Source organism: Paracoccus salipaludis (assembly GCF_002287065.1).
GTDB classification, from domain to species: Bacteria; Pseudomonadota; Alphaproteobacteria; order Rhodobacterales; family Rhodobacteraceae; genus Paracoccus; species Paracoccus salipaludis.
Genome location: NZ_NSJZ01000007.1, coordinates 54590 through 110805 on the forward strand (window position 1 = coordinate 54590; position 56216 = coordinate 110805).

The window sequence follows — 56216 nt, forward strand, 5'->3', positions numbered from 1 at the left end:
CCAGCGCGCCGCCGATGGCGATGGCGGCCATGCGGACGCCGCGCACCTTGTAGCCAAGCGCATGGGCGGCCTCGTGGTTCTCGCCCACGCCGCGCAGGATCAGGCCGGGGCGGGTGCGGTTCAGCACAAGCCAGATGACGGGAACGAGGATCAGCCCGAGCCAGATCACCCAGTTGATCCCCAGGGGCCCGCCCGGCATCGAGGGCGCCTTGACCCCCTCATAGGGCTTGCCGAACATCGCCGTCAGGCCCAGCCCGAACATGGTCAGCGCAAGACCCGTGGCGACCTGGTTGGTCAGCAGGTATTGCGTCAGGACCGCGAAGATCAGCGACAGCGCCGCGCCGGCCAGCGCCCCCGCGACAAAGCCCACCATGGGCGACCCGGTCGCGTGCGCGGCGGCAAAGCCCGCCAGCGCGCCGGTGATCATCATCCCCTCGACGCCCAGGTTCAGCACGCCCGAGCGTTCGGCGACAGCCTCGCCCAGGGCCGCGAACAGGATCGGGGTCGCCGCCGAGAGAAGCAGCAGCAAGGTCGTCCATTCCATCATCGCGCGGTCCCCCAGCGCAGGCGGTATCGGGTCAGCGTGTCGAAGGCCAACAGGAAGAACAGCAGCATCCCCTGGAAGACCTGCACGGTCGCGGCGGGCAGGGACAGCATCAGCTGCGCCAGTTCCCCGCCGATGTAGGTCAGCGCCATCAGCAGCCCGGCAAGCAGGATGCCCACGGGATGCAGGCGGCCGAGAAAGGCCACGATGATCGCCGTGAAGCCGTAGCCCGAGCCGAAGCTGTCGGTGATCTGCCCGCCGGGACCCGCCACCTCGAACAGCCCGGCCATGCCCGCCAGCGCGCCCGACAGGCCGAGGCAGAAGGCCACCAGCGTTTCGGGACGCACCCCGGCGAAGCGCGCGGCACGGGGCGCAAGGCCGGCGACGCGGATGCGGAAGCCGCGGATGTGGCGGCTCATCAGGAACCAGGTCGCGAAGACCGCCACGACCGCCGCGACCACGCCCCAGTGGATGCCGGTCCCGGCGATCAGTTCCGGGTTCGAGGCCGCCGGATATTGCTGAAGGTTGCGCGAGCCCGGCATCCCGAAGCCCTCGGGGTTCCGCATGGGCCCGAAGGCCATCCATGCGGCGACCCGCTGGGCCACATAGACCAGCATCAGCGAAACGAGGATTTCGGACGCGCCCGTCCGGTTGCGCAGGATCGCGGGGATCATCCCCCAGGCCCAGCCCCCGGCCGCGCCGGCCAGCACCATCGCCGGGAAGATCCAGAAGCCCTCGGACGGATAGGCGGCCAGCGCCACCGCCGCGCCGCAGATGCCGCCGATGATGTATTGCCCCTCGGCCCCGATGTTCCAGATGCCCGCCCGGAAGCCGATGGCCAGCCCGGAGGCGATCAGGATCAGCGGCCCCGCCTTGACCAGCAGTTGCGGGCGCGAATAGCCCGCCGCGGGGCCGAACAGCGGGTCCCAGAAGATCGTGCGGATCGAGGCGACGGGATCAAAGCCCATCAGCGCGAAAAGCAGCCCGCCCGCGAGCATCGTGGCGACAACCGCCATGACCGGAGAAACGACGCCCAGCCACCAGGGCGCGCGGGTCCGGGGTTCAAGCCGCAACATGGGCGACCTCCATCCCGTGCGCGCCGCCCAGCATCAGCCCGACCTGTTCCAGCGTCAGCCCCTCGGTCGGGACGGGCGCCGACAGCACGCCGTTGTTCAGCGCGGCGAAGCGGTCGGAAAGTTCGAGAAGCTCGTCGAGGTCCTGGCTGATGACGACCACGGCCGCCCCCCGGCCCGCGAGGTCCAAGAGCGCCTGCCGGATCGCGGCGGCCGCGCCCGCATCGACGCCCCAGGTCGGCTGGTTCACGACAAGCGCGCGGGGTTCCTGCAGGATTTCCCGGCCGATCACGTATTTCTGCAGGTTGCCGCCCGACAGCGCCCCCGCCGCCGTTCCGGGGCCGGGGGTGCGGACGTCGAAGGCGGCGATGATCTTCTCGGCAAAGCTGCGGGCGGCGCGGTGGTCGATGACCCCGTGCTTCTGCAGGCCCTGCCGGGTCGCGCCGGTCAGGATGGCGTTCTCGGTCAGGCTCATGTCGGGGACGGCGGCATGGCCCAGCCGGTCCTCGGGTGCCGCCAGCAGGCCGGCGCGGCGCCGTGCCTCGGGACCTTCCGCCGACAGGTCGCGCCCGTCCAGCGCCACGGTGCCGGGCCTGCCGGTCGTTTCGCCCGAAAGCGCGGCGATCAGCTCCTCCTGCCCGTTGCCGGCGACGCCGCCGATGCCCAGGATCTCGCCCGCGCGGACCTGGAAGCCCACGTCCTTGAGCGCCGTGCCCTCAAGCCCCGCGGCCGAGGTCAGCCCGGCGGCGGTCAGCACGACCTCGCCCGCCTGGCGGCCGGAACGGTCCACCAGCCGCATCTCGGCCCCGACCATCATGGCGGCGAGTTCGCGGGCGGAATGCTGGGCCGGGTTCACGGTGCCCACGACGCGGCCCTGCCGCAGGATCGTGGCGCAATCGCAATGGCTGCGGATCTCGTCCAGCTTGTGGCTGATGTACAGGATCGCGGTGCCCTGCGCGGCCAGCTGGCGCAGGGTCGCAAACAGGATCTCGGCCTCCTGCGGGGTCAGGACGCTGGTGGGCTCGTCCATGATCAGCAGGCGCGGATTGCCCAGAAGGCAGCGGACGATCTCGACCCGCTGGCGCTCGCCCGCCGAAAGGCTGGCGACCCGGCGGGCGGGGTTCAGCGGCAGGCCATAGGCCGCGCTGACCTCGGTGATCCGGCGCGACAGGTCCGCGCGCGGGGGCGGCGCGTCCATCCCCAGCGCGATGTTCTCGGCCACCGTCAGCGCGTCGAACAGGCTGAAATGCTGGAACACCATGCCGACGCCCGAGGCGCGCGCGGCCCGCGGGTCCGCCGGCGCATGGGGCTGGCCGCCCAGGCTCATCCGCCCTTGATCCGGGCGCACGAGGCCATAGATCATCTTGACCAGGGTGGACTTGCCGGCGCCGTTCTCGCCCAGCAGCGCATGGATCTCACCCGGCGCGACGGAAAAGGACACATTGTCGTTGGCGCGCACGCCCGGATAGGATTTCGCCAGGCCTTCGGCCCGGAACAATTCGCTGGTCGTCACGCCATCCCCGTTGTCTTTTTCGTACGTTAGCCGGTTTCGGCGTTCACACAATCATGCTTCCGGCGGCTGATTATAGCGGCCCCGGTTGAGACTGTCTTCGCGAACCCGACGGCAATCCTGCCGCCCATATGCCGCGCGGGAAGCTGCGGCGCCACCTTCTGCACGGCCCGTTCCGGTGCTAGCAAAGGCCCATGACCGATCTGCCCAAGTTCATCCACCTGCGCTGTCATTCCGAGCATTCGCTGCTTGAGGGCGCGATCCCCGTCAAGAAGCTGCCGGGCCTTGCCGCCAGGCACGGGATGCCTGCCGTCGCGCTGACCGACACCAACGCGCTGTTCGCCGCGCTGGAGTTCTCGGTGAAGGCCATGGACGAGGGCGTCCAGCCCATCGTCGGCTGCCAGATGACGCTGGACGCGGGCCCGATGTGCGGGCCGGTCGTGCTGCTGGCGCAGAGCCAGCAGGGGTGGATGAACCTGATGGCGCTGTCCACCTGCCTGTATGTGACGCCCCCGCGCGAGTTTCCTCATGTGACCATGGCCGAGCTTGGCAAGCACGCCGAGGGGCTGATCTGCCTGACCGGTGGCGCCTGCGGGCCGCTGGGGCTGATGGTGGCGGCGGGCAAGATGGCGGATGCCGAATCGCACCTGCGCGATCTGACCGCCATGTTCGGCGACCGGCTGTATGTGGAACTGCAGCGCCACATGCAGGACAACGGCCAGCTGATGCAGGCGGAACTGGCCAGCGAGGGCGGGATGATCGACCTCGCCTATGCGCTGAACCTGCCGCTGGTGGCGACGAACGACGTGTATTTCCCGAAACCCGAGATGTTCGGCGCCCATGACGCGCTGATCTGCATCCGGGAACGCGCGATGGTGGACCAGTCCGCGCCCCGCCGCCGCCTGACCGCGAACCACGACTTCAAGTCGGAAAAGGACATGCTGGTCCTGTTCGCCGACCTGCCCGAGGCGACCGCCAACACGGTGGAGATCGCGCAGCGCTGCGCCTTTGCCGTTTCCAAGCACAAGCCGATCCTGCCGCGCTTTGCCGATGACGAGGTCGAGGAACTGCGCCGGCAGGCGCGCGAGGGGCTTGCCGCCCGCCTTTCCGTGATCCCCCATGCCGTCAGCGTCGAGGACTACAACGCCCGGCTCGACTTCGAGTTGGGGATCATCGAGCAGATGGGCTTCCCCGGCTACTTCCTGATCGTGGCCGACTTCATCAAGTGGGCCAAGGGGCAGGGCATCCCGGTCGGGCCGGGCCGGGGCTCGGGCGCGGGCAGCCTCGTGGCCTATGCGCTGACGATCACCGACCTCGACCCCCTGCGCTATTCGCTGCTGTTCGAGCGCTTCCTGAACCCCGAGCGCGTCTCGATGCCGGACTTCGACATCGACTTCTGCATGGACCGGCGCGAGGAGGTCATCGACTACGTCTGCGGGAAATACGGGCGCGAGAAGGTGGGCCAGATCATCACCTTCGGCGCGCTTCTGTCCAAGGCCGCCGTGCATGACGTGGGCCGCGTGCTGGGCATGGGCTTCACCCAGCGCGACAAGCTGTCGAAGATGATCCCGGTGGAAGGCGTGAAGCCCGTCTCGATCACCAAGGCGCTGGCGGACGAGCCGCGCCTGCGCGAAGCGGCAGCGGCCGAGGAAAACGTCAAGCGGATGCTCGACTATGCCGCGCAGGTCGAGGGGCTTTACCGCAACGCCTCGACCCACGCGGCGGGCGTGGTGATCGGGGACCGGCCGCTGGACCAGCTGGTGCCGCTGTACCGCGATCCGGCCTCCGACATGCCGGCCACGCAATACAACATGAAGTGGGTGGAACAGGCCGGGCTGGTGAAGTTCGACTTTCTCGGCCTGAAGACGCTGACGGTGATCCAGAACGCCGTGGACCTGATCCGCGCGGGCGGGCGGCACCTGCATATCGCCGCCGACGGACGCCAGCTCTACGACCCGCCCGCGGGCGCGGTGGACGAGATCAACCTGATCCCGCTGGACGACCCCGCCACCTACCAGCTTTTCGCCAGCGCGCGCACCGTCGCGGTGTTCCAGGTCGAAAGCTCGGGCATGATGGATGCGCTGCGGCGGATGCGGCCGACCTGCATCGAGGACATCGTGGCCCTTGTGGCGCTTTACCGTCCGGGGCCGATGGAGAACATCCCGGTCTATTGCGACGTCAAGAACGGCGTCCGTCCGCTGGAGTCGATCCACCCGACCATCGACCACATCCTGGCCGAGACGCAGGGCATCATCGTCTACCAGGAACAGGTGATGCAGATTGCGCAGGTCATGGCGGGCTACAGCCTTGGCGGCGCCGACCTTCTGCGCCGCGCCATGGGCAAGAAGATCGCCGAGGAGATGGCGAAGGAACGCCCCAAGTTCGTCGAGGGCTGCAAGGCCCAAGGCGTGGACGAGAAGAAGGCCGGCGAGGTCTTCGACCTGCTGGAAAAGTTCGCCAACTACGGCTTCAACAAGTCCCACGCGGCCGCCTATGCGGTGGTTAGCTACCAGACCGCCTGGCTGAAGGCGAACCACCCGGTCGAGTTCATGGCCGCCGTCATGAACTGCGACATCCACCTGACCGACAAGCTGGCGATCTACCGGCGCGAGGTGGACCGCATGGGAATCGAGGTCATCCCGCCCTCGGTCAACCGCAGCCAGCCGCGCTTCAGCGTGGACAATGGCCGCATCGTCTATGCGCTGGGCGCGCTGAAGAACGTGGGCGTCGAGGCGATGAGAACGCTTGTGACCGCCCGTGGCGACAGGCCCTTCCGCGACCTGACCGACTTCGCCCGCCGCGTCCCCATGCGCCAGATCGGCAAGCGCGCGCTGGAAATGCTGGCCCGGGCCGGGGCCTTCGACGAGCTGGACAACAACCGCGCGAGGGTGCTGAAATCGCTCGACGCGCTTGTGGCATGGTCCACCGCCGTGCAGGAGGCCGCGCAGTCCAGCCAGTCCTCGCTGTTCGGGGCGGGCGAGGACCTGCCGCCGCCGCGTCCCGCCTTGGCGTCCGTCTGGATGCCCGCCGAGAAGCTGGCCGAGGAACGCACGGCCATCGGCTTCTACCTGTCGGGCCATCCGCTGGACGATTATGTCCCCGCGCTGAAGCGCAAGGGCGCGATGACGCTGGACCAGGTGCAGGCCGCCTGCGCCGACGGACCGATGGTCGCGCAGATCGCGGGCACCGTGGCCGCCCGGGCCGAGAAGAAATCCGCCAAGGGCACGCGCTATGCCTTTGTGACGCTGTCCGACCCGACCGGGCTTTACGAGGCCACGGTCTTTTCCGATGTGCTGGACGCCCATCGTGCGCTGCTGGAACCCGGCATGAACGTCCTGCTGACCGTCAACGCCGAGCCGTCCGGCGACCAGGTCAAGATGCTCGCCCGGTCCGCCCAGTCGCTTGAGGACGCGGTGGCGGACGCGGGCTCGGGCCTGCTGGCGGTCGAGGTGGCCGACCCCCGGACGGCCGTCGCGGTGCTGGACCGCCTGCGCGAGACCAGTGCCGAGATGTCCGTGTCGGCCAAGGGCCGCGGCCCCCTGCTGATGCGGGTGCGCGAGGGCAACACCGTTTACGACGTCGAGGTCGCGCCGGACGTGCCCGTCACTCCGCGGATGCGGCAGGCCCTGCGCGCGGTCGAGGGCGTGATCGACGTGACCGAGGAATAGGGCCGGTTGCCCCTTGGGGGCAGCCTGGGGCAGGGTGGGCGGCAGACGCCCGGCCTGCGGGCCCGCGAGCCGTGAAAGGACCGACGCCATGATCCGACGCCTGATCCCCGCACCCCTTGCCGGTGCCGCGGCCCTGCTGGCCGCCGCCTGCGGCGGCCCTGCGCCCGGCACGACGACAACCGCCGCCGCGCCCGCCGCGCTGGTCGATCCGGCGGCGCTCTACTGCCAGGGAACGGGCGGGACGGTGATCCCCCGCATCTCGCAGGGGCGGCGCGCCGACCTGTGCCGGATGCGCGACGGCCGGACCGTCAGCGCCGCCGCCCTGCTGAACAGCCACAACGACCTGTAGGACGCGCCCCCTCACTTGGGGCGCGTGGCCTCGGTCAGCCCTTCCATGTCGGTGCGGTCCGACAGCAGCAGCGCCCAGGGGCGCAGGATCGGCACATGCGCGCCCAGCACGACAAGCGCCACCGTGACGGGGGCCGCCAGCAGTGCGCCGGGAATGCCCCAGATCCAGGACCAGAACAGCAGCCCCACCAGCACCACAAGCGGCGAGACCGAGATCCGGTTGCCCGACACCTTGGGATCGATGAAGTTGCCCATGACCTGCTCGATCACCAGCAGGCCCGCCCCCACCGCCACCGCCGTGCCCAGATCCTGCGTGGCAACGATATAGATGACCGGCAGCAGCCCCGCGATGATGGACCCGACGGTGGGGATGAAGTTCAGAAGAAAGGTCAGCAGCGCCCAGACGAAGATCAGCCCCGCACCGAAGAACCACAGCCACAGTCCGTAAAGAGCGGCGGTGGCGAGTCCGAGGACTCCGCGGATCAGCAGGTAGGCGCGCACCTTCTGGGCGATCACCTCGGCGGATTCGGTCAGCCGCCATTCCGTGCGCCAGTGGGTGATCGTGGAAATCTTCCGGCCCCAGTCCCGGCTTTCGATCAGGATCAGCAGCGTCAGGAAGAAGATCACCACCAGCGCCGACACGATCCCCACGGCAGACCCAAGCAGAGTCTTGGCCACCCGTGTCAGGACGCTGACCAGGGTGTCGCCAAAGCGCGAGGCAAGGCCGCCGGCGGATTCGCCACCCGACTCTTGCCCGGCCTGCGGCACCTGGCCCAAGGCGCTCGGCTCTGCCACGCCCGAGGGCAGGCCTAACGGCAGGCTGGACCCGGCGTCACCTTGGGGTGGCTGCGCCTCGGTCCCGCCCTGCGCCTCGGCCCCTTCCTGCGGCATGGCCTGCTCGATGACCTGCGTGATCTGCCCGGTGCCGCCGGGGACCTGGGCGATCATCTGCTGGGCGGCCAGCCAGAGCGCGCCGAAGAACAGCCCGACCACCAGCAACAGCAACGTCATGGCCGCCACCACGCCCAGCCAGCCGAACTTCCGGGACACCCTGCGCTGCACCCAGTCCCGCACCGGCATGACGGCCAGCGCGATCATGACCGAGGCGACCAGCGGCACGAAGACGCTGGACATCGCGTGCAGGGCCCAGCCGGACAGCACCAGCGCGATGATGACCAGAAGGATCGTGCGGATGGCCGGCCGCTCTCCCGATCCCTCCGAGGGCACGCCCTGCTCCTCGTTCCGTCGGGTGAGGCTGCTTCCATCGACCATGATCCGTCCCTCGGCTTGTGCTGGGGGTCAAACCGCCGCTTTCCGGGAAGGTTCCCGTGACGGGGCGGCGCCGGGCAGGAAAGGAAAGAATTAACAACAATTTGGAAGAAGCCCGCAGGCGGCGGCAAAAAAAGAAGGGCGCCGCAGCGGGCGCCCTTCTTCCTTGCTGGAACATCCCGGGATCGTCGCATCCGACGATAGGGCAGGGCCCCGGTCCGGCGATGCCGCGGTCGCGTTCAGTTCCGGGCGCGGTCCACCATCTTGCCCTTGGAGATCCAGGGCATCATCTCGCGCAGCTTGGCGCCGACCTGCTCGATCTGGTGCTCGTCGTTGATGCGGCGGGTCGCCTTGAACATCGGCTGGCCGACGGCGTTCTCCAGCATGAAGTCGCGGACGAACTTGCCGGTCTGGATGTCGCTCAGGACTTCCTTCATCCGCTTCTTCGTCTCGTCATAGGGCAGGATGCGCGGGCCCGAGACATATTCGCCGTATTCGGCGGTGTTCGAGATCGAGTAGTTCATGTTCGCGATGCCGCCTTCGTAGATCAGGTCCACGATCAGCTTCACCTCGTGCAGGCACTCGAAATAGGCCATCTCGGGCTCGTAGCCCGCTTCGACCAGCGTTTCGAAGCCCATACGGATCAGCTCGACGAGGCCGCCGCACAGGACCGCCTGCTCGCCGAACAGGTCGGTTTCGCATTCCTCGCGGAAGTCGGTCTCGATGATGCCGGAACGGCCGCCGCCGATGGCCGAGCAGTAGGACAGCGCGACGTCCAATGCCTTGCCCGAGGCGTCGTTGTGGACCGCCACCAGGCAGGGCACGCCGCCGCCCTTGACGTATTCGCCGCGCACGGTGTGGCCGGGGCCCTTGGGCGCCATCATGATGACGTCCACGCCCTTCTTCGGCTCGATCAGGCCGAAATGCACGTTCAGGCCGTGGGCGAAGGCGATCGCCGCGCCTTCGCGCAGGTTGTCATGGACGTATTTCCTGTAGGTCTCGGCCTGCAGTTCGTCGGGCATGGTGAACATGATCAGGTCGGCCCAGGCGGCGGCCTCGGCGATGCCCATGACCTTCAGGCCCTCGCCCTCGGCCTTGGCCGCCGACGGCGAGCCCTCGCGCAGTGCCACGACCAGGTTCTTCGCGCCCGAGTCGCGCAGGTTCAGCGCATGTGCATGGCCCTGGCTGCCATAGCCCAGGATCGCGATCTTCTTGTCCTTGATCAGATTGACGTCGCAATCGCGATCATAATACACGCGCATCTTTTTCTGCCCTCGTGGTTCCCGATGTTTCGCGCAAGGGCCTACACCGCGCATCTTTGGGTGTCCAGAACGCGGGCGCGCGCAATCTCAGGAAAGGCGCAGGCTTTCCGCTGGGCGGGACCGGGGGGTCAGCGCATCCCCAGCCCGGCGCGCATCATCGTCCGCCGCACGGGGGCCAGCGCGTAAAGTCCCCCCAGCGCCGCCGCGCGCAGGTCGCGCAGGGGGCGGGGCGTCAGCATGCTGGCGCGGTTCAGCGCGTCGATGCCCATCAGGCGGACCATCGCTTCGGGGCGGCGGGCGCGGGCGTAACGCTCCAGCGCCGCCTGGTTGTCGGGATCGGGCGCCATCAGGTCCAGAAGGGACGACAGGTCCGCAAGGCTCATGTTCAGCCCCTGCGCGCCGATGGGCGGGACGACATGGGCGGCCTCGGCGATGAGCGCCGTGCGGGGGCCGGTGTAGCGGTCGGCGATCTGGCTGATGATCGGCCATTCGGTCAGGCCCGTGGCCTGCGTCAGGTGGCCGAGGATGCCGGCGGAACGGGCGTTCAGCTCGACTTCGAAAGCCGCGCGCGACAGGGCGCGCAGGCGCGCGATCTCGGCCCCGCGTTCCATCCAGACGACGGCCGAGGACGGCTTGCCGCCGCGGTCGGGCAGGGGAACCAGCGTGAAGGGGCCGCCCCAGCGGTGGATCTCGGTCGAGACGTTCTCGTGCGGGATCTCGTGCGTCACGGCAAAGGCCAGCGCCTTCTGGCCATAGCGGAAGGTGCGGACGCCGATCCCCAGCGCCTCGCGCACGGGCGAGTTGCGTCCGTCCGCCGCCACGACCAGCCGCGCGCGGACCCGGCTTTTGTCCGACAGGTCCACCAGCGCCGCGTCGTCGCGCACTGTCAGCCCGGCGGTGCCGGTGCCGGGGCGGAACTCGACCCTTGGCAATTCGGCCAAGCGGGCCGAGATCTCGCGCCGCAGCAGCCAGTTGGGCAGGTTCCAGCCGAAGGGCCTGTCCGAGATTTCCGAGGCGTCGAAGGCGCGCGTCAGCCGCGCGACCGGCTCGACCCCGCCCGCGTCCACGATGCGCATGACCTGCAGGGGGGCGGCATGCGGCGCCAGCCGGTCCCACAAGCCGATGCGGGCCAGCAGATCGACCGAAGGCTGCAGAAAGGCCGTGGTCCGCAGGTCGGCGCCCGGTCCGGCTTCCTCCGTCACCGGCGGGGCCGGGTCCACGCAAAGGACGCTCAGGCCCGCGGCGCCGAAGGCGGCGGCGGCGGTCAGCCCGGCGACACCGCCGCCGGAAACCAGGACATCCACGCGCGGGTCCGGCATCAGGGGCCTAGAACCCGGCCGCGTAGGCGATCAGCAGGCCCATGACGACGACCGTCGCCAGCAGCGCGATCATGGTCAGCGCGGGCAGGCCGAACAGCGCCACCACGACGATCACCAGCACCACCACCATCGCGAGGATCAGCAGGATGCGGGCGGCGAGGACGCGTTCCTTCCGGGTCTGCAGTTCGGCGTCGCCGCTGAGTGCAGAGACGAGGTGGTCGGCAGAGGTTTCAGTGCGGCTCATGATCGGCCTCGGCTGTTGACAGGGTTGCCTGCGAACTTCGCACGTCCGCAACTGCGCCGGCAAGCGCCGTGACAAAGGTCAAGATGTCGCGGGTATGCCACAGCACATGGCCTGCGTGGCTGTGGTCCTCGGGCAGCTCGTCGGGTCCATGGCGGCCCGCACCCACCAGAATCGTGCGCATTCCCAAGGAAAACGGCACTTCCAGGTTGCGCGGGTCGTCCTCGAACATGGCGCAGCGGGCGGGGTTCAGGCCATGCGCCCCAAGAACTGCGGCAAAGGAGCGCGGGTCCGGCTTGGGGTGGTATCCGACCTCTCCGATGCCGTGGACGGCGTCGAAGACGTCCAGTTCCCGCCGCGCCAGCACCCGGCCCGCATAGGCCGCGTCGGCGTTGGTGTGGATGATCTTCAGCCCCGGCAGCGCCCGGATCGCCTGCGCCAGCGCGGGTTCCGGCGTCAGCGCGGCGAAGTCGATGTCGTGGACCTCGGCCAGATAGCTTTCGGGGTCGATCCCGTGGTGGGCCATCAGCCCGGCCAGCGTGGTGCCATGCTCGCGCCAGTAATGGGCCCGCAGGCGGTCGGCCTCGGCCGCGTCCACGCCCAGCAGGCGCTGGACATAGGCCGTCATCCGCGCCTCGATCTGCGAGAACAGCCGCACTTCGGGGGAATAAAGCGTGTTGTCCAGATCGAAGATCCAGGCGTCCACGCCCGCGAAGTCCTGACGGAAGGCGGCGGCGTCGATGTCGCGCATGGGGCGGGGGAAGGAAGCGGGCTTGTCCATGAGGGGTTCGCTAGCCTGCCCCGCCCGGCCTTGCAATCGGAACGCGGTCCCGCCAACTGTGCCCCGATGAAGGATGCATACAGCCTGATCCTGTCGGCGATCGACGACGGCACCTACCGCCCCGGCGACCGGCTGGTCGAGTCGGAACTGGCCGAGCGTTTCGGCGTCAGCCGCACGCCCGTGCGTGAGGCGCTGCAGCGGCTGGAAACCCAGTCCATGCTGACCCGCGACGGGCGCAGCCTGATCGTGGCCACCCTGGACCACAACCAGCTGGCCGAGCTTTATACCGTCCGCACCGAGCTCGAGGCGCTGGCCGCCCGCCTTGCCGCCCGTCATGCCACGCGCGAGGAGGTGCGGGTCCTGGGCCAGATGGTCGAGGACGACCTGCGCGTCGTGGACGACCCGCAGGCGCTGAGCCGGGCGAACCGGCGCTTTCACCACCAGATCCACCTTGCCTCGCACAACCGTTACCTGGTCCAGCAGCTCGACATCGTGCACCGGACCATGGCGCTGATGGCGCGGACCTCCCTCGCGGCCGAGGGCCGCGGCCTGCGCTCGCTGTCCGAGCACCGCGAGATCGTGGAAGCCATCGCCTCGGGCGACGCGGACGCGGCGGAAAAGGCGCTGCGACACCATATCTCGACCGCCTTCGAGACGCGGCTGATGGAATCCGCCCGCGCCTGGGCCAGCACCATCGAGCAGGGCCGCAAGTGAGCCTGCGCGTGATCGCGACCGACGCCGACCTGGCCGAAGGCGCGGCGTATCTCGCCTCGGTCTGTCCCGTTTGGGCGCAGGTGCTGCCGCAGCTTGGCCCCCTGCCGCTGCGCCGCCGCGCCGACGGCTTCGGCGCGCTGATGTCGGCCATCGTCTCGCAGCAGATCTCCACCGCGGCGGCGGCCTCCATCTCGGCGCGGCTTGCGGCGGCGGGGCTGGACCGGCCCGAGGCGATCATGGCGGCGGATGACGCGGCGCTCAGGGCCTGCGGGCTGTCGGGGCAGAAGGTGCGCTACCTGCGGGCGCTGGCCGGGGCAGGGATCGACTTCGACGCCCTGCGCGGGATGGCCGACGAGGAGGTCAGCGCCACCCTGACGGCGCTGCCCGGCATCGGGCGCTGGACGGCCGAGATGTACCTGATCTTCGCGCTGGGCCGGGCGGATACCTTCGCCCCCGACGACCTTGCCCTGCAGGAATCCGCGCGGCTGATGTATAGGCTGCCCGAGCGGCCCAAGGCCCGGGCGCTGGCCGAGCTTGCAAGGCCCTGGGCGCCCTGGCGCTCGGTTGCGGCCCGGGGGCTCTGGGCCTATTACCACGTTGCCAAGGGACGCGAGGGGGTGACATGACGCGCGAGTTGCAATCGGGCCGCCGGGGCCCGGACAAGGCCGGCTCGGTCATCGTCTTCCTGCACGGCTACGGCGCGGATGGCGCGGACCTGCTGGGGCTGGCCGAGCCGCTGGGGCACTATCTGCCCGACACCGCCTTCTACGCCCCCAACGCGCCCGAGCCCTGCCGCAACAATCCCTTCGGCTTCCAGTGGTTTCCGATCCCGTGGCTTGACGGCTCGACCGAGGCGCAGGCCCGCGCCTCGATGGAAAAGTCGGTCGAGGACGTGAACGCCTTTCTCGACGGCGTGCTGGCGCGCGAGGGCCTGGACGCCGACCGCATGGTGGTCGTGGGCTTTTCCCAGGGCACCATGATGGCGCTGCACATCCTGCCGCGGCGGGACCGGGCGGTCGCGGGGATCGTCGGCTTCTCGGGCCGGCTGCTCGCGCCCGAACTGCTGGCCGAGGTCAAGGTGCGCCCGCCGGTGCTGCTGGTCCACGGCGACCAGGACCAGATGGTGCCCTTTGCCGACATGGGACTGGCGGAACGGGCGCTGTCCGGCGCGGGCTTCACTGTCGGCACGCACGCCATGCGCGGCACCGGCCACGGCATCTCGCCCGACGGTCTGGGCGCGGCCCTGGCCTTCGTGCGCGACGTGCTGGGCTGAGGTCCCCGTCATCCGGCTGCCGCGTCACCGTCACGCAACGGTTACGCCCCGCCCTGATACCCGCCCATATCCAGAGCCTTGTCAGGACGCCGCCACTCAATATAGTCGGCCCCAAGTCCTGAGGCGTCATGGCGGGGGACAGACCGGATGCTCGACGACCCGAATGTCGATGGCGATTTCCGCAACCAGTTCGTGCGCGACCCTGCCGCGTTGCGCCGGAACCCCGCATTGGTGCTGAACGCCGACTATCGCCCGCTCAGCTACTATCCGCTGTCCTTGTGGCCATGGCAGGAAACCATCAAGGCGGTGTTCCTGGACCGCGTCTCGATCCTCGCCGAATATGACGAGGTGGTGCGAAGCCAAAGGGAATCGATACGCATCCCGTCGGTCGTGGTGCTGAAAGACTATGTGAAACCCAGGAAGCGCGTGGCATTCACGCGCTTCAATCTTTTTCTGCGGGACGAATTCTGCTGCCAGTACTGCGGATCGAAGGGCGACCTGACCTTCGACCATGTCGTGCCCCGGTCACGCGGCGGCACCACCGCCTGGGAAAACGTCGTGGCTGCCTGTTCGCCCTGCAACCTCAGGAAGGCGAACAAGAGCCTGCGCGCCTCGGGCCTCAGGCTCAAGCGCGCGCCGCGCCGGCCCACGACCGAGGAGATGCATGCCATCGGCCGCCGCTTCCCGCCGAACCACCTGCATGTCAGCTGGATGGACTATCTTTACTGGGACGCCGAACTGGAAAGCTGAACACTCATGCGTCGGGCGTGTGGCGCGGCCCGTTGCCGGCGCGCGCCGACAGATGCACCACCACCGCCGCGATCCCGGCGGCCAGGGCCAGCGCCTCCAGCGGCACCCCCATCGTCAGCGCGAGGACCAGCGTCGCGCCCGCAGCCAGGATCACGACCGCGACCAGCAGAAGGAAGTGGGGCAGGGGCATCGCGTCCTCCTTTATGGCCCGACTATGTGACCTGACGCACCGAATGAAAAGGCGCGACGGCCCGCAAACGTTCCATGGGCGCGGACTTGCCAACGTTCGTGTTATGTTCCAGTCTTTGCCCATGCTGCCCCCCCGCGACCCCGACCGGATCCTCAAGGCCCGTGGCGCCGCCCACCGCCCTGCGGGACGGTTCGAGCCCTATCAGGCGGTGCGCGAGCCTGACGGCTGGGACAGCCCCGCCGATGAGACGCTGCTGCGGACCGAGGTCACGGCCGAGACCCCGCGCCGGATCATCACCCGCAACGGCTCGCCCGACGTGCCCTTCGACCGCTCGGTGAATCCCTACCGGGGCTGCGAGCATGGCTGCATCTACTGCTTCGCCCGGCCGACCCATGCCTTTCTGGGCCTGTCGCCGGGGCTGGACTTCGAGACGCGGATCACCGCCAAGCCCGACGCGCCCCGGCTGCTGGAAGCCGAGATCGGCCGCCCCGGCTATGCCGTGGCCCCCATCGCCTTCGGCACGAACACCGACCCCTACCAGCCGGTGGAATCCCGGCTGGGCATCATGCGCGGCTGCCTGCAGGTCCTGCGCGACTGGAACCACCCGCTCAGCATCGTGACGCGCGGGCGGACGATCCTGCGCGACCTCGACCTGATCGGCGCGATGGCGGCGCGCGGGCAGGTCTTCGTCGGCGTCTCGCTGACCACGCTGGACGCGGGGCTGGCCCGCCAGATGGAGCCGCGCGCGCCCACCCCGGCGATCCGGCTCGGGATGATCCGGGCGCTGGCGGATGCGGGCGTGCGCGTCCGCGTGATGCTGTCGCCCATGATCCCGGCGCTGACGGACCACGAGATCGAATCGCTGCTTGCCGCCGCGCGGGACGCGGGCGCCGCAACCGCCAGCATGATCCCGATCCGCCTGCCGCACGAGGTCGCGCCGTTGTTCCGCGACTGGCTGGCGCGCCACCATCCCGGGCGGGCGGCCCATGTGATGTCCCGGATCCAGGCGATGCGGGGCGGGCGCGACAACGATCCCCGCTTCGGCCACCGGATGCGCGGCGAGGGGCCCGAGGCCGAGCTGATGCACCAGCGTTTCCGCCTTGCGCGCAGGCGGCTGGGCTACGACCGCGAAAGCCCGCCGCTGGACGCAAGCCGCTTCGCCCCGCCCCCGCGCGCGGGCGACCAGCTTGCGCTGTTCTGAAGCTCGGGGCAGGCTGCGTCCATGACGACGATCTGGCATCACCCGAACTGCACCACGTCGCGCCGCGTCCTGCAGATGCTGCAGGATGGCGGGGAAACGCCCGAGGTCATCGACTATCGCAATGATCCGCCCGACCGGGAAACGCTTCGGCAGTGGATCGCGGATGCGGGCCTGACGGTGCGGCAGGCGCTGCGCCGCCGGAACACGCCTTTCGACGACCTCGGGCTGGGCGATCCGGACCTGACCGACGACCAGCTTCTCGATTCGGTGCTGGCGCATCCGATCCTGCTGGAACGCCCCTTCGTGCGGACATCTCTCGGCACCCGCCTCTGCCGCCCGCCCGAGCGCGTCATCGAGATCATGGCGAACCCGCCGGCCCGCCCTGCGCAGGACGGCGACCCGCCCGCCTGACGCCGTCATCTTCCTTCCGATCCCGAAACTCCGGGCGTCCGCGCGCCCGGGCAAGAGGCGGATCAGGGAAAAGCCGGAAGGGCGGTCTTCCCGGCGGATGGACCGATGGGCCGGTTACCCGCAGGCACGGGCGGGGGCGGAGCGGGCGGGGCAGGGCCCCGGGGACCTGCTTGCGGCTCAGCGCGGCCCGCGGATCATCCCCATGATCTCGCGCGCCTCGGCCACGATGGGCGAGGCGATGGCGTCCGCCTTCTCGGCGCCCGCAAGAAGGATGCGGTCGATCTCGGCGGGATCGCCCATCAGTTCGTTCATCCGCCGCGTGATCGGTTCCAGCACCGACACGGCCAGGTCGGCCAGCGCCGGCTTGAAGGTGCCGAAGCCCTGGCCCTCGAAGCGCGCCAGCAGCGCGTCCGGCGTCTCGCCCGACAGCGCCGCGTAGATGTTCACGAGGTTGCGCGCCTCGGGCCGGTCCTTCAGCCCCTCCATGGACCCCGGCAGCGGGTCGGCGTCGGTGCGGGCCTTGCGGATCTTCTGGGCGATGGCGTCGGCGTCGTCGGTCAGGTTGATGCGGCTCGCGTCCGAGGGGTCGGACTTGGACATCTTCTTCGTCCCGTCGCGCAGGGACATGACGCGGGTCGCCGCGCCCTCGATCACCGGTTCGGGCGAGGGGAAGAAGTCCGTGCCATAATCGTGGTTGAACTTGGCCGCGATGTCGCGGGTCAGCTCGACATGCTGCTTCTGGTCCTCGCCCACCGGCACATGCGTCGCCCGATAGGCGAGGATGTCCGCCGCCATCAGCGCGGGATAGGCGTAAAGGCCAAGGCTCACGGCCTCGGCGTTCTTGCCGGCCTTGTCCTTGAACTGGGTCATGCGGTTCATCCAGCCCACGCGGGCCACGCAGGACAGCATCCAGCCAAGCTCGGCATGGGCGGGCACGTGGCTTTGCACGAACAGCACGGATTGTGCCGGGTCGATGCCCGCCGCCAGGAAGGCCGCCGCCGCCTCGCGCGTCTGGTGGCGCAGCCGCTCGGGCTCCTGCCAGACGGTGATGGCGTGCAGGTCCACGAGGCAGTAGATCGTCTCGATCTGCCCCTGCTTTTCCACGAAGCGCCGCAGCGCGCCGAGATAGTTGCCCAGCGTCAGCCCCCCCGACGGCTGGATGCCTGAAAAGATGCGGGGGGTGTGGACGCGAGCCATTTTCTGCTGCCTGCTGGAAAAACCGTCGCGGCCGGATTACCGCTTGAACCATACGGGCGCAACCGCGCCGGAAGGGATCCCGATGCGCGCCGGAATGAACGAAAGTCCTGTCAACAGCCTTCCCGCCGTGCTGTGGCTTCTGGCCATGCCCACAATCGCGGCCGAGGCTTATTTCGGCCTGGGCCGCCTGGGCTTCCTTGCCGGCGGCGTGAATGCGGGCCAGGCCGCGCGCGGGATCACCATCGAGCGCACCGCCTTCGCGCCCGAGTTCCTGGTGCGCGCCTTCGACCGCTCGTCGGTTGCAGGAGCCGAGCTTTACCGGCTGCTCACCTACCCCTTCGTCCATTACTCGCTGACCCACGCGATCTTCGTGCTCGTGTTCCTGCTGGCGCTCGGGAACATGGTGGCCCGGGTCTTCCGTCCCTGGGCGGTGGTCGCGCTGTTCCTTGCCTCGGCGATCGGGGGTGCCGCAGTCTATTCGCTGGTCGCGGGGCTCCTGCCGCAGGTCCGCTTCGATCCGCTGGTCGGCGGCTATGCGCCGGTCTACGGCCTGCTCGGCGCCTTCACCTTCCTGCTCTGGACCCGTCTGGGCGAGGAGAACGCCAACCAGTTGCGCGCCTTTAGCCTGATCGGGATGCTGCTGCTGTTCCAGCTTTTCTTCGGCATCGCCTTCGGCGGCGCGGGCAAGAACTGGATCGCCGAGGTGTCCGGCTTCGTGATCGGCTTCCTGCTGTCCTTTGTCCTGATCCCCGGCGGCATGGGCCGGGTCCGCCGGCGCATCCGCCAGCGATAAGCCCGGGCGGCCGTTCCGGCTGCGCGGCTGCGGGCGGGGGTTTCACACCCCCGCACCCCCGTGGGATATTTGCACGAAGAAGAATGACAGGGCGCCGCTCGCGCATGTTCTTCTTCGCGAAAATATTCCGGGATCGTCGTATACGACGATGGGGCTGGCCCCCGGTCCGGCGCCGATCCTCAGCGTTGTCGGCGGACATTGGCGCGCAGCTCGGCCGGGCTGATCGCGCCAGTCAGGAAGCTCAGCGCGAAATAGGCGGCCGCGCCGCCGAAGACGAGGATCGCGAGGCCCGGGATGTCGCCCTCGCCGTCCTGCGCCAGCCAGCCGCGCAGCGCCCACAGCATCGCCGCCATCAGCGCCGAGGACAGCACGATCCGCGGCAGCCGGCTGCGCAGCCGTTCGTCCAGCCGTGCGGCCCGGCCCATGCCGCGCGTTCCCCACCAGAGCTGTCCGACCATCACCCAGGCCGCGACAGTGGTGCCCAGCGCGGCCGCGAGGAAGCCCGCAACCGGCATCAGCCCCACGGCCACGGCCGCGTTCACGACCATCGAGATCACCGCATAGCGGAACGGCGTCCTCGTGTCCTCGCGCGCGAAATACAGCGGCTGCAGGATCTTCTGCAGGACGAAGGCGGGCAGGCCCAGAGCATAAACGATCAGGGCACGAGCGGTCATCTGCGTGTCGTTGGGGCCGAAGGCGCCGCGCTCGAACAGGGTCGCGACCATGGGCACGGCGATCACGGCGATGGCGAAGGCGGCGGGCAGGGTCAGGAACATCCCGAACTCGGTCGCCCGCGACAGGGCCGACTGGCCGCCCGCCTCGTCGCCCGCGCGCAGGCGGCGCGACAGTTCCGGCAGCAGGACGACCGCGACCGCGGCACCCACGACGCCCAGGGGGAGTTGGTACAGCCGGTCGGAGTAGCTGAGCCAGCCGATCGCGCCCTCGAAGAAGGATCCCACCTGCCGGCCGACCAGCAGGTTCACCTGCACCACGCCGCCCGCGAACATCGCGGGCACGGCGATGGACAGAAGCCGCTTCATGTCCGGCGTCAGCCTGGGGCGGGCGGGGACGAAGCGCCAGCCGGTGCGCGCCGCGTCCCACCAGACCAGCGCCAGTTGCGCGATCCCCGTGATCGGCGTCGCCCAGGCGAGCGTCAGGCCCAGGTCCCAGCCGAACCATTGGCCCAGCAGCATCCCGGCGATGAAGAGCAGGTTCAGCAGCACCGGCGCCGCCGCCGCGACCCCGAAGCGCCCGTTCGCGTTCAGCACGCCCGAGATCATCGAGGCGAGCGAAATCAGCAAGATGTAGGGAAAGGTGATGCGGCTGTATTCGACCGCCAGGTCGAAGCGCGTGTCGCCCGCGAAGCCCGCCGCCATCAGCCACACCAGCCCCGGCATCAGGATCATCGCCACGGCCGAGAAGACCGCGACCACGAAGCCAAGGCCCGCGAAGGCGTCGGCGGCGAAGGCGCGCGGCTCCTCGCCCGATTCCAGCTTCTTGGAAAACATCGGCACGAAGGCCGTGTTGAAGGCGCCTTCCGCGAAGAAGCGGCGGAACATGTTGGGCAGGGACAGGGCCACCAGGAAGGCCTCGGCCTGCGGGCCGGTGCCCAGCCAGCGCGCCATCAGGATGTCGCGCACGAAGCCCGTCAAACGGGACAAGAAGGTCCAGAGGCCCACGGAGATGAACCCCCGCACCAGTCCGCCGCGCATGAATTCAGGCCTCCGCTCGTTCCGCGCCTTCGCGTATCGCCTGTCGCAGCCTGCGTTCAAGGGCTTCCCGCTTGGGGGCCTGGGTCAGCTTCAGCCCGAAGGCGTCCTTGACGTAGAAGCTGTCCACCACCTGCGCGCCATAGGTGGCGATCACGGCGCTGACGATCTGGATGTGGTTGGCGGCCAGCGTGCGCGTCAGGTCGTAAAGCAGGCCCGGCCGGTCGCGGGTGTCCACCTGGATGATCGTGTGGATGTCCGAGCCCTCGTTGTCGAAGGTGACATGGGTCGGAAAGCGGAAGGCCCGGTCACGCTTCTTGGGCTTGTCGCGCTCGGTCAGGGCGTCGCGCGGCACGACCTCGCCCGCCAGGGTGCGGAAGATCATGCGCTTGAGTTGGGGCAGGCGCTCGGCCGAATAGGGCTTTCCCTCGGCGTCCTGCACCCAGAAGACGGCGGTCGCATAGCCGTCCCGCGTGGTGTAGGTCCGCGCGTCCACCACATTGGCGCCGACCAGCGCAAGCGCCCCCGCGAGGCGCGAGAACAGCCCCGGGTGGTCCGCCATGACGAAGGCCGCCCGCGTCGCGTCCCGCCGCAGGTCCGGGTCGAGGTCCATGCGGATCTCGTCGGCGGTGATGTCCTTGAGCAGCCGGGCGAAGACCTGCTGCGTGTCCGTGGGCAACCCCTGCCAGTAGCTGTCGTAGTGGCGCGTGACCTCGGCCCTGATGTCCGAGGGCGCCCACCCCTGGGCGACCAGCAGGTGGCGCAGGCTGCGCCGGGCCTCGTCCACCCGCTGCTCGCGGTTGACGTCCTCCAGGCCGTTCTCCAGCACGTCCGCCGTCTGCCGGTGCAGCTTGCGCAGCAGTTCGGCCTTCCAGTTGTTCCAGGTGTTCGGCCCCACGCCGCGGATGTCGCAGACGGTCAGCACGGTCAGCAGGTCCAGCCTGCGCCGCGTCCGCACGGCCTTGGCAAAGTCGCGCAGGGTGCGGGGGTCCGAGATGTCGCGCTTCTGCGCCACGTCCGACATCAGCAGGTGGTTGCGGATCAGCCATTCCACCAGCTGCACCTGCGAGGGCGTCAGGCCCAGCCGCTGGCAGACGCGCCGGGCGATCTGCGCGCCGATGATGGAATGGTCCTCGGGGCGGCCCTTGCCGATGTCGTGCAGCAGGGTGGCAAGGTAGATGACGGTGCGGTCGAGCTTTCCCTCGGCCATGATGGCCGAGACGATGGGCAGGTCCTCGACCAGCTCGCCCCGCTCGATCTGCGCCAGCGCCGCCACGCACTGGATCAGGTGCTCGTCCACCGTGTAGTGGTGGTAGACGTTGAACTGCATCATGGCGACGATGCGCTCGAATTCGGGGATATAGGCGCCCAGCACGCCCAGTTCGTTCATGCGGCGCAGGGCGCGTTCCGGGTTGCCGTGTGTCAGCAGCAGGTCCAGGAAGATGCGCGCGCCCTCGGGGTCCGCCCGCACCTGGTCGTCGATGAGGTGCAGGTTCTGGGCGACAAGGCGCATCGCCTCGGGATGGATCAGGATGCCGCTGCGCAGCGCTTCCTCGAACAGCCGCAGGATGTTCAGCGGATCGGTGAAGAACGTCTCGGGGTCGGCGATGGCCAGCCGGCCCGTTTCCACCTTGAAGCCCGGGGCCACCCGGGGCCGGCGGAAGCGTTCCAAAAGGGGCGCGCGATACAGGTGGCGCTGTTCCAGCCCGGTCAGGAAGACGCGGGTCAGCTCGCCCACCCGCGTGGCCTGGCGGAAGTAGTCCTGCATGAAGATCTCGACGCCGCGCCGCCCGCCCGCGTCGCGGTAGCCCATGCGGGCCGCCACCTCGAGCTGCATGTCGAAGCTGAGCTTTTCCACCGCGCGGCCCGCGGCCAGGTGCATGTGGCAGCGCACGGCCCACAGGAAATCCTCGGCCGCCCAGAAGGTGGTGTGTTCCTGCCGCGTGAAATGGCCGAGGTCCACCAGTTCGATCGCGCGGTCCACCTGGTGGATGTACTTGGCGATCCAGTAAAGCGTCTGGAGGTCGCGCAGGCCGCCCTTGCCTTCCTTGACGTTGGGCTCCAGCACGTAGCGCTGGCCGCCCTGGCGGCGGTGCCGCTCCTCGCGTTCCTCGAGCTTGGCCTCGATGAACTGGGGCACGGTCCGCGCGAAGAGTTCCGGCAGCAGGCGCTCGCGCAGCGATTGCGCCAGCACGGCGTCGCCGCAGACCAGCCGGTGTTCCAGCAGGCTGGTGCGGATCACCATGTCCGCTTCCGCAAGCCGCAGGCATTCGTCCACCGAGCGCGTGGCCTGTCCGACCTTCAGCTTGAGGTCCCACAGCATGTACAGCATCGACTCGACGACGCTTTCGATCCAGCCGGTGGGCTTCCACGGCAGCAGGAACAGCAGGTCGATGTCGGAATAGGGCGCCATCTCGCCCCGCCCGTAGCCGCCCACGGCCAGCACCGACAGCCGCTCGCCCTCGGTGGGCGACAGGTTCGGGTGCAGGCAGGTGATCGCGACGTGGTGAATGGCGCGGACCGTGGCGTCGGTCAGCTGGGCGATGGCGCGCACGGTCTCCCGCCCCTTGCGGGGATGGCTGGCCAGGCCCGCGACGATGTCCGCCATGGCCTCGGCCCGCGCGGCGGCCAGCCAGGCGACGGTCCGCGCGCGGATCTCGCGCGGGTCCGCGAGCCCCTTCAACTCGGCGGTCAGGGCGGCAAGCGCCGTGTCGCCGTCAAACAACGGATGCGCCCCGGGCAGGGCCGGGGCGCTCTGGACCGGGCGGAGAGCCGGGTCGTCCTCGTCGGGCCGCACCAGGGTCAGAGCCCGGCCCCGCGGAAGCTGGCCCGGGGCGCGTCGATTATGACGAGCTGGCCGTTGCGCAGCGTGGCCACCGCCAGCTGGCGCTGGTTGCTGCCGTCGGGCAGCAGGCGGAAGGACCCCTGGATTCCGGCAAAGCCGCCGCTGCGGGTCAGGCCCGCGGTCGTCACCGCGTTGCTGCGGCCCGCGCGGACCGAGGCCGCCACCGCCGAGACGCCGTCATAGGCGAGCGTGGCGAACTCGTGCGGCGTTTCGCCGAAGGCCGCCTGGTAGCGGCGGTTGAACTCGGCGATGCGGGCCAGGTCGGGGACGGCGAACCAGCCGTTCTGCAGCTGCGGCAGCCGGGCGCGGTCGCCGGGCACGTCCCAGCGGGTCAGGCCCATCAGCTGGATGGACTGGCCGCTCAGGCCCGCATTGGCAAGCGCGCCGGTGATCTCGGGCAGGACGGCGGTGTTGTTGCCGGTCAGGAAGATCGCCTGGGCCTGGTTCGCCGCGGCGGCCTGGGCGATGGTGGGGGCGATGCGGTCCATCTCGGCCCGGGTCGCCCCGTGGCCCGTCTTGCCCACCAGGGTCGCGCGGTTGCGGGCGATGGCCCCCTCGATCGCGGCGCCGCCGATCTGGCCGGCCACGTCGGTTTCATGGACGATCAGGAAGCGGCGCAGGCCCTGGCTGACGCCATAGGACACCAGCCGGTTGGCGGTGTTCGAGAAGGTGTTGCCCAGCACGAACAGGTTGCCGCCCGCGATGTCGGCGTTGTTGGAAAAGGACAGGACGTTCACCCGTCCCCGCACCGCGTTGCCGACCGCGTTGGCCGATTCCGCGTGCAGCGGGCCCACGATGATCTTGGCGCCCTCGCCCACGGCCTGGTTCGCCTGCTGCGCGGCGCGGCCGGCGTCATCGCCGTAGTCATAGACCCGCAGGTCGATCCGCGCGCCCTGCGCGTCGGCCACCGCCATCCGCGCGGCATTCGCCATGGACCGCGCCATGTAGTCGTAGTTCGCGTCGCCCGAGCCGCCCGGCACCAGCAGCGCCACCTGCACGGGCTGCGAGGGGTCGATCGTGGGTCCCGTCTGCGGCCCCGCGGCCTGCTGCTCGACGGGCTCGCAGGCCGCCAGGGCGGCGGCCGCGACCAGGGCGGCCACGCGCATCAGCGGACGCCGCCAGCCCGCGGGGTTCAGGCGCAGGGGAATTGAGAGCATGGGTGATTCCCTTGTTGTGGGATGCCGGTTCGGGCGGAAGGGTAGCCACAGACGCCCCCGCGTGGCAACCTGACGGACCGGCAGGCGAAGAGGCGACAGGAATGGACATGGATGACGACGGACCCGGGCAGGCGGAAGGCGCGCGTCCGCTGGCGGCCTCGGTGCTGGCGGCGCGGCTCGAGCCGGGACTGTATCTTGTCGCCACGCCCATCGGGACGGCGCGGGACATCACGCTGCGGGCGCTGGACGTGCTGAACGCGGCCGACCTGCTGGCGGCCGAGGACACGCGCACACTGCGCCACCTGATGTCGATCCACGGCATCCCGCTGCGGGGGCGGCGCATCCTGGCCTACCACGACCACAACGCCGACCGCGCCCGCCCCGCGATCCTGCAGGCGGTGGAAAGGGGGCAGTCGGTCGCCTACTGCTCGGACGCGGGCACGCCGCTGGTGGCCGATCCCGGCTTCCGGCTGTCGCGCGACGTGGCGCAGGCGGGAGGGCGGGTCCACGCGGTCCCCGGCGCCTCGGCCCTGCTGGCGGCGCTGACGGTGGCGGGGCTGCCGACCGACCGCTTCCTTTTCGCGGGCTTCGCGCCCTCGCAGAAGGGCGCGCGGCGACGCTGGCTGGATCAGCAGGCACGGCTGGACGCGACGGTGGTGATCTTCGAAAGCCCCAGGCGCGTTAAGGATATGTTGAGAGATCTGTGCGAGATCGACGGAGACCGTGATATCGCGGTCTGCAGGGAACTGACCAAGAAGTTCGAGGAAGTGCTGCGCGGCCCGGCCCGGTCGGTGATGGAGGCGATCCCCGAGGAGGGGCTGCGGGGCGAGATCGTGGTGGTCATGGCGCCGGGCGGCGCCGAGGTGGCGGATGACGGTGCGGTGCGCGCGGCGCTTGCCGAGCGGGCGGGGCGGATGAGCCTGCGGGACGCGGCAGCCGAGGTCGCGGCAGCGGTGGGGCGCCCGCGCAAGGACGTGTATCGCATGGCGCTGGCCATGCAGGAGGAGCGGGACGATGACGATCATGCCGTGGATTGAGACGGGACGGCCCGCGCCCCGCCGGCCCTCGCATTCCCGCGTCGCCCGCGGCATCGCCGCCCATGCCAGCGGCCATGCGGCCGAGCGGCTGGTGGCCGAGCGCTATGTCGAGCGCGGCTGCGAGATCCTGGAGCACTGCTGGCGCAGCGCCGCTGGAGAGGTGGACCTGATCCTGCGCGACGGCGGGGCGGTCGTCTTCGTCGAGGTCAAGAAGTCCGAAACCCATGACATCGCGGCCCAGCGCATCTCGCGCCGGCAGATGGACCGGATCTGCCAGGCCGCGCTGCTTTATGCCGACCGCCTGCCCACCGGCGCGCTGACCGAGCTGCGCTTCGACGCGGCGCTGGTGGATGCGGGCGGCCGGGTCGAGATCCTCGAGAACGCCTTCGGCCTGAACTGACCACCCGGCTTGCATCGTCCCTTGGCGCGCGCCAGAACCGGGGCGAGTTCAAACCCAGCCCGGAGCCGACGATGCCCCTCAAGGTCGCCCTGCAGATGGACCCGATCGAGAATGTCTCGATCTCGGCCGATTCCACCTTCCGGCTGGGGCTCGAGGCCGAGGCGCGGGGGCACAGCCTGTTCCAGTACACGCCCGACCGGCTGATCTTCGACGAGGGCCGGCTGCTGGCGCGCGGCCGCGACGTCACCCTGCGGCGCGAGCAGGGCAACCATGTTTCCTTCGGCGAATGGCGCACAGCCGAACTGACCGAGTTCGACGTGGTCTGGCTGCGCCAGGACCCGCCCTTCGACATGGGCTATGTCACCACCACCCACCTTCTCGACCGCATCCACCCGAAGGTTCTGGTGGTGAACGATCCCTTCTGGGTCCGCAACTCGCCCGAAAAGCTGTTCGTGCTGGACTTCCCGGACCTGACGCCGCCCACGATGATCGCCCGCGACGTCGAGGCGATCCGCGCCTTCCGCCAGCGCCATGACGAGATCATCATCAAGCCGCTTTACGGCAACGGCGGCGCGGGCGTCTTCCATCTGCCGCAGGCCGACGCGAACCTGTCGGCGCTGCTGGAACTGTTCGGCGGCATCAACCGCGAGCCGGTGATCGTGCAGAAATACCTGCCCGCCGTGGTCAAGGGCGACAAGCGCGTCATCCTGGTGGACGGCGAACCGGTCGGCGCCATCAACCGCATCCCTGCCCAAGGCGAGGCGCGGTCCAACATGCATGTCGGCGGCCGTCCCGAGAAGGTCGGCCTGACCGAGCGCGAGCGCGAGATCTGCGCCACCATCGGCCCGGTCCTGCGCGAGAAGGGCCTGATCTTCGTCGGCATCGACGTGATCGACGGCTGGCTGACCGAGATCAACGTGACCTCGCCCACCGGCATCCAGGAACTCGAGCGCTTCGACGGCATCAACGCCGCCGCCCTGATCTGGGAGGCCATCGAGCGCCGCCGCGCCGCCCAGGGCTGAGGGCGAGCGAAGTACCGACGTTCCGAAGGGTCAGGCGCCGATCGCGCCTGACCCTTTTGCTTTTCGACAAGCTGCAACATCGGAGTTGACAGAAAGATCGAACCGTTCCAAAAATATTGGAACGGTCTAAAGGGAGGTGCGGATGCGTTGGGGCCTGATCGGCGCGAGCAACATCGCCGCCACGCAGATGATCGATGCCATTCGTGCAAGCGGGGGAGAAATCGCCTCGGTCCTGTCGGGCGATAACCGGCGCGGACAGGAGTTTGCAGCGCGGCACGGGATCGCCGCCAGCACCACGGATCTCGAACGCCTGCTGGAGGGCGTGGATGCCGTCTATATCTCGACCACCAACGAGAAGCATTTCCCGCAGGCCATGGCCGCCGTCGCCGCGGGCAGGCATGTGCTTTGCGAAAAGCCGCTGGCCATGAGCGTGGCCGATGCCGCGACGATGGTCGCCGCCGCCCGTCAGGCGGGGCTGGTCTTCGGCACCAACCACCATCTGCGCAACGCGGGCAGCCACCTCGCCATCCGCGACGCCATACGCGCAGGCCGGATCGGGCGCGTGCAGAGCGTCCGCGTCTTCCACGCGGTCCAGCTTCCTGCCCATCTGCAGGGCTGGCGCATCGACAACCCGGCTGCGGGCGGCGGGGTGATCCCCGATATCGTCGTGCACGACGCCGACACCGTCCGCTTCCATCTGGACGAGAACCCGGCCGAAGTCGTGGCCATGACCGCCGACGCGGGTCTGGGCGCGGGGGTCGAGGACAACGTCATGTCCATCTGGGCCATGCCTTCGGGCGCGCAGGTGATGGCGCATGAAAGCTTCACCCACGGCTTCGCGGGCACGGGGATCGAGATCCACGGCACCGAGGGGTCGATCTTCGCCCGCAACGTCATGACCAGCCGCCCGGTGGGCGAGGTCACGCTGGTCACGCAAACGGGCGCCGAGGCGATCCCCTTCGAGGACCACAGCCTTTACCACCGCAGCGTCCGCCTGTTCACCGAGGCCACGCAGGGGCAGGGCCGCCCGGCCGCGGATGGCGAGGACGGCATCCGCTCGCTCGCCGTGGCGCTGGCCGTGGCCGAGGCCGCCCGCACCGGGCGCCGCACCCCTGTCGATTACGGGGGAATCTGATGGCCCGCATCGTTTCCGCCGCCGAGGCCGTGACGCAGATCGGGGATGGCGCGGTTGTCAGCGTCTCCTCCTCTTCGGCGCTGGGCTGTCCCGACGCGGTGCTGGCCGCGCTGGGCGAGCGGTTCCGCGCCGAGGGCCATCCGCGCGGCCTGACCACGCTGCATCCCATCGCGGCGGGGGACATGTACGGCGTCAAGGGCATGGACCACCTGGCCCAGGACGGGCTGCTGGACCGCGTGCTGGCGGGCTCCTATCCCTCGGGGCCGTCCTCGCTGCCGATGCCCGAGATCTGGCGCATGGTCGTGGAAAACCGGGTCAGGGCCTACAACGTGCCCTCGGGGATCATGTTCGACATGCACCGCGACGTGGCCGCGCGCCGTCCGGGCGTGCTGACGCAGGTCGGGCTGGACACCTTTGTCGATCCGGTCCGGCAGGGCTGCGCCATGAACGAGGCCGCCGCGGCCGAGCCCATCGTCCACCGGCAGGACTTCGGGGGCCAGACCTGGCTGCATTTTCCCAACATCGTGCCCGATGTCTGCATCCTGCGCGCGACCACCGCCGACGAGAACGGCAACCTGACCTATGAGCACGAGGGCGCCTATCTGGGCGGGCTCGACCAGGCCATCGCCACGCGCAACCACCGGGGGCTGGTGATCGCGCAGGTCAAGCGGGTGACGGCGGCGGGATCGCTGCGGCCCCATGACGTCCATGTGCCGGGGCACCTGGTGGACCTGGTCGTGGTCGCCCCCGACCAGTGGCAGACGACCGAGACGCCCTATGACCCCGCCATCTCGGGCGAGATCATGCGCCCCTGGTCCAGCTTTGCCTTGGCCGAGCACGGGGTCGAGAAGGTCATCGCCCGCCGCGCCGCGATGGAGCTGCGGCGCGGCCAGACGGCCAACCTCGGCTTCGGCATCTCGGCGCTGGTCCCCCGCATCCTGCTTGAGGCGGGCGAGCCGCAGGCCGTCACCTGGGCCATCGAGCAGGGCGCCGTGGGCGGGATGCCCCTGACCGGCTTCGCCTTCGGCTGCGCGTCCAATGCCTTCGGCTTCGTGCCCTCGCCCAACCAGTTCAGTTATTTCCAGGGCGGCGGCTTCGACATGTCCTTCCTGTCCTTCCTCGAGGTGGACCGGCAGGGCAACGTGAACGTGTCCAAGCTGGGCAAGAAGCCCTATCTGACCGCCGGCTGCGGCGGCTTCGTGGACATCACCGCCAATGCCCGCAAGCTGGTCTTTTCCGGCTTCTTCGAGGCCGCGGCGGAACTGGACCTGTCGCCCTCGGGCCTGCGGGTGACGAAGCCCGGCCGTTTCACCAAGATGGTGGACGAGGTCGAGCACGTGACCTTCTCGGGCGCCCGCGCGCTGGAACTGGGCCAGGACGTCCTTTACGTCACCGAGCGTTGCGTGATGCGCCTGACGCCCGAAGGGCTGGTCGCCGTCGAGATCATGCCGGGGATCGAGCCCGCGCGCGACATCGTGGCCGCCTCGCAGGGCCGCGTCCGCCTCGCCCCCGACGCACGCCCCATGCCGCTGTCGCTGCTGGCCAAAGGCCCGATGGAGCTTGCACTGTGAGCGCCGTGCATCTGGAGATCGCGGGTGGCATCGCCACGCTGCGGCTGGACAACCCCGCGCGGCTGAACGCCTTCACGCCCGCGATGCTGGAACAGTTGGCCGCGCATTGCGAGGCGCTGGACCGGGACGGTGCGGTGCGGGCCGTCCTGCTGACCGCCGAGGGCGGGCGCGCCTTCTGTGCCGGCGCCGATATCAGGGCCTGGGCGGACATTCCGCCGGCCGAGTTCGCGCGCCTCTGGGTGCGGGGCGGGCATCGCATCTTCGACCGGCTGGCGCGGCTGCCCATGCCGACGATCGCCGTGATCCAGGCCCATGCCTTCGGGGGCGGGCTGGAACTGGCCGCCGCCTGCGACATCCGGGTGATGGCGCCCGGTGCCACGCTTGCGCTGCCGGAAACGCAGGTCGGCATCGTGCCGGGCTGGTCGGGCACGCAGCGGCTGTCCCGCCTGATCCCCGAGCCGCTGCTGAAGGAAATGGCTTTGTTTGGGCGGCGCATCAGCGCCGAACGTGCGCTGGCGGTGGGTTTCGTGGCCGAGGTCGCCGAGGAGCCGCTCGCCGCCGCCCAAGCCATTGCGGGCAGGCTGCTGGAAACTTCGCCGCGTGCGACCGAGGTTGCGAAATACATGATCCACGCCGCCGTGGGCGAGGATCGGGACGCCATGATCGAGGCGCTGGGGTCCGGCATGATCGCCGCCAGCGCCGACAAGGCCGAGGGCGTCGCCGCCTTCGTCGCCAAGCGCAAGCCCGTCTTTCCGGGGACATGAGATGACCGAACACACGCTGATCGCAGGCCCCTCCACCCCCGTCGCGCTGGAGCCGCTGTTGAACCGCCACCTGATCGGCGGCGCGTGGACCGACAGCGCCGACGGAGAAACCTTCGACCGCCTGTCCCCCTCGCACGGGGCGCTGGTCAGCCGCTCGGCCAGGGGCGGCCCGGCCGAAACGGAGGCCGCCATCGCCGCCGCCCGAAAGGCCTTCGACGCGGGCGACTGGCGCTTTCTGCCCGGCAAGCAGCGCGCGGCCCTGCTGCTGCGCGTGGCCGACCTCATCGACCGCAACCGGGAAAGGATCGCCCGCATCGAGGTGCTGGAATCCGGCAAGCCCATCAGCCAGGCGCTGGGAGAGATCGAGGGCGCGGCCGACCTTTGGCGCTATGCGGCGGCGCTGGCGCGGACGGTCCACGGCGACAGCCACAACAGCCTCGGCCCCGACATGCTGGGCGTCGTGCTGAAGGAGCCGATCGGCGTCGTGGGCATCATAACGCCTTGGAACTTCCCCTTCCTGATCGTCTGCCAGAAGCTGCCCTTTGCACTGGCCGCCGGTTGCACGGCGGTGGTGAAACCCTCGGAGTTGACCCCTTCGACCACCGTGATCCTGGGCGAGCTGCTGATGGAAGCGGGCCTGCCCCCGGGCGTCCTCAACATCGTGCTGGGCCATGGCGACCCGGTGGGCGCGACCCTGTCCAGCCATCCGGGCGTGGACATGGTGTCCTTCACCGGCTCGACCGCCGTAGGCAAGCGGATCGTGGCAGCGGCTGCGGGGACGCTGAAGAAGGTCTCGCTGGAACTGGGCGGCAAGAACCCGCAGGTGGTCTTTCCCGACGCGGATCTTGAGGCCGCCGCCGACGCCATCGCCTTCGGCGTTTATTTCAACGCGGGCGAATGCTGCAACTCGGGCAGCCGCATCATCGTGCACGAGGACGTGGCCGGGGACCTGGTCGCCCGCGTGGCCGCCCTGTCCCGCCGCGTGCCCTTCGGCGACCCGCTGAACCCAGCGACGCAGGTCGGTGCCATCATCTCGGACGACCACCTGTCCAGGATCGACGGCCATGTGCGGGCGGCGCGCGACGCGGGCGCCCGCGTGGTGATCGGCGGCGGCGTGCTGGCGGTCCCCGGTCTCGACGGCCGCTTCTATGCGCCGACCGTGATCGCGGACGTGACCCCGGACATGGCCCTTGCGCGCGAGGAGGTCTTCGGCCCCGTCCTGTCGGTCCTCACCTTCCGCACCGAGGACGAGGCGATCGGGCTTGCCAACGACGCCAGCTACGGCCTGTCGGCGGGCGTCTGGAGCCGCGACGTCCACACCTGCCTGGACTTCGCCCGCCGCGTCTCGGCCGGGACGATCTGGACAAATACATGGATGGACGGCTTTGCGGAAATGCCGTTCGGTGGCATGAAGGAAAGCGGCCAGGGGAGGGAACTTGGCCGCTACGGGCTGGAGGAGTTCCTGGAGGTCAAGACCGTCCAGATGCGCGTCGCGCGGGGGCGGAGCCTCTGGGTCGATAACGGCTGACAAGGCCGGTTTGCGCAGGGGGAGGAACGAATGCGCGTCTTGAACAGACTGATGATGTCGGCGGCGGTGGCTGTCGCCTCGGCGGGGGCGGCCTCGGCCGCCGAGGTCGAGGTGCTGCACTGGTGGACCGCGGGGGGCGAGGCCGCGGCGCTGAACGTGCTGAAGCAGGACCTCGAGGGGCAGGGGATCACCTGGCGCGACATGCCGGTCGCGGGCGGCGGCGGCGAGGCCGCGATGACCGCGCTGCGCGCTCGGGTGACGGCGGGCGACGCGCCCACCGCCGTGCAGGTGTTGGGCTTCGACCTGCTGGACTGGACCGAACAGGGCGACGTGCTGGCGAACCTCGACGAGGTCGCGACGGCGGGCAACTGGGACGCGGTGATCCCGGCGGCGCTGCAGCGGTTTTCCAAGCCCGGCGATCACTGGGTCGCGGCGCCGGTCAACGTCCATTCGACCAACTGGGTCTGGGCCAACAAGGCGGTGCTGGACGAACTGGGCATCGCGCAGCCCACGACCTGGGACGAGTTCATCGCCGCGCTTCAGAAGGCCAAGGACGCGGGCAAGGTCGCGCTGGCCCATGGCGGGCAGCCCTGGCAGGAGGCCACGATCTTCGACAGCGCCGTGCTGGCGTCGGGCGGGCCCGAGTTCTACCAGAAGTCGATGATCGACCTCGACCCCGAGGCGCTGGGCTCGGACCAGATGGTCGCGGCCTTCGACAAGATGGAACAGCTGCGCGGCTTCGTGGACGACAACTTCTCGGGCCGCGACTGGAACCTCGCCAGCGCGATGGTCATCAACGGCGAGGCTGCCTTCCAGATCATGGGCGACTGGGCCAAGGGCGAGTTCCTGAACGCGGGCAAGAAGCCCGGCACCGACTTCCTGTGCTTCCGCGTGCCGGGCACGGAAGGAACGGTCACCTTCAACAGCGACCAATTTATGATGTTCAGGCAGGACGACCCCGAGGCCACCAAGGCGCAGATGGCCATGGCCGCCGCGATCGAATCGCCCGAATTCCAGGTGGCCTTCAACACGGTCAAGGGCTCGGTCCCCGCGCGCACCGACGTGCCCGACACCGAGTTCGACGACTGCGGCAAGAAGGGCATGGCCGACCTCAAGGCCGCGTCCGAGGCGGGCACGCTGCTGGGCTCCATGGGCCACGGCCACGCCAACCCCGCCGCCGTGAAGAACGCGATGTATGACGTCATCACCGCGCATTTCAACGGCGAATACGACAGCCGGCAGGCCGCCGAGGAACTGGTGAACGCGGTCGAGGGCGCGCAGTAAACCCACCGGCGCGGGGCCCGCGCGGCCCCGCCCTTTCCGCCGCGCGAGGAGGCGCGGCGGTCCATCCGGGAGGAAACTCATGTCCGCAGAAGCCATGCCCGCGGCGACAAGCCGCGCGGATCTGCGCGGGCGCTTGCAGGACTGGCTGCCGAGGCTGGTGCTGTCGCCCTCGGTCGCGGCGATGCTGGTCTTCGTCTACGGCTTCATCGCTTATACGATCTACCTGTCCTTCACGGGCTCGAAGATGCTGCCCAGCTATGACTGGGTGGGCTTCGACAACTACCGCCGCCTGTTCGGCCTGTCGGCTTGGACCACGGCGCTGGTGAACCTCGGGATCTTCGCCAGCCTTTACATCCTGATCTCTGTCGCCATCGGGCTGATGCTGGCGATCTTCCTGGACCAGAAGATCCGGGCCGAGGGCGGGTTGCGCGCGATCTACCTGTATCCCATGGCGCTGAGCTTCATCGTCACCGGCACCGCCTGGAAGTGGCTTCTGGACCCCGGCATCGGGATCGAGAACACGATGCACCTGTGGGGCTGGGAAAGCTTCCGCTTCGACTGGATCAAGGATCGCGACATGGCGATCTACACGCTGGTCATCGCGGCGGTCTGGCAGTCCTCGGGCTTCGTCATGGCGATGTTCCTCGCGGGCCTGCGCGGCATCGACAACGAGATCCTGAAGGCCGCGCAGATCGACGGGGCCTCGAACCTCAGCCTGTATCGCCGGATCGTCATCCCGATGCTGCGGCCGGCCTTCCTTTCGGCCTTCGTCATCCTCGCGCATCTGGCGATCAAGTCCTACGACTTGGTGATCGCGCTGACGGGCGGGGGACCGGGGCGGGCGACCGAGCTGCCCGCGACCTTCATGTATTCCTACACCTTCACCCGCAACCAGATGGGCGTGGGCGCGGCCAGCGCCGTCATCATGCTGATGGGCGTGGCCTCTGTGATCGTGCCCTATATCTACGCCGAGATGCGGCAGGGGGACGACCGATGAGCGTCGCCACCCAGTCCACCGCCGTGCGCACCGGCCGCGCGGGCCGCGCGCTGATCGTCACGGTGCTGATCTTCTTCGCGCTGTTCTACCTGCTGCCCTTGGGCGTCATGGTCATCAACAGCCTCAAGCCCCTGCCCGAGATCACGGGCGGCAACATGATGGCCCTGCCGCAGGAGCCGACGCTGGAGCCTTGGCGCTCGGCCTGGTCCACGGCGCAGATCGGGGTGCAGGCGACGGGCCTGAAGCCCTATTTCCTGAACTCGATCCTGATGGTGGTGCCCGCGGTCGCCATCTCGACCATGCTGGGGGCGCTCAACGGCTATGTCCTGACCAAGTGGCGCTTTCCGGGCCACCGCTGGGTCTTCGGGCTGCTGCTGTTTTCCTGCTTCATCCCCTTCCAGATCGTCCTGATCCCTATGGCGCGGCTGCTGGGCCTGATGGGTCTGGCGGGCTCGCTGCCGGGGCTGATCCTGGTCCACGTGGTCTACGGGATCGGATTCTCGACGCTTTACTTCCGCAACTACTACGCCGCCTTCCCGACGGAACTGGTGCGCGCGGCCATGATCGACGGGGCGGGGTTCTTCCGCATCTTCTGGCGCATCATGCTGCCCGTGTCGGGGCCGATCGCGGTGGTCTGCATCATCTGGCAGTTCACCAACATCTGGAACGACTTCCTGTTCGGCGTGTCCTTCGCCGGGCTGGACGCGATGCCGATGACGGTGGCGCTGAACAACCTCGTGCAGTCGTCCACCGGCGTGCGGGAATACAACGTCCATTTCGCGGCCGCGATCCTGGCCGCGCTTCCGACGCTGATCGTTTACATCGTCGCGGGCCGCTATTTCGTGCGCGGCCTGATGGCGGGTTCCGTGAAGGGCTGACCCATGGGCTTTCTCGACATCGACAACGTCACCAAGTCCTATGGCACGGTCGAGGTGCTGCACCGCGTGGACATCTCGGTGGGCGAGGGCGAGTTCCTCGTGCTCGTCGGCCCCTCGGGCTGCGGGAAATCGACGCTGCTGAACATGATCGCGGGGCTCGAGGAGATCACCTCGGGGACGATCTCGATCAACGGGCGGGTGGTGAACGACGTCCATCCGTCCAGGCGCAACATCGCCATGGTGTTCCAGAGCTATGCGCTTTACCCCAACATGACCGTGGGCCAGAACATGACCTTCGGGCTGGAGATGCACGGCGTCCCCAGGGCGGAACGCGAGCGCGCGCTGAAGGACGTGGCCCAGCTTCTGCAGATCGGCCACCTGCTGGACCGCAAGCCCGGGCAGCTGTCGGGCGGCCAGCGCCAGCGGGTCGCGATGGGGCGGGCGCTGGTGCGCGACCCCGACGTGTTCCTGTTCGACGAGCCGCTGTCGAACCTGGACGCGAAGCTGCGCGTGGACATGCGGACCGAGATCAAGAAGCTGCACCACCGGCTGGGCCGCACCACCGTCTATGTGACCCACGACCAGATCGAGGCGCTGACGCTGTCCACCCGGATCGCCGTGATGAACAAGGGCCATGTCCAGCAACTGGGCACGCCGCGCGAGATCTATGACCGCCCGGCCAACACCTTTGTCGCCAGCTTCATGGGCAACCCGTCGATGAACCTGATGCCTGCCCGCATCGTGGTCCAGGGTGGCGTTCCGCACGCGCAGGTGACGCTGGAAGGCGCCTCGCAGAAGCTGCTGCGGCTGGGCCAGCCGGCACTGGCCGCGCAGGACGGGCGCGAGGTGATCCTGGGCTTGCGCCCCGAGGCGATCACCGACGAGGGCGGCGCCGACCGCAGCGCGCAACTGGTCGAGCAGGTGGACCACGTCGTGTCCGTGGTGGAACCGGCGGGCGCGGACACCTTCGCCAGCTTCACCGTCGGCGGACGCGACGTGGTGGCGCGGCTGCGCGCCAATTCGCAGCCGCGCGTGGGGGCGCAGTTCCCCTTCCGGCTGAACATGGACAAGGCCGTGGTCTTCGATCCCCGGACGGAAGCGCGGATCGGGGACTGACGCGATGGATGCCGACATCATCATCGTGGGCTCCGGGATCGGCGGGGCGACAACGGCGGCGGCGCTGGCCCCCACGGGGCGGCGCATCCTGATCCTGGAACGGGGCGAGCGGCTGGCCGACGCGCCCCATTGCCGCGACCCGCAGGCGATCTTCCGCGACGGGCGGTTCCGCCCCGAGGAAAGCTGGCTGGACGGCGAGGGCCGGTCCTTCAACCCGGGCAACTATTACTACGTCGGCGGCAATTCCAAGTTCTACGGCGCGGTGCTGATCCGATACCGGGCCGAGGATTTCCGCCCGATCCGCCACATGGGCGGGACCACCCCCGGCTGGCCGGTGGGCTACGAGGACTATGAACCCTGGTATGCCCGCGCCGAGGCGATGTTCGAGGTGCGCGGGACCGAGGACGACCCGACCGATCCGCCGCGCTCAGCCCCCTTCCCGCACCCGCCGGTGCCCGACGAGCCCGAGATCGCGGACCTGCGCGCCCGCCTGCGCCGGATCGGGCTGCACCCCTCGCACCTGCCGCTGGGGGTGGATCTCGACCGTTGGTTGGAACGTGCCAAGACGCCATGGGACGCCTTTCCTGACACGACCGGCGCCAAGATGGACGCGGAATCCGTGGGCATCGCGCAGGCGCTGAGGCATCCGAATGTCACGCTGCTGACCGGCGCGCGAGTCACTGCGCTGGAAGCCGACGGCGACCGCGTCACCGCCCTGCGGCTGGCGGACGGGCGACGGCTGACGGCCGCGACGGTGGTGCTGGCGGCGGGCGCGGTGAACACGGCGGCGCTGCTGCTGTCCTCGGGCTCCGAGGCGCACCCGAGGGGGCTTGCCAATCGCTCGGACCAGGTCGGGCGGAACTTCATGAACCACAATGCCTCGGCCGTGCTGGCGGTGCATCCCTGGCGCAGGAACCGCTCGGTCTACCAGAAGACGCTGATGATCAACGACTACTACCTGACCGGCGGCCCGGAGGGGGAACCGCTGGGCAACGTCCAGATGCTGGGCCGGGTGTCGGGGCCGATCCTCGCCGCGACCTCTGGCCTGCCCCGGCGCGCCGCGCACTGGATCGCCGATCACGCGCTGGACCTTTACGCCATGTCCGAGGACCTGCCCTCGCCCGACAGCCGGGTGACGGTGGAAAACGGCCGCATCCGGCTGGATTGGCGCCGGTCCAACTGGGAGGCACATCTGGCGCTGGTCGCGCGGCTGAAACGCGACCTGCGGCGGGCGGGCTATCCGCTGGTCCTGTCGCGGGCCTTCGACCGGCGCACGCCCTCGCACCAATGCGGGACGGCGCGGATGGGGCCGGACCCGGCGACCAGCGTGGTGGACCCCTGGGGCCGGGCGCATGACCACCCGAACCTGTTTGTCGCGGATGCGAGCGTCCTGCCCACCTCGGCCGCCGTGAACCCCGCGCTGACCGTCGCCGCCCATGCGCTGCGCGTGGCCCACCGCATCAGCGAAGGGGCAGGGGCATGAGCCGCGTCGCCCTGATCACCGGCGGCCAGCAGGGCATCGGCCTCGGCATCGCCACCGCGCTGGCGGGCGCGGGCTGGACCGTGGCGCTGGCCGCCGAGCGGCCCGAGGACGACCCGTCCGTAAGCGCCGCGCTGGGCACGTTGCCGGGCGCGCGCTATTTCCGCCACGACCTGACCGACATCGCGGCCGCCCCGGCGCTGGTCGAGCATGTCGAGGCCGCGCTGGGTCCGCTCACCACATTCGTGTCGAACGCCGGCGTTCCCGCGCTGTCGCGGGGCGACATGCTGGACATGGCGGCCGACAGCTTCGACCTCGTCATGGGCGTCAACCTTCGCGGCGGCTTCTTCCTGGCGCAGGCCGTGGCGCGGCACATGCTGGCAGCGCCCGCAGCGGACTACCGCGCGATGATCTTCGTGACCTCGGTCAGTGCGGAACTCGTTTCGGTGGAACGCGCCGAATACTGCATCTCGAAGGCCGCGGCCTCGATGATGACGCGGCTCTACGCGGCAAGGCTCGCCCCCCATGGCATCGGCGTCTTCGAGCTTCGCCCTGGCATCATCCGCACCGCCATGACCGAAGGGGTCGCCGCGAAATACGACGCCCGCATCGCCGGAGGGCTGGTCCCCGCGGGCCGCTGGGGCGCGCCCGCCGACATCGGCGCGACCGTCCTGCCGCTGGCGGAAGGGGCGATGGCCTTCTCGACCGGCGCCGTCATCCCCGTCGATGGCGGCCTGTTGCTGCACCGTTTGTGAAGGGACGAGGATGCCCGAAGGTTACGACTACATCATCGTCGGCGGCGGCAGCGCGGGCTGCGTGCTGGCCAACCGGCTGACCGAGAACCCCGACGCCCGCGTGCTGCTGGTCGAGGCGGGGGGCCGCCCGCGCCACCCCTTCTACGCCATGCCCGCCGGTTTCGCGAAGATGACCAGGGGCATCGGCAGCTGGGGCTGGCACACGGTCCCCCAGCGCCACATGGACGGCATGGTGATCCGCTACACGCAGGCGCGCGTCCTCGGCGGGGGCTCCAGCGTCAATGCCCAGATCTACACGCGCGGCAATGCGCTGGACTACGACGAATGGCGCCAGCTCGGCTGCGAGGGCTGGTCCTACGAAGACGTGCTGCCCTATTTCCGCAAGTCCGAGGACAACGACAGCTTCAACGACCGCTACCACGGCCAGGGCGGCCCCCTGGGCGTCTCGCGGCCCGCCGCACCCCTGCCGATCTGCGAGGCCTATTTCCGCGCCGCCGCCCAGCTTGGGATTCCCTTCAACCCCGACATGACGGGCGCCACGCAGGATGGCGTGGGCTATTACCAGCTGACCCAGCGCAAGGCGCGGCGTTCCTCGACCGCCGTGGCCTTCCTCGACCCCGCGCGGCGCAGGCCGAACCTGACGGTGCGCTCGGGCGCGCAGGTGCTGCGGATCGTGGTGGAAAACGGCCGCGCCACGGGGATCGAGGTGGCAGGCAAGGCCGGGCCGGAACGGATCGCGGCGGAAACCGAGGTGATCCTGTCGGCAGGCGCCATCGGCTCGCCGCGCCTGCTGATGCTGTCGGGGATCGGGCCTGCCGATCACCTGCGCGACGTGGGCGTCCCCGTGCTGCTGGACCAGCCCGGCGTCGGGTCCGACCTGCAGGACCACGTGGACCTGTTCGTGATCGCCGAATGCACCGGCCCGCATACCTACGACCGCTATGCCAAGCCCCACCTGTCGGCGCTGGCAGGGCTGCAGTACCTGCTGACGCGCAAGGGGCCGGTGGCCTCGAGCCTGTTCGAGACCGGCGGCTTCTGGTACGCCGACCCCGACGCGCGCTCGCCCGACATCCAGCTGCACCTGGGGCTCGGCTCGGGGATCGAGGCGGGGGTGGCGGCGATGCCGGACGGGGGCGTCACGCTGAACTCGGCCTACCTGCGCCCGCGCTCGCGCGGGACGGTGCGGCTGGCCTCGGCCGATCCGGGGGCCGCGCCGCTGATCGATCCGAACTACTGGGCCGACCCGCATGACCGCGAGATGTCGATCCGGGGCCTGAAGCTCGCGCAGCAGATCATGCGGCAAAAGGCGCTGACGCCCTTTGTCCGGCGCGAGGTGCTGCCCGGCCCCGAGGTCGTCACCGACGAGGACTATTTCCGCTATGCCTGCCGCAACGCCAAGACCGACCACCACCCGGCGGGCACCTGCCGCATGGGGCCGGACCCGCAGGCGGTGGTGGACCCGCGGCTGCGGCTGAACGGGATCGGGCGGCTGCGCGTCGTCGACGCCTCGATCATGCCGCGTCTGGTTTCGTCGAACACCAACGCGCCCACGATCATGATCGCGGAAAAGGCCGCCGACATGATCCGCGCCGACCGGGGGACAAGCCCATGATCACCATCACCCTGCCGACCGCCGAGGGGCGGCTGGACGCCCACACCCTGACCGGCGCGCCGCTGGAACCGCGCGCCCCCAGCGTGCCCCTGACCCGCACGGCCTTCGCCGCCGCCCATGTCGTCAGCGACCCCCTGCGCGAACGCGACCCCTGGGGCGGCCGCCCGGCGGTGGATTGGGACGCGACCCTGCGCTTCCGTCACTGGCTCTGGGACCAGGGCTTGGGTCTGGCCGAGGCGATGGACACCGCCCAGCGCGGCATGGGCGTGGACTGGCCCACCGCGCGCGAGCTGATCGGGCGCACCATGCGCGAGGCGAAGGCCCATCCCCTGAAGCCTCGCGTGGCCTGCGGGGCAGGCACCGACGGCGTGCCCCTGGCCCAGCTGACCAGCGAGGGCGCCATCATCGCCGCCTACGAGGAACAGATGGAGGCGATCGAGGCTGCGGGCGGGCAGGTGATCCTGATGGCCACCCGCGCGCTGCCCGCCCTCGGTGCGGGGCCGGATGCCTATGCCCGCGTCTATGGCCGCCTGCTGGGGCAGGCGCGGGACAAGGTGATCCTGCACTGGCTCGGGCCGATGTTCGACCCGGCGCTGGCAAGCTACTGGGGGGCGGGCGACGTGGCGCAGGCGACCGAGCTGGTCCTGCGGATCATCGCGGACAACGCGGCCAAGGTGGACGGCATCAAGATCTCGCTGCTGGACCAGGCGCATGAGGAGGCCTTCCGCGCCCACCTGCCGGACGGCGTGCGGCTTTATACCGGCGACGACTTCAACTACGCCCCGCTGATCGAGGGCGACGGCCAGCGCCATTCCCACGCGCTGCTGGGCATCTTCGCCGCCATCGCCCCCGCCGCCTCGCAGGCGCTGGACGCCTTGGCGCAGGGCGACACCGCCACCTACCGCGCGCTCTTGGACCCGACCGTGCCCCTGTCGCGCGAGATCTTCCGCGCGCCCACGCAGTTCTACAAGGCCGGCATCGCCTTCCTTGCCTGGCTGAACGGGGCGCAGGATCACTTCGCCATGCCGGGGGGCCTTCAGTCCGCGCGTTCCATCGGCCATTATGCCGAGGTGTTCCGCCTGGCCGACCAGGCCCGCCTGCTGGCCCGGCCCGATCTGGCCGTGCGGCGGATGGGCCACCTGCTGGCGGTGAACGGCATCGGAACCTGAGGCCCCATGCGCCGACCCACCATCAACGACGTGGCCCGCGCCGCCGGGGTGTCCAAGTCCACCGTCTCGCTGGTCCTCAAGGCCAGCCCGCTGGTGCGCGAGGAAACCGCCCGCGACGTGCGCGCGGTGATGGCGCGGCTGGGCTATGTCTACAACCGCGCGGCGGCGGGACTGCGGTCCAGTTCCGGCGGGCTGATCGGGCTGATCATCAACGACCTGAGAAACCCCTTCTTCACGGAATTCGCGGCCTCGTTCCAGATGGCCGTGGCCCAGCACGACTATGCGGTGGTCATCGCCAACTCGGACGAGGACGCCGGCGCGCAGGCCCGCATCGCGCGGTCCATGATCGAACATGGCGTGGCCGCGCTGGTGATCTCGCCTGCCTTCGGCGAAGGCGGGGGAACCTTCGACCTGCTGTCGCGCGCGGCTGTGCCGACGCTGCAGGTGCTGCGGCAGGGCGATCCCCGGACGGACCTGTTCCCTTTCGCCAGCTTCGACTACATCGACGGCGGGCGGCAGGCGACGCGCCACCTGCTGGACCAAGGCGCGCGCCGCATCGCCTTCGTGGGCGGCTTCGAGGGACGCCCCATCACGGCCGAGCGGCGGTCCGGCTATCTCGAGGTGCTGGAAAGCCAAGGGATCGAGCCGCTGGTGATCGCGGGCGCGAGTTCGCGCGGTTGGGGGCTGAACGTCGCCGCGCCGCGCATCGTGGCGGACCCCTCCATCGACGCGGTGCTGGCCTTCAACGACCTGGTGATGCTGGGGCTGATGGCGGGGCTGGCGCGGGCGGGGCGGATGCCCGGCCGCGACATCCGGCTGGTCGGCTTCGACGACATCGAGGAATGCGCGCAGGTCTGGCCCGACCTCAGTTCCGTCAGCTGCGACATCGCCAAGTTCGGCCGCGACGTGGCCGCGACCCTGCTGGACTGGCTGCGCGAGGGCCGCCATCCTCCGCCCGAACGCCGCGAGGGGGTGACCCTTGTCCCCCGCCGGTCCAGCCTCGGAGTGACCGCATGACCCCACCCCAGCTTCTGCGCGCCATGTTCGACCGGGCCGTGGCCGTGGCCGACCCCATGGCAAGCCTCGCGGGCTTCCTGCCGGAACGTCCGGCGGGCCGTGTCTTCGTGATCGGCGCGGGCAAGGCCAGCGCCCGGATGGCCGAGGCGGTCGAGGCCGCCTGGGGGCCCTGCGAGGGGCTGGTGATCACCCGCTACGGCTATGCCCGGCCCACGCAGGGCATCGAGATCGTCGAGGCCGCCCATCCCGTTCCCGACCAGGCAGGGGTGGACGCCACGCGCCGGATGCTGGCGCTGCTGGAGGATCTGGGAGAAGGGGACTTCGTCCTCGCGCTGATCTCGGGCGGGGCCTCGGCGCTGCTTTGCGCGCCCGCGGGCGAGGTGACGCTTGAGGAAAAGCAGGCGGTGAACCGCGCGCTTCTGGCAAGCGGCGCGCCCATCGGGCAGATGAACGTGCTGCGCAAGCACCTGAGCCGGGTCAAGGGCGGCCAGCTTGCCGCCGCCGCATATCCTGCGCGGATGCTGGCGCTGATGGTGTCGGACGTGCCGGGAGACGACCCGGCGCTGATCGGCTCGGGGCCGACGGTCGGGGACCGCTCGACGGTCGCCGAGGCCCGGACGATCCTGGACCGCTGGGGGATCGAGGCGCCGCCCTCGGTCCGCGCCGTGCTGGAGGACCCGACCGGCGTGCGCGCGCCCGAGGACCCGGCGCTGTCGCGGGTGGAAAACGTGGTCTATGCCGCGCCCTCGCGCTCGCTTGAGGCGGCGGCGGAACTGGCGCGGGCGCAGGGTTATGCGGTCGAGATCCTGGGCGACGCGCTGGAAGGCGAGGCGCGGGATGTTGCCGCCCGACATGCCGCGCTGGCGCTTGCCGCGACCGGGCCGCGCGTGATCCTGTCGGGGGGCGAGCTGACCGTGACCCGGCGCGGCGACGGCATCGGCGGGCCCAACGCCGAATATGCGCTGGCCCTGGCGCTGGCGCTGGACGGCGCCCCTCGCATCCATGCCATCGCCTGCGACACCGACGGCGTGGACGGCGCGGCCGAGGTCGCGGGCGCGCTGGTCGGCCCGGACACGCTAGCCCGCGCGGCAGCGGCAGGCGCGGACCCGGGGAGGGCGCTCGAGCGGAACGACGCGCATGGCTTCTTCGGCCGCATCGGCGCGCAGGTCGTGACCGGCCCGACGCTGACCAACGTCAACGATTTCCGCGCCATCCTGATCGAAGCCCCCTGAGGTGCCCCGATGACTGACGACGACCTCGGCCCCGACGGCGACCAGCCCTGGATCAAGGACTCCGGCCACCGCGACTGGCTGGCGAGCGACGCGCTGCGGCAGCTGGACTTCTTCCGCCCCAGCCTGCGCGGGGACGGCGGCTTCGACGTGCTGGACCGCGCGGGCCGCCCGCTTCCCGGCCCGCAGGAACTGCACACCACCACCCGGCTGGTCCATTCCTTTGCGCTGGCCCACGCCGCCGGCGCGCCGGGCTGCGAGGATATCATCGACGCGGGCCTTGGCTTCCTGTGGCGCCGCCACCGCGACGCCCGGCACGGCGGCTATGCCTGGGCCGTCGCGCCCGAGGGTTTCGCCGACGACACCAAGCTGGCTTACGGCCATGTCTTCGTGCTGCTGGCGGCCTCCAGCGCCCGGCAGGTCGGCCACCCTGACGCCGACCGCCTGCTGGGTGACGTGGCCGAGGTGCTTGACCTCCGCTTCTGGGACAAGGGCGCGGGGCTTCTTTCCGACGAATACCGCCGCGACTGGACGCCCTTTTCCACCTATCGCGGCATGAACGCCAACATGCACGGCGCCGAGGCGATGCTGGCCGCCCATGAGGCCACGGGCGAGCGGCAATGGCTGGACCGCGCGGGCCGCATCCTCGAATTCTTCGCAGGCCGCATCGCGCCCGAGCACGGCTGGCGCCTGCCCGAGCATTACACCGAACGCTGGCAGGTGGACGCGGTCTATTCCGGCAACCCGATGTTCCGCCCGCCCGGCAGCACGCCCGGCCATTCCTTCGAACTCGGGCGGCTGGTGTTGCAACATTGGGACCTGTCGGGGCGCAGCGACGACGCCCCCGACCGCGCCCGGCAACTGGTGGAACGCGCCTTCGCCGACGCGTGGCGCCGTGATGGCGGCTTCGTCTACACGCTGGGCACGGATGGCCGCCCGGCGATCCGCGACCGCTACTGGTGGCCGGTGACCGAGGCCATCGGCGTCTTCGCCAGCCTTCTCAAGCTGGACGCCTCCCCCGAGGACGAGGAGCGTTACCGCGACTGCTGGCGCTTCGCCGCGCGCCACTTCATCGACGCCCGTCACGGCGGCTGGCTGCCCGAGATCGGCGAGGACGGCCGCCCGGCCGAACGCCAGTTCCGCGGCAAGCCCGACATCTACCACGCGATCCAAGCGGACCTGATCCCGCTGGCGCCGGGCCTGTCGGGGCTGATGCGCGAGTTGGCCGAGACCCGTCCCCTGCGGCGTTAACCATTTGGCAAGACTCGCCCGCTAGGCCTTGGCGCAGGGGCTGGCGGGGAAGGACATGGTCGCGATCGCCTATACCGTGGCCTTCGACGGGATCGAGGCGCGGCTGGTCGAGGTGCAGGCGGCGGTCTCGCCCGGCCTGCCGTCCTTCACCATCGTGGGCCTGCCCGACAAGGCCGTCAGCGAGGCGCGTGAGCGTATCCGCGCGGCCTTCGGCGCCATGTCGGTCGCGATGCCGAACAAGCGCGTCACGGTGAACCTGTCGCCCGCCGACCTGCCCAAGGAGGGTTCTCATTTCGACCTGCCCATTGCGCTTGCGGTGCTGGCGGTGCTGGAGGTGCTGCCCCCGGACGAGCTTGAAGGCGTGGTGTCGCTGGGGGAACTGGCGCTGGACGGGCGGCTGGTCTCGGTCGCGGGCGCGCTGCCCGCCGCGATGGCCGCGGCCGAGGAAGGGCGGGTGCTGATCTGCCCGCCCGCCTGCGGGGCCGAGGCCGCCTGGGTGGGCGCGGTGCCGGTGATCGCGCCGCAGGGGCTGCGTCAGGCAGTCGATCACCTGATGGGCCGCGCGCCGCTCGCGCCTTCCGCGCCGGGGCAGGTCGTCCGGACGCCGCGCCCGGCCAACATGGCCGACGTCCGGGGCCAGGAACGCGCCAAGCGTGCGCTGGAGATCGCGGCGGCGGGGCGGCACCACCTGCTGATGGTGGGGCCTCCGGGGTCCGGCAAGTCGATGCTGGCCGCGCGCCTTCCGGGGCTGATGCCGGAACTGACGCCGGCCGAGGCGCTGGAAACCTCGATGATCCAGTCGCTGGCGGGGATGCTGACGGACGGCGGCATCTCGCGCGAGGCGCCGTTCCGAGACCCCCACCACACCGCGTCCATGGCCGCCATCGTGGGCGGCGGCCGAGGGGCCAAGCCCGGAGAGATCAGCCTCGCCCATAACGGCGTGCTGTTCATGGACGAACTGCCCGAGTTTCCCCGCCCCGTTCTCGAAACCCTGCGCCAGCCGCTGGAAACGGGCGAGGTCGTGGTGGCGCGGGCGAACGCCCATGTGCGCTATCCCTGCCGCTTCCTGCTGATCGCGGCGGCGAACCCCTGCCGCTGCGGGCATCTGGCCGACGCCGCGCGGTCCTGCGCGCGGGCGCCGCAATGCGGAGCGGATTACATGGGCAAGCTGTCGGGGCCGCTGATGGACCGCTTCGACCTGCGGATCGAGGTGCCCGCCGTCGCGGTCGGCGACCTCGAGGCGCGGCCGGGCGGCGAGGCTTCGGAAACCATCGCGGGCCGGATCGCTGTGGCGCGTGACCGGCAGGCACGGCGCTTTGCCGACCATCCCGGGCTGCGGGTGAACGCGGATGCCTCGGGTCCCGTGCTGGACGAGATCGCCGCGCCCGACGCCGAGGGACGCGCCCTGATCGGGCGCGCGGCCGAGCGGCTGGGCCTCAGCGCGCGCGGCTATCACCGCATCCTGCGCACCGCCCGCACCATCGCCGACCTCGATCACAGCGAAACGGTCCGCGCGCCGCACATCGCCGAAGCCATCGGCTATCGCCTGCCCTTCGCAGGGGGGATGTGAGCGGAAGCCCTTCTTCTTCGTGGAAATATCCTGGGGTCCGGGGCAAAGCCCCGGTCCGGCGGCTCAGCCCTGCAGAAGCCACGGCCGGCGGGCAGGAGGGGGCAATCTCGCGCTTGCGTCACTGCCGCATGGGTATTTGGGTCAGGAAGAAGCGCAGGGCGCTTGCCTGAAGGCGCCGGTGATCGTGCGGGATGGCCGGCCTTCCTTGCCCCGTGGGCCACGGTCTTCTAAGTCTCCTCGCATCCGCCAGCAAAGCCAGGGAAAGAACCGATGATGCAGGAAAAGCGCGTTCTGCTGATCGTTGGGGGCGGGATCGCCGCCTTCAAGATCCCCGAACTGGTGCGGCTGCTGAGGGGCGCGGGCATCGGCGTGACCACCGTGCTGACCGATGGGGGCGCGCAGTTCGTCACGCCCCTGACGCTGTCGGCGCTGTCGGGCGAGGCCTGCCACACCGCGCTCTGGGACCTGACGCGCGAGGCCGAGATGGGTCATATCCGGCTGTCGCGCGCGGCCGACCTGGTGGTGGTGGCGCCCGCGACCGCCGACCTGATGGCGAAGATGGCGGGAGGCCATGCAAATGACCTCGCCTCGACGCTGCTGATGGCGACCGACAAGCGGGTGCTGGTCGCGCCCGCCATGAACGTGCGGATGTGGGAACATCCCGCGACCCGCCGCAACCGCGCCACGCTGGAAGACGATGGCATCCTGTTCGTCGGCCCCGACGCGGGCGAGATGGCCTGCGGCGAATGGGGCGAGGGCCGGATGGCCGAGCCCGAGGCGATCCTCGACGCGATCCGCGACGCGCTGGAGGAGGGTGCCGAGCGTCCCCTGCGGCTGACCGACGCCATCCTGCGCCTGCCGCCCGAGGCGGTTGTCCTGCCGGGCGTGACGGCGGGGCCGCTGGCCGGGCGGCACGTGATCGTCACCTCGGGGCCGACGCATGAGCCGATCGACCCGGTGCGCTATATCGCCAACCGCTCATCCGGCGCGCAGGGGACGGCGGTCGCCGCGGGCCTGCGGGATCTCGGCGCGCGCGTGACCTTTGTCACCGGCCCGGCCAGCGTGCCTCCGCCTGCGGGGGTGCAGGTGGTGCGCGTGGAAACCGCCGCCGAGATGCGCGAGGCGGTCGAGGCGGCGCTGCCCGCCGACGCCGCCGTGATGGCGGCGGCCGTGGCGGACTGGCGCGTGACCAGCGCATCCGACCGCAAGATCAAGAAGGACGGCTCGGGCCGGCCCCCGGCGCTCGAGATGGCCGAGAACCCCGACATCCTCGCCTGGATCAGCCGGGCCGAGGCGCGTCCCGCGCTGGTGGTGGGGTTCGCCGCCGAGACGGACGACGTGGTGGCGAATGCCACCGCCAAGCGCCTGCGCAAGGGCTGCGACTGGATCGTGGCCAATGATGTCAGCCCCTCGACCGGCGTCATGGGCGGCACCGAGAACAGCGTGATCCTTGTCACCGGGACAGGCGCCGAGCCCTGGCCGCAGCTGCCCAAGGAGGAGGTCGGCCGCCGGCTGGCGGCGCGGATCGCCGACGCCCTGGCTCAGGGGACGGGCGGGGCATGAGCCGCGTCTACCTCGACTGGAACGCGACCGCGCCGCTGCGTCCCGAGGCGCGGGAGGCGATGTCCGAGGCCTTCGACGTGATCGGCAACCCGTCCAGCGTCCATGCCGAGGGGCGCGCGGCCAAGATGCTGCTGGAACGCTCGCGCGAGGAGATCGCCGAGGCGCTGGGGGCGTCCCGCGCCGACATCGTCTTCACCTCGGGTTCCACCGAGGCCGCCGCGCTGGCGCTGGAGGGGCAGGGGCTTGCCTGCGCGGGCGTGGAACATGACTGTGTGCGCGCCTGGTGCGAGGAAACGCTGGCCGCGGATGAAAGCGGCCGCGTGACCGTCCCTGACCCGGCCCGCGCCACGCTGCAACTGGCCAACAGCGAGACGGGGGTGATCCAAGACCTGCCGCAGGGGCTGGCCGTCAGCGACATGACGCAGGGCTTCGGGAAGATCCCGCTGGCCTTCGACTGGATGGGCGTCAAGGCGGGCTTTGTCAGCGCCCACAAGCTGGGCGGGCCGCGCGGCATCGGCGCGCTGGTCCTTGCCGCCGGCGAGGATCGCCCGGCACGCCTGCGCGGGGGCGGACAGGAACAAGGCCGCCGGGCGGGGACCGAGAACCTCGCCGCCATTGCCGGCTTTGCCGCCGCGGCCAGGGCTGCCCAAAGTGACCTTGCGGCCGGAGTCGCGGAAAGATTCGCGGAAATGCGAGATCATCTGCTGCGAAGGCTGGAAGATCATGACGGAAACACTATGTTTCCGGGGCGCGAATCCCGACGCCTGCCGCAGACGCTGTCCATCCTGACTCCGGGGTGGAAGGGCGAGACGCAGGTGATGCAGATGGACCTGGCCGGCTTCGCCGTATCCGCCGGGTCAGCTTGCAGTTCCGGCAAGGTCCGGTCCAGCGGGGTGCTGCGCGCGATGGGCGTGGCCGAGGCGGATGCCGGCTGCGCGCTGCGCGTCTCGTTCGGAAGAACGACGACGCCCGAGGAATTGGACCGCTTTGCCGAGGCGTGGCTTTCCGCCCGCGCCCGTTGGCAGAGCAAGAAGGGAAGGTAACCGATGGCCGTTCTGGACGCGCCCGAGATCGAAGTCCGCGAAGGCGTCGACCGTGAGACGGTCGAGACCGTCGCCAACATGGGGTCCTACAAATACGGGTGGGACACCGAGATCGAGATGGAATACGCCCCCAAGGGCATCAACGAGGACATCGTCCGGCTGATCAGCCAGAAGAACGACGAGCCCGAGTGGATGACCGAGTGGCGCCTGGCCGCCTTCCGCCGCTGGCAGGGCATGACCGAGCCGCGCTGGGCGATGCTGAACTATCCCGAGATCGACTATCAGGACCAGTATTACTACGCCCGTCCGAAAAGCATGGCCGTCAAGCCCAAGTCGCTGGACGAGGTCGATCCCGCCCTGCTGGCGACCTACGAGAAGCTGGGCATCCCGCTGAAGGAACAGGCGATCCTGGCCGGGGTCGAAGGCGCCGACGCCTCGCCCATCCAGGGCCGCGACGACGCCCGCCGGGTGGCCGTGGATGCGGTCTTCGACTCGGTCAGCGTGGGGACGACCTTCAAGGATGAACTGGCGAAGGCCGGGGTGATCTTCTGCTCGATCTCGGAAGCGATCCGCGAGCATCCCGAGCTGGTGAAGAAATACCTCGGCTCGGTCGTGCCGCCGTCGGACAACTTCTTCGCGACGCTGAACTCGGCCGTGTTCTCGGACGGGTCGTTTGTCTACATCCCGCCGGGCGTCCGCTGCCCGATGGAACTGTCCACCTATTTCCGCATCAACGCGGAAAACACCGGCCAGTTCGAGCGCACGCTGATCATCGCCGACAAGGGCAGCCACGTCAGCTACCTGGAAGGCTGCACCGCGCCCAAGCGCGACACCGCCCAGCTGCACGCGGCCGTGGTGGAAATCGTCGTGCTTGAGGACGCCGAGGTGAAATACTCGACCGTCCAGAACTGGTTCCCCGGCGACGAGGAAGGCAAGGGCGGCATCTACAACTTCGTCACCAAGCGCGCCGACTGCCGCGAGGCCCGCGCCAAGGTGATGTGGACGCAGGTGGAAACCGGCTCGGCCATCACCTGGAAATACCCGTCCTGCATCCTGCGGGGCGAGGAAAGCCAGGGCGAGTTCTACTCGATCGCCATCGCCAACAACGCCCAGCAGGCCGACACCGGGACCAAGATGATCCATCTTGGCAAGAACACCCGCTCGCGCATCGTGTCCAAGGGCATCTCGGCGGGCCGGGCGCAGAACACCTATCGCGGTCTGGTGACGATGCACCCGCGCGCCACCAACAGCCGCAACTACACCCAGTGCGACAGCCTGCTGATCGGCGACCAGTGCGGGGCGCATACCGTGCCCTATATCGAGGTCAAGAACACCTCGTCGCGCGTGGAGCACGAGGCCACCACGTCCAAGGTGGACGAGGACCAGCTGTTCTACTGCCGCGCCCGCGGCATGGACGAGGAAGAGGCCGTGGCCCTTGTCGTCAACGGCTTCTGCCGCGAGGTGCTGCAGGCCCTGCCGATGGAATTCGCGATGGAGGCGCAGAGCCTGGTCGCCATCAGCCTGGAGGGGTCGGTGGGGTGACGCACCAGCCCTACAGCAGCATGCTGGAGCGGGCGTATGACAACCTCGATGCATGGCATCGTGCGAGAGTGGATCGACGGGTAGAGAGCCGTTATGGGCATCTTGACGAGTATGATCGCGCACTTAATGCGGGGCAGCGCAAATCCGCGCCCGGCATATGTATCATCGCGCTTGTCAATTTCCTGTCATTCCTTTTCGCGGCCGGGATTGCCAAAGGCGTCGATCTTGCTTTCGGGGTTGAAGAGGACGTCGTCATGGCAATTGGCATCATAGGTTGGATGACCTGCTGGATGGTTACTTTGACCGCGCTCGTCGTCAGAAAGATACATCGCCAGAACGCGGCGGCAGCGGCTGGCTTGAAGGAATAACGAGGATAACATGCTGGAAATCAAAAACCTTCACGTGCAGCTCGAGGAAGAGGGCAAGCAGATCCTCAAGGGCGTCACGCTGACCGTGCCCGCGGGCGAGGTTCATGCGATCATGGGCCCGAACGGCTCGGGCAAGTCCACGACCTCCTATGTGCTGTCGGGCCGCGAGGGCTATGAGGTCACGGAAGGCTCGGCCACGCTGGACGGCCGCGACCTGCTGGAGATGGAGCCCGAGGAACGCGCCGCGGCCGGCCTGTTCCTGGCCTTCCAGTATCCGGTGGAAATTCCCGGCGTCGGCAACATGACCTTCCTGCGCACGGCCGTGAACGCCCAGCGCAAGGCGCGCGGCGAGGAGGAACTGTCGGCGGGCGACTTCCTCAAGCTGGTGCGGGAAAAGGCCAAGGCGCTGGACATCGACGCCGAGATGCTGAAGCGCCCGGTGAACGTCGGCTTCTCGGGCGGCGAGAAGAAGCGCAACGAGATCCTGCAGATGGCCATGCTGGAACCCCGCATGTGCATCCTGGACGAGACGGACTCGGGCCTCGACGTGGACGCGATGCGGCTGGTGGCCGAGGGCGTGAACGCCCTGCGTTCGCCCGAGCGCAGCTTCCTTGTCATCACCCACTACCAGCGCCTGCTGGACCACATCGTGCCGGACGTCGTCCACATCATGCATGACGGCCGCATCGTGAAGTCGGGCGGCCCCGAGCTGGCGCTGGAAGTCGAGCGCAACGGCTACGGGGACATCCTTGCCGAGGCCGCCGATGCTTGAGGCCGTCAAGACCCAGCAGACCCCCGTCATCGAGGGCGCGCCGCGCTCGGCCCGGGCCGATGTGCAGCTTGACGCCCGCCTTGCCGCCGCGCCTGCGCCCATGACGGGCGTCACCGCGCCCGCGCGTGCTGATGCCCTGGCGCGGCTGAAGGAACAGGGCCTGCCCGGCCCGCGCCACGAATACTGGCGTTACACCGATCCGGCGCCCTTCAACGCCGCCCGGCCCGCGCCCGTCGCGCTGGAAGCCGTCGCGGGCGACCCGAAGCTGTTCGCCGACGTGGACAAGCTGCGGCTGGTCTTCGTGGACGGCCGCTTCGACGCGGCCGCGTCGGACGATCCGGCGCTGGCCGGGGTGGAGATCACCACCTTGGCCCAGGCCGACGCGCAGCCCGGCCACTGGGTCGCCGAAGCCTATGGCGTGCTGGAAGCCCAGGGCCAGAAGCCGGTGCGGCGCGCCTTCGCCGCGCTGAACACGGCCGTTGCCACCGACGGCGCGGTGATCCGCGTCACCGGCAAGGCCGACCGTCCGGTGCAGATCCTGTATCGTCCCTCGGACGCGGGCGCCGACGTGATCGTCCATCACGTCCTGCGGCTTGAAGAAGGGGCCGAGCTGACGCTGCTGGAAAACGGGCTGCTCGGCGCGCGCGGCAACGTGGTGATCGAGGCCGACCTCGCCCCCGGTGCCAAGCTGCATCACATCGCCGCGCCCCGCGCGGGCGTGGCGCGCATCGCGACCACCCACCTGTTCGCCCGCGTGGCCGAGGCCGCCTCGCTGAAAAGCTTCGAGCTGTCGGTCGATGGGCGGCACATGCGCTCGGAATCGGTGGTCGAGCTTGCGGGCGACGATGCCGTGGCCCACGTCGCGGCGGCCGTCCTTGGCGACGGCGACAACCTGCGCCATGACGACACCGTGTTCATCACCCACGGGGCCCTGCGCGGCGAAAGCCGGCAGGTCTTCAAGAAGGTGCTGAAGAACGGCGCGACCGGCGTCTTCCAGGGCAAGATCCTCGTGCGTCCCGGCGCGCAGAAGACCGACGGCTACCAGATCAGCCAGGCCCTGCTGCTGGACGAGGACAGCCAGTTCCTCGCCAAGCCGGAACTGGAGATCTACGCCGACGACGTGAAGTGCAGCCACGGCTCGACCACCGGCGCGCTGGACGAGACGGCGCTGTTCTACCTGCGCTCGCGCGGGGTGCCGCGGGAACGGGCGATCGTGCTGCTGGTCCTCAGCTTCCTGGCCGACGCGCTGGAAGAAGTCGAGGACGAGGACCTGCGGGCCGAGATCGCGGGCCGCCTGGAAGACTGGCTGACCGCCAAGGCCCAGGGCTGAGGCATGGCGCTGGTCCCGCGCATCCTGCAGACCTGGCGTGCGCCCGGTGCGGCGGTGCGCGGGATGGCGGGCCTGTCCGAGCCCGCGCTGCTGGCGCTGCTTCTGGGCACGATGGCGGTCTATTTCGTGGCGCAATGGCCGGCGCACGCGCGGGCGGCGGCGCTGGACCCCTCGGTTCCGCTGCAGGCGCGGCTGGGCGGGGCGCTGCTGGCCACGCTGTTCATGATGCCGCTGATCGTCATGGCGGTGGCCGCCGTCGCGCAACTTGTCGCCCGGGCCTTCGGGCTGCGGCTGGACGGGCGCGCCTCGCGGCTGGCGCTGGTCTGGGCCCTGGCGGCGGTCGCGCCGGTCATGCTGCTTCAGGGGCTGACGACGGGCTTCCTGGGGCCGGGCCCCGCCGTCGCGGTCGTGAACCTGCTGGCGGGCGGCGCGTTTCTGGTGTTCTGGATCTCGGGACTTCGCGCCCTGAGCCAGCAAAGGCAGCCTGCATGATCGACCTGATGAGGATGACGCTCCGCGACCCGCTCGCGGGATTCCGGGTGCTGAAGGCCAAGCCGTGGCAGCCGGGCGACCGCTGGGCGCTGATCTTCGCCACCGCCGCCTGCTCGGCCATCCTGTCCTGGCTGTCCACGGTCCTGCTGGCGGGGCCGGGGGCCGAGGCGGGGGTGCTGGGCTTCCTGTCGGTCTCGCCCATCTCGATGGCCTCGGTGCAGGTGGTCTCGGCGGCCTTCGGCGCCTATCTGCTGGCCGAGGTGGGCCGCATCTTCGGCGGCACGGGACGCTTTGCCGACGCGCTGCTGGCCGTGGGCTGGATCGAGGCGATCATGGTGGCGCTGCAGACCCTGCAGCTTGCCGTGACGCTGGTCCTGCCGTCGCTCGGTGCGCTTCTGGGCATTGCGGCGCTGCTGCTGGCTGCCTATCTGATGGTGGCCCTGACGATGGCAGTTCACGGCTTTCGCAACCCCCTTCTGGTGGTGATGGGGATCCTGGGCACGGTCATGCTGACCAGCTTCCTTTTGTCCATCCTCGCCGCCACCCTCGGCTTCCTGCCCGGAGCGCCCGCATGAGTTTCGACGTTTCCCGCGTCCGCGCCGACTTCCCGATCCTGTCCCGGCAGGTGAACGGGCGTCCCCTGGTTTATCTGGACAGCGGGGCCAGCGCGCAGAAGCCGCAGGTGGTGATCGACGCGATCTCGGCGGCCTATGCGGGTGAATACGCCAACGTGCACCGCGGCCTGCATTTCCTGTCGAACCTGGCGACCGACAACTACGAACGCGTGCGCGCCACCATCGCCCGCTTCCTCAATGCCCCGCGCGAGGACGAGGTGATCTTCACCAGCGGCTCGACCGAGGGCATCAACCTCGTCAGCTATGCCTGGGCGGCTCCCCGCCTGCAGCCGGGGGACGAGATCGTCCTGTCCCTGTTGGAACACCATGCCAACATCGTCCCGTGGCACTTCCTGCGCGAACGGCAGGGCGTCGTGCTGCGCTGGGTGGAACCCGAGCCCGATGGCAGCCTGCCGCCCGAAAAGGTGCTGGCGGCAGTCGGGCCGAAGACGCGGCTGATCGCCATCACCCACATGTCGAACGTCACCGGCACGGTGGTGGACGTGGGGGCCATCGCGCGGGGAACGGACGTGCCGGTGCTGGTCGATGGCAGCCAGGCGGCGGTCCACATGCCGGTGGATCTGGGCGCCCTCGGCTGCGATTTCTACTGCATCACCGGGCACAAGCTTTACGGCCCCTCGGGATCCGGGGCGATCTGGATCAGGTCGGAACGGCAGGCCGAGATGCGTCCCTTCCTCGGCGGCGGCGACATGATCCGCGAGGTGTCGCGCAACGCGGTGACCTATGCCGACCCGCCCCTGCGCTTCGAGGCGGGCACCCCCGGCATCGTCAACCAGATCGGCTTGGGCGTGGCGCTGGAATATCTCATGTCGCTGGGGATGGCGAACATCTCGGCGCATGAGGCCTCGTTGCGCGACTATGCGCTGGAACGCCTGGGCGGGTTGAACTGGCTGCAGATCCAGGGGACGGCACCGGGGAAGGGCGCGATCTTTTCCATGACGATGGAGGGCGCGCACGCCCATGACATCGCCACGATCCTCGACCAGCGCGGCATCGCCGTGCGCGCCGGGACCCATTGCGCCATGCCGCTGATGCAGCACTATGGCATCCCCGCCTCGGCGCGGGCGAGCTTTGCCATGTACAACACCCGCGAGGACGTGGACGCCCTCGTTTCGGGGCTCGAGTTCTGCCGCGAGCTTTTCGCCTGAGCGCAAGGGTTTCTTAAGCCTGCGGTGCTATCCCGGTCCTGCAAGGGGCAGGGGTGGCGCATATGCGGCTGATGGGGGGTCTTGCGGTGCTGCTCTGGCTGCCGCTCGCGCCTGTGGCGCAGGCCGCGACCGATCCTGCTGACCAACCCGCGGCCGTCTGCGAATGGGCAGCCATGACGGCGGCGGCGGAAATGGGCGTGCCGCCCGATATCCTCGGCGCGCTGACCCTGACCGAAACCGGCCGCCGCCGCGATGGCGTGGTCCGCCCCTGGGCGTGGAGCGTGAATGCCGAGGGCGCCGGCAGCTGGTTCGAGGATCCGGCCGAGGCGCTGGCCTTTGCGCAGGACCGCATCGACCAGGGCCGGCCGAACCTCGACATCGGCTGCTTCCAGCTGAACTATCGCTGGCATGGCGAGAACTTCCCCTCTGTGGTCGAGATGTTCGACCCGCTGGAAAACGCACGCTACGCCGCCCGCTTCGTCCGCGGTCTTTATGCCGAAACGGGTGACTGGCGCCGCGCGGCAGGGGCGTTCCATTCGCGCACGGCGGTCCATGCGGACAGGTATCTCGCCCGCTTCGATGACCTGCGCGCGACATTCAGCAAGCATGGCTTCGCCGGCATGACCGGCACGCCCGAGACTTACAACGACTTCGCCATGGCCGCACCGGTCGCACCCGAGAAGGTCGCCCGCGCCCGGCAAAGGCTGACGCTGCTGGGCGCGCCGCTCGGCTCTGCAAGAACAGGCTCGCCCGGCTCGCTGGCCGTGGTGGCGCCGGGCCGGGGCGCGCTGATCGGCCTCAGCCGCGGCGCGCTGATCGGCCCGCGCGAGGCGCTTGCGGAAGAACCCGTGTCCCTGCCTGAAGCCGCGCCTTCCGAGGCGCTTTAGGTTCAGGTCAGCGACAGCGGAAAGGCGATGGTGATGACCATGCCCCCCTCGCCGAACTCACGCGAGAAGCTGCCGGTCAGGTCGCCCTCGATCAGCGCATGGATCAGTTGCGTGCCGAAGCCGCTGGAACTGTCGTCGGTGCCGCCGGGCAGAGCCTCCGGCTCGATCCAGTCGAGGACCAGCCAGTCGGCTGTGCCTCGCCTGTCGACGTGCCATTCGATGCGGATCGTCAGGGCATCGGCATCCGCGCCGTATTTCATCGCATTGGTGCTGAGCTCATAGGCGACCAGCCCCAATGCCTGGGCCTCGCGCCCGTTCAGCCGGACGGGCGGCCCGGCCAGCATCGCTTCGGCGCGGGCGGCATCG

52 protein-coding genes (2 of these 52 running past the window's edge) are annotated in these 56216 nt (G+C 69.8%); 38 read left to right on the forward strand and 14 right to left on the reverse strand.

The features are described 5' to 3' along the window. The 3 genes in view from CK240_RS10065 to CK240_RS10075 are tightly spaced (each overlapping or abutting the next) and all read right to left on the reverse strand, a layout consistent with a single transcriptional unit that may run on beyond the window. Positions 1–544: the 5' portion of an ABC transporter permease gene (locus CK240_RS10065; RefSeq protein WP_420818620.1), read on the reverse strand. It extends 335 nt beyond the left edge of the window; 544 of the gene's 879 nt are visible here — the first part of the coding sequence; it begins with the start codon at positions 542–544; its stop codon lies beyond the left edge, outside the window. Next, positions 544–1620 (reverse strand): ABC transporter permease, encoded by a 1077-nt coding sequence (locus tag CK240_RS10070; protein ID WP_095640211.1) that lies wholly within the window; start codon positions 1618–1620, stop codon positions 544–546. Before CK240_RS10070 ends, CK240_RS10065 begins: the two co-directional genes overlap by 1 nt. Beyond that, positions 1607–3130, reverse strand: coding sequence for an ABC transporter ATP-binding protein (locus CK240_RS10075; RefSeq protein WP_240517369.1), 1524 nt, complete (start codon positions 3128–3130; stop codon positions 1607–1609). The genes CK240_RS10070 and CK240_RS10075 overlap by 14 nt, the downstream gene beginning before the upstream one ends. A gap of 191 nt (positions 3131–3321) precedes the next feature. Between CK240_RS10075 and dnaE the strand changes: the two genes are divergently transcribed. After that, the gene (dnaE, locus tag CK240_RS10080; protein WP_095640212.1) at positions 3322–6795 is read left to right on the forward strand and encodes a DNA polymerase III subunit alpha; all 3474 of its coding nucleotides are present in this window, start codon (positions 3322–3324) and stop codon (positions 6793–6795) included. 88 nt (positions 6796–6883) lie between these two features. After that, positions 6884–7144: a DUF333 domain-containing protein gene (locus tag CK240_RS10085; RefSeq protein WP_095640213.1), complete on the forward strand. Its 261-nt coding sequence runs from the start codon at positions 6884–6886 to the stop codon at positions 7142–7144. 11 nt (positions 7145–7155) lie between these two features. On the opposite strand, the gene CK240_RS10090 is transcribed toward CK240_RS10085, so the two are convergent. From CK240_RS10090 to CK240_RS10110, 5 genes are all read right to left on the reverse strand, one after another. Then, complete coding sequence (locus CK240_RS10090; protein ID WP_095640214.1) at positions 7156–8415, reverse strand: AI-2E family transporter; 1260 nt, start codon at positions 8413–8415, stop codon at positions 7156–7158. A 236-nt stretch (positions 8416–8651) separates the two neighbouring features. Further along, a complete protein-coding gene (gene ilvC / locus CK240_RS10095; RefSeq protein ID WP_095640215.1) occupies positions 8652–9674 on the reverse strand; it encodes a ketol-acid reductoisomerase in 1023 nt (340 codons plus the stop codon). A gap of 128 nt (positions 9675–9802) precedes the next feature. Further along, positions 9803–10993 carry a UbiH/UbiF family hydroxylase gene (locus tag CK240_RS10100; RefSeq protein WP_095640216.1) on the reverse strand — a complete coding sequence of 397 codons (1191 nt, stop codon included), beginning with the start codon at positions 10991–10993 and terminating at the stop codon, positions 9803–9805. A gap of 7 nt (positions 10994–11000) precedes the next feature. Beyond that, positions 11001–11237: a hypothetical protein gene (locus CK240_RS10105; RefSeq protein WP_095640217.1), complete on the reverse strand. Its 237-nt coding sequence runs from the start codon at positions 11235–11237 to the stop codon at positions 11001–11003. Next, entirely contained in the window at positions 11224–12015 is a 792-nt protein-coding gene (locus CK240_RS10110; protein ID WP_420818621.1) for a pyrimidine 5'-nucleotidase, read from the reverse strand. Before CK240_RS10110 ends, CK240_RS10105 begins: the two co-directional genes overlap by 14 nt. A gap of 66 nt (positions 12016–12081) precedes the next feature. On the opposite strand from CK240_RS10110, the gene CK240_RS10115 reads away from it, so the two are divergent. The 4 genes from CK240_RS10115 to CK240_RS10130 all read left to right on the forward strand — a co-directional run bounded on the left by CK240_RS10115 (position 12082) and on the right by CK240_RS10130 (position 14752). Further along, positions 12082–12729 carry a GntR family transcriptional regulator gene (locus tag CK240_RS10115; protein WP_095640218.1) on the forward strand — a complete coding sequence of 216 codons (648 nt, stop codon included), beginning with the start codon at positions 12082–12084 and terminating at the stop codon, positions 12727–12729. Continuing rightward, on the forward strand, positions 12726–13355 hold the full coding sequence (locus CK240_RS10120; protein WP_095640219.1) for a DNA-3-methyladenine glycosylase family protein: 630 nt from the start codon (positions 12726–12728) through the stop codon (positions 13353–13355). The genes CK240_RS10115 and CK240_RS10120 overlap by 4 nt, the downstream gene beginning before the upstream one ends. Beyond that, positions 13352–14002: an alpha/beta hydrolase gene (locus CK240_RS10125; RefSeq protein WP_095640220.1), complete on the forward strand. Its 651-nt coding sequence runs from the start codon at positions 13352–13354 to the stop codon at positions 14000–14002. Before CK240_RS10120 ends, CK240_RS10125 begins: the two co-directional genes overlap by 4 nt. 147 nt (positions 14003–14149) lie before the next feature. Continuing rightward, positions 14150–14752, forward strand: coding sequence for an HNH endonuclease (locus CK240_RS10130; protein WP_095640221.1), 603 nt, complete (start codon positions 14150–14152; stop codon positions 14750–14752). A gap of 4 nt (positions 14753–14756) precedes the next feature. On the opposite strand, the gene CK240_RS10135 is transcribed toward CK240_RS10130, so the two are convergent. Beyond that, positions 14757–14942, reverse strand: a complete 186-nt coding sequence (locus CK240_RS10135) for a hypothetical protein (protein WP_095640222.1) — start codon at positions 14940–14942, stop codon at positions 14757–14759. A 121-nt stretch (positions 14943–15063) separates the two neighbouring features. Between CK240_RS10135 and CK240_RS10140 the strand changes: the two genes are divergently transcribed. Next, the gene (locus CK240_RS10140) at positions 15064–16143 is read left to right on the forward strand and encodes a PA0069 family radical SAM protein (protein ID WP_240517370.1); all 1080 of its coding nucleotides are present in this window, start codon (positions 15064–15066) and stop codon (positions 16141–16143) included. A gap of 21 nt (positions 16144–16164) precedes the next feature. Then, positions 16165–16554 (forward strand): arsenate reductase (glutaredoxin), encoded by a 390-nt coding sequence (gene arsC, locus CK240_RS10145; RefSeq protein ID WP_095640224.1) that lies wholly within the window; start codon positions 16165–16167, stop codon positions 16552–16554. Between the two features lie 177 nt (positions 16555–16731). On the opposite strand, the gene trpS is transcribed toward arsC, so the two are convergent. Next, positions 16732–17751, reverse strand: a complete 1020-nt coding sequence (gene trpS / locus CK240_RS10150) for a tryptophan--tRNA ligase (protein ID WP_095640225.1) — start codon at positions 17749–17751, stop codon at positions 16732–16734. 94 nt (positions 17752–17845) lie between these two features. Between trpS and CK240_RS10155 the strand changes: the two genes are divergently transcribed. Then, a complete protein-coding gene (locus tag CK240_RS10155; protein ID WP_240517371.1) occupies positions 17846–18544 on the forward strand; it encodes a rhomboid family intramembrane serine protease in 699 nt (232 codons plus the stop codon). Positions 18545–18723: 179 nt separating this feature from the next. On the opposite strand, the gene murJ is transcribed toward CK240_RS10155, so the two are convergent. From murJ to CK240_RS10170, 3 genes are read right to left on the reverse strand one after another with little or no spacing between them, the layout of a single operon-like run. Continuing rightward, positions 18724–20256, reverse strand: coding sequence for a murein biosynthesis integral membrane protein MurJ (gene murJ / locus CK240_RS10160; RefSeq protein WP_095640226.1), 1533 nt, complete (start codon positions 20254–20256; stop codon positions 18724–18726). Positions 20257–20260: 4 nt separating this feature from the next. Next, entirely contained in the window at positions 20261–23053 is a 2793-nt protein-coding gene (locus tag CK240_RS10165) for a [protein-PII] uridylyltransferase (protein ID WP_420818623.1), read from the reverse strand. Between the two features lie 2 nt (positions 23054–23055). Further along, the gene (locus tag CK240_RS10170) at positions 23056–24255 is read right to left on the reverse strand and encodes a penicillin-binding protein activator (RefSeq protein WP_095640228.1); all 1200 of its coding nucleotides are present in this window, start codon (positions 24253–24255) and stop codon (positions 23056–23058) included. 107 nt (positions 24256–24362) lie between these two features. Here CK240_RS10170 and rsmI point away from each other — a divergent pair, with 107 nt between their 5' ends. The 29 genes from rsmI to CK240_RS10315 all read left to right on the forward strand — a co-directional run bounded on the left by rsmI (position 24363) and on the right by CK240_RS10315 (position 55850). Further along, the gene (rsmI, locus tag CK240_RS10175; RefSeq protein ID WP_095640229.1) at positions 24363–25292 is read left to right on the forward strand and encodes a 16S rRNA (cytidine(1402)-2'-O)-methyltransferase; all 930 of its coding nucleotides are present in this window, start codon (positions 24363–24365) and stop codon (positions 25290–25292) included. After that, positions 25270–25692, forward strand: coding sequence for a YraN family protein (locus tag CK240_RS10180; RefSeq protein ID WP_338048961.1), 423 nt, complete (start codon positions 25270–25272; stop codon positions 25690–25692). The genes rsmI and CK240_RS10180 overlap by 23 nt, the downstream gene beginning before the upstream one ends. 71 nt (positions 25693–25763) lie before the next feature. Beyond that, entirely contained in the window at positions 25764–26714 is a 951-nt protein-coding gene (gshB, locus tag CK240_RS10185; protein ID WP_095640230.1) for a glutathione synthase, read from the forward strand. Positions 26715–26856: 142 nt separating this feature from the next. Further along, entirely contained in the window at positions 26857–27849 is a 993-nt protein-coding gene (locus tag CK240_RS10190) for a Gfo/Idh/MocA family protein (protein ID WP_095640231.1), read from the forward strand. Beyond that, complete coding sequence (locus CK240_RS10195; RefSeq protein WP_095640232.1) at positions 27849–29420, forward strand: acyl CoA:acetate/3-ketoacid CoA transferase; 1572 nt, start codon at positions 27849–27851, stop codon at positions 29418–29420. The genes CK240_RS10190 and CK240_RS10195 overlap by 1 nt, the downstream gene beginning before the upstream one ends. Further along, a complete protein-coding gene (locus CK240_RS10200; RefSeq protein ID WP_095640233.1) occupies positions 29417–30184 on the forward strand; it encodes an enoyl-CoA hydratase/isomerase family protein in 768 nt (255 codons plus the stop codon). Before CK240_RS10195 ends, CK240_RS10200 begins: the two co-directional genes overlap by 4 nt. Before the next feature lies 1 nt (position 30185). Beyond that, positions 30186–31712 carry an aldehyde dehydrogenase family protein gene (locus CK240_RS10205; RefSeq protein ID WP_095640234.1) on the forward strand — a complete coding sequence of 509 codons (1527 nt, stop codon included), beginning with the start codon at positions 30186–30188 and terminating at the stop codon, positions 31710–31712. Positions 31713–31742: 30 nt separating this feature from the next. Further along, complete coding sequence (locus tag CK240_RS10210) at positions 31743–32996, forward strand: ABC transporter substrate-binding protein (RefSeq protein ID WP_095640235.1); 1254 nt, start codon at positions 31743–31745, stop codon at positions 32994–32996. Positions 32997–33075: 79 nt separating this feature from the next. Beyond that, entirely contained in the window at positions 33076–33993 is a 918-nt protein-coding gene (locus CK240_RS10215; protein WP_420818622.1) for a carbohydrate ABC transporter permease, read from the forward strand. Beyond that, entirely contained in the window at positions 33990–34871 is an 882-nt protein-coding gene (locus tag CK240_RS10220) for a carbohydrate ABC transporter permease (protein WP_095640236.1), read from the forward strand. The genes CK240_RS10215 and CK240_RS10220 overlap by 4 nt, the downstream gene beginning before the upstream one ends. 3 nt (positions 34872–34874) lie before the next feature. Beyond that, entirely contained in the window at positions 34875–35987 is a 1113-nt protein-coding gene (locus CK240_RS10225; RefSeq protein ID WP_095640237.1) for an ABC transporter ATP-binding protein, read from the forward strand. 4 nt (positions 35988–35991) lie between these two features. Further along, positions 35992–37470 carry an FAD-dependent oxidoreductase gene (locus CK240_RS10230; RefSeq protein WP_095640238.1) on the forward strand — a complete coding sequence of 493 codons (1479 nt, stop codon included), beginning with the start codon at positions 35992–35994 and terminating at the stop codon, positions 37468–37470. Beyond that, a complete protein-coding gene (locus CK240_RS10235; RefSeq protein WP_095640239.1) occupies positions 37467–38222 on the forward strand; it encodes a 3-ketoacyl-ACP reductase in 756 nt (251 codons plus the stop codon). The genes CK240_RS10230 and CK240_RS10235 overlap by 4 nt, the downstream gene beginning before the upstream one ends. A gap of 10 nt (positions 38223–38232) precedes the next feature. Beyond that, on the forward strand, positions 38233–39834 hold the full coding sequence (locus CK240_RS10240; RefSeq protein ID WP_095640240.1) for a GMC family oxidoreductase: 1602 nt from the start codon (positions 38233–38235) through the stop codon (positions 39832–39834). After that, positions 39831–41003: a dihydrodipicolinate synthase family protein gene (locus CK240_RS10245; protein ID WP_095640241.1), complete on the forward strand. Its 1173-nt coding sequence runs from the start codon at positions 39831–39833 to the stop codon at positions 41001–41003. Before CK240_RS10240 ends, CK240_RS10245 begins: the two co-directional genes overlap by 4 nt. Positions 41004–41009: 6 nt before the next feature. Beyond that, positions 41010–42020 carry a LacI family DNA-binding transcriptional regulator gene (locus tag CK240_RS10250; RefSeq protein WP_095640242.1) on the forward strand — a complete coding sequence of 337 codons (1011 nt, stop codon included), beginning with the start codon at positions 41010–41012 and terminating at the stop codon, positions 42018–42020. Then, positions 42017–43252, forward strand: a complete 1236-nt coding sequence (locus CK240_RS10255) for a glycerate kinase type-2 family protein (RefSeq protein WP_095640243.1) — start codon at positions 42017–42019, stop codon at positions 43250–43252. The genes CK240_RS10250 and CK240_RS10255 overlap by 4 nt, the downstream gene beginning before the upstream one ends. Positions 43253–43261: 9 nt before the next feature. Next, on the forward strand, positions 43262–44500 hold the full coding sequence (locus tag CK240_RS10260) for an AGE family epimerase/isomerase (protein ID WP_095640244.1): 1239 nt from the start codon (positions 43262–43264) through the stop codon (positions 44498–44500). 55 nt (positions 44501–44555) lie between these two features. Next, the gene (locus CK240_RS10265) at positions 44556–46070 is read left to right on the forward strand and encodes a YifB family Mg chelatase-like AAA ATPase (protein ID WP_095640304.1); all 1515 of its coding nucleotides are present in this window, start codon (positions 44556–44558) and stop codon (positions 46068–46070) included. A 270-nt stretch (positions 46071–46340) separates the two neighbouring features. Then, positions 46341–47633, forward strand: a complete 1293-nt coding sequence (locus CK240_RS10270) for a bifunctional phosphopantothenoylcysteine decarboxylase/phosphopantothenate synthase (protein ID WP_095640245.1) — start codon at positions 46341–46343, stop codon at positions 47631–47633. Beyond that, positions 47630–48676 carry a cysteine desulfurase family protein gene (locus CK240_RS10275; protein WP_095640246.1) on the forward strand — a complete coding sequence of 349 codons (1047 nt, stop codon included), beginning with the start codon at positions 47630–47632 and terminating at the stop codon, positions 48674–48676. Before CK240_RS10270 ends, CK240_RS10275 begins: the two co-directional genes overlap by 4 nt. 3 nt (positions 48677–48679) lie before the next feature. After that, on the forward strand, positions 48680–50218 hold the full coding sequence (sufB, locus tag CK240_RS10280; protein WP_095640247.1) for a Fe-S cluster assembly protein SufB: 1539 nt from the start codon (positions 48680–48682) through the stop codon (positions 50216–50218). After that, a complete protein-coding gene (locus CK240_RS10285) occupies positions 50215–50586 on the forward strand; it encodes a hypothetical protein (protein ID WP_095640248.1) in 372 nt (123 codons plus the stop codon). The genes sufB and CK240_RS10285 overlap by 4 nt, the downstream gene beginning before the upstream one ends. Positions 50587–50596: 10 nt before the next feature. Next, positions 50597–51358 (forward strand): Fe-S cluster assembly ATPase SufC, encoded by a 762-nt coding sequence (gene sufC / locus CK240_RS10290; RefSeq protein ID WP_095640249.1) that lies wholly within the window; start codon positions 50597–50599, stop codon positions 51356–51358. Further along, positions 51351–52688 (forward strand): SufB/SufD family protein, encoded by a 1338-nt coding sequence (locus CK240_RS10295; RefSeq protein ID WP_095640250.1) that lies wholly within the window; start codon positions 51351–51353, stop codon positions 52686–52688. The genes sufC and CK240_RS10295 overlap by 8 nt, the downstream gene beginning before the upstream one ends. A gap of 3 nt (positions 52689–52691) precedes the next feature. Further along, positions 52692–53180, forward strand: a complete 489-nt coding sequence (locus tag CK240_RS10300) for a hypothetical protein (RefSeq protein WP_095640251.1) — start codon at positions 52692–52694, stop codon at positions 53178–53180. After that, on the forward strand, positions 53177–53755 hold the full coding sequence (locus CK240_RS10305) for a YIP1 family protein (protein ID WP_095640252.1): 579 nt from the start codon (positions 53177–53179) through the stop codon (positions 53753–53755). Before CK240_RS10300 ends, CK240_RS10305 begins: the two co-directional genes overlap by 4 nt. Then, positions 53752–54963, forward strand: coding sequence for a cysteine desulfurase (locus CK240_RS10310; RefSeq protein ID WP_095640253.1), 1212 nt, complete (start codon positions 53752–53754; stop codon positions 54961–54963). Before CK240_RS10305 ends, CK240_RS10310 begins: the two co-directional genes overlap by 4 nt. 62 nt (positions 54964–55025) lie before the next feature. Further along, a complete protein-coding gene (locus tag CK240_RS10315; protein WP_205957809.1) occupies positions 55026–55850 on the forward strand; it encodes a lysozyme family protein in 825 nt (274 codons plus the stop codon). Between the two features lie 2 nt (positions 55851–55852). On the opposite strand, the gene CK240_RS10320 is transcribed toward CK240_RS10315, so the two are convergent. Next, positions 55853–56216: the end of a CHASE domain-containing protein gene (locus CK240_RS10320; RefSeq protein ID WP_167650015.1), read on the reverse strand. 1256 nt of this gene lie beyond the right edge of the window; only the last 364 of its 1620 coding nucleotides appear in the window; its start codon lies off the right edge, out of view; it ends in the stop codon at positions 55853–55855.

What these genes read in the sequence shown, in the direction of transcription:
- CK240_RS10070 (WP_095640211.1), bottom strand. Translation starts at nt 1,620, where the DNA reads ATGTTGCGGCTTGAACCCCGGACCCGCGCGCCCTGGTGGCTGGGCGTC.
- dnaE (WP_095640212.1), top strand. Translation starts at nt 3,322, where the DNA reads ATGACCGATCTGCCCAAGTTCATCCACCTGCGCTGTCATTCCGAGCAT.
- CK240_RS10085 (WP_095640213.1), top strand. Translation starts at nt 6,884, where the DNA reads ATGATCCGACGCCTGATCCCCGCACCCCTTGCCGGTGCCGCGGCCCTG.
- CK240_RS10090 (WP_095640214.1), bottom strand. Translation starts at nt 8,415, where the DNA reads ATGGTCGATGGAAGCAGCCTCACCCGACGGAACGAGGAGCAGGGCGTG.
- ilvC (WP_095640215.1), bottom strand. Translation starts at nt 9,674, where the DNA reads ATGCGCGTGTATTATGATCGCGATTGCGACGTCAATCTGATCAAGGAC.
- CK240_RS10100 (WP_095640216.1), bottom strand. Translation starts at nt 10,993, where the DNA reads ATGCCGGACCCGCGCGTGGATGTCCTGGTTTCCGGCGGCGGTGTCGCC.
- CK240_RS10105 (WP_095640217.1), bottom strand. Translation starts at nt 11,237, where the DNA reads ATGAGCCGCACTGAAACCTCTGCCGACCACCTCGTCTCTGCACTCAGC.
- CK240_RS10110 (WP_420818621.1), bottom strand. Translation starts at nt 12,015, where the DNA reads ATGGACAAGCCCGCTTCCTTCCCCCGCCCCATGCGCGACATCGACGCC.
- CK240_RS10115 (WP_095640218.1), top strand. Translation starts at nt 12,082, where the DNA reads ATGAAGGATGCATACAGCCTGATCCTGTCGGCGATCGACGACGGCACC.
- CK240_RS10125 (WP_095640220.1), top strand. Translation starts at nt 13,352, where the DNA reads ATGACGCGCGAGTTGCAATCGGGCCGCCGGGGCCCGGACAAGGCCGGC.
- CK240_RS10130 (WP_095640221.1), top strand. Translation starts at nt 14,150, where the DNA reads ATGCTCGACGACCCGAATGTCGATGGCGATTTCCGCAACCAGTTCGTG.
- CK240_RS10135 (WP_095640222.1), bottom strand. Translation starts at nt 14,942, where the DNA reads ATGCCCCTGCCCCACTTCCTTCTGCTGGTCGCGGTCGTGATCCTGGCT.
- CK240_RS10140 (WP_240517370.1), top strand. Translation starts at nt 15,064, where the DNA reads ATGCTGCCCCCCCGCGACCCCGACCGGATCCTCAAGGCCCGTGGCGCC.
- arsC (WP_095640224.1), top strand. Translation starts at nt 16,165, where the DNA reads ATGACGACGATCTGGCATCACCCGAACTGCACCACGTCGCGCCGCGTC.
- trpS (WP_095640225.1), bottom strand. Translation starts at nt 17,751, where the DNA reads ATGGCTCGCGTCCACACCCCCCGCATCTTTTCAGGCATCCAGCCGTCG.
- CK240_RS10155 (WP_240517371.1), top strand. Translation starts at nt 17,846, where the DNA reads ATGAACGAAAGTCCTGTCAACAGCCTTCCCGCCGTGCTGTGGCTTCTG.
- murJ (WP_095640226.1), bottom strand. Translation starts at nt 20,256, where the DNA reads ATGCGCGGCGGACTGGTGCGGGGGTTCATCTCCGTGGGCCTCTGGACC.
- CK240_RS10170 (WP_095640228.1), bottom strand. Translation starts at nt 24,255, where the DNA reads ATGCTCTCAATTCCCCTGCGCCTGAACCCCGCGGGCTGGCGGCGTCCG.
- rsmI (WP_095640229.1), top strand. Translation starts at nt 24,363, where the DNA reads ATGGATGACGACGGACCCGGGCAGGCGGAAGGCGCGCGTCCGCTGGCG.
- CK240_RS10180 (WP_338048961.1), top strand. Translation starts at nt 25,270, where the DNA reads ATGACGATCATGCCGTGGATTGAGACGGGACGGCCCGCGCCCCGCCGG.
- gshB (WP_095640230.1), top strand. Translation starts at nt 25,764, where the DNA reads ATGCCCCTCAAGGTCGCCCTGCAGATGGACCCGATCGAGAATGTCTCG.
- CK240_RS10190 (WP_095640231.1), top strand. Translation starts at nt 26,857, where the DNA reads ATGCGTTGGGGCCTGATCGGCGCGAGCAACATCGCCGCCACGCAGATG.
- CK240_RS10195 (WP_095640232.1), top strand. Translation starts at nt 27,849, where the DNA reads ATGGCCCGCATCGTTTCCGCCGCCGAGGCCGTGACGCAGATCGGGGAT.
- CK240_RS10205 (WP_095640234.1), top strand. Translation starts at nt 30,186, where the DNA reads ATGACCGAACACACGCTGATCGCAGGCCCCTCCACCCCCGTCGCGCTG.
- CK240_RS10210 (WP_095640235.1), top strand. Translation starts at nt 31,743, where the DNA reads ATGCGCGTCTTGAACAGACTGATGATGTCGGCGGCGGTGGCTGTCGCC.
- CK240_RS10215 (WP_420818622.1), top strand. Translation starts at nt 33,076, where the DNA reads ATGTCCGCAGAAGCCATGCCCGCGGCGACAAGCCGCGCGGATCTGCGC.
- CK240_RS10220 (WP_095640236.1), top strand. Translation starts at nt 33,990, where the DNA reads ATGAGCGTCGCCACCCAGTCCACCGCCGTGCGCACCGGCCGCGCGGGC.
- CK240_RS10225 (WP_095640237.1), top strand. Translation starts at nt 34,875, where the DNA reads ATGGGCTTTCTCGACATCGACAACGTCACCAAGTCCTATGGCACGGTC.
- CK240_RS10230 (WP_095640238.1), top strand. Translation starts at nt 35,992, where the DNA reads ATGGATGCCGACATCATCATCGTGGGCTCCGGGATCGGCGGGGCGACA.
- CK240_RS10235 (WP_095640239.1), top strand. Translation starts at nt 37,467, where the DNA reads ATGAGCCGCGTCGCCCTGATCACCGGCGGCCAGCAGGGCATCGGCCTC.
- CK240_RS10240 (WP_095640240.1), top strand. Translation starts at nt 38,233, where the DNA reads ATGCCCGAAGGTTACGACTACATCATCGTCGGCGGCGGCAGCGCGGGC.
- CK240_RS10245 (WP_095640241.1), top strand. Translation starts at nt 39,831, where the DNA reads ATGATCACCATCACCCTGCCGACCGCCGAGGGGCGGCTGGACGCCCAC.
- CK240_RS10250 (WP_095640242.1), top strand. Translation starts at nt 41,010, where the DNA reads ATGCGCCGACCCACCATCAACGACGTGGCCCGCGCCGCCGGGGTGTCC.
- CK240_RS10255 (WP_095640243.1), top strand. Translation starts at nt 42,017, where the DNA reads ATGACCCCACCCCAGCTTCTGCGCGCCATGTTCGACCGGGCCGTGGCC.
- CK240_RS10260 (WP_095640244.1), top strand. Translation starts at nt 43,262, where the DNA reads ATGACTGACGACGACCTCGGCCCCGACGGCGACCAGCCCTGGATCAAG.
- CK240_RS10265 (WP_095640304.1), top strand. Translation starts at nt 44,556, where the DNA reads ATGGTCGCGATCGCCTATACCGTGGCCTTCGACGGGATCGAGGCGCGG.
- CK240_RS10270 (WP_095640245.1), top strand. Translation starts at nt 46,341, where the DNA reads ATGATGCAGGAAAAGCGCGTTCTGCTGATCGTTGGGGGCGGGATCGCC.
- CK240_RS10275 (WP_095640246.1), top strand. Translation starts at nt 47,630, where the DNA reads ATGAGCCGCGTCTACCTCGACTGGAACGCGACCGCGCCGCTGCGTCCC.
- sufB (WP_095640247.1), top strand. Translation starts at nt 48,680, where the DNA reads ATGGCCGTTCTGGACGCGCCCGAGATCGAAGTCCGCGAAGGCGTCGAC.
- sufC (WP_095640249.1), top strand. Translation starts at nt 50,597, where the DNA reads ATGCTGGAAATCAAAAACCTTCACGTGCAGCTCGAGGAAGAGGGCAAG.
- CK240_RS10295 (WP_095640250.1), top strand. Translation starts at nt 51,351, where the DNA reads ATGCTTGAGGCCGTCAAGACCCAGCAGACCCCCGTCATCGAGGGCGCG.
- CK240_RS10300 (WP_095640251.1), top strand. Translation starts at nt 52,692, where the DNA reads ATGGCGCTGGTCCCGCGCATCCTGCAGACCTGGCGTGCGCCCGGTGCG.
- CK240_RS10305 (WP_095640252.1), top strand. Translation starts at nt 53,177, where the DNA reads ATGATCGACCTGATGAGGATGACGCTCCGCGACCCGCTCGCGGGATTC.
- CK240_RS10310 (WP_095640253.1), top strand. Translation starts at nt 53,752, where the DNA reads ATGAGTTTCGACGTTTCCCGCGTCCGCGCCGACTTCCCGATCCTGTCC.
- CK240_RS10315 (WP_205957809.1), top strand. Translation starts at nt 55,026, where the DNA reads ATGCGGCTGATGGGGGGTCTTGCGGTGCTGCTCTGGCTGCCGCTCGCG.